Source organism: Telluria sp. BA11 (assembly GCF_056680305.1).
Window position 1 is genome coordinate 2,584,245 of sequence record NZ_CM155275.1, and the last position, 55,457, is coordinate 2,639,701.

Sequence of the window (55,457 nt, forward strand, 5' to 3'; positions counted from 1 at the left end):
TTCTCGGTTGGCGGATCGTCGACGCTGCAACCCGTGGCTTCTTCTTGTCGAGCCCAGGAAAACCCGCTGTCAGCATCAATGCTGCCTATCCCACGACACTCAATGAAGCGGGCGAGGTCATCGGCGCAGTGCGGGGCCCGACCACGAACGAGTTTCGCGCCTTCCGGTACTCACGCGCGCGCGGTTTTCTCAGCCTGCACCCGGCGGGCATGTTCACGTCCGAGGCCAACGCACTGAACGATGATGGCGTGAGTGTGGGCCTGATCCGCTCCGGCATGTTCGACGAAGGCCGCGCCTATCGATGGTCGCGCACGGGCGTGGCGACCGATCTCAATCTGCGCCTGCACAACTCGCCAGCAGGGTTGGTGGTAACCGAAGGGCTTGGTATTGCAGCCAACGGCGATATCCTTGCCCAATCGAACGCCGGCCTGGTGTTTTTGCGCCGCGGTGGCGGCGGTACCGATGCGCCGGTGCTGGGCCCGATACAAATCCCGGCGCTGCGCGAGAACGAGCTTGCCAGGCTCACGCTGTCATTTCGCGACCGTAATGTCCGCGACACCCATACAGCCACCATCGACTGGGGCGATGGCAGCGGGCCGCTACCGGCGGTCGTGCGCGAGCGCAATGGCGCGGGTACAGTCTTGGCTGAACACACGTATCGCGTTGCAGGGGATTACCGCGCGACTGTGATCGTCACCGATTCGGCGCGCAGGCGTACGACGATGTCTGCGTTCGTGCGGGTGGGCTTCACCGACGGCGCGCAGCTGGTGGGCGAAGGGATGCTCCAGTCGGCCGTGGCTCCCGGCAGCGGCGTTTATTCGCCGGCTGCCAGAACAGCCTTCCGGCTGGCAGCGCCACTCGCGCTCAAGACAGATGCAGGCACGCCGTTCGTGTTTCGTCTGCTGGGCAGCACGTCATTCAAAGGTGACACGCTGGATCGGATCACGCTCGACGGCAACCGGGTCAGGCTGGAAGGCACGGGGCAACTGGACAATCGCCCGGGCTACCGCTTCGTGATCGATGCCGTGGCCGGTGAGGGCGACGCGCTTGCCAGCGCCAGCAGGATGGCGGTGTGCATCGAAGAACCGGATGGGGTGGGCGCGATGCGCAAAGTAACGTTCGAAGCAGGCCGCGGCGCCGCTACGCCGCAGGATCTCACTCAGGCCGCTACTCAGGCCGCTACTCAGGCCACCAGTCAGGCCGCGCAAGCGCCACCTGCCAGTCTTCTGTATCGCGGCGCACTACGCCTGACCGGCCAGACCAGCAAGACCGGCCAGGCTGGGCAGCCATAACTCAGCGAATCGGCAGCTTGGTGGAATTTTTCACTTCTTCCATCACCGCATAGGTGTGCGTCTCGCGCACACCTTTCTGCAGCAGCGTCTTGCCCAGAAATTCGCGGTAAGCGGCCATGTCTTTCACGCGTGCCTTGACCAGGTAGTCGAAGCCGCCCGCCACCATATGGCATTCGAGCACTTCTGGAATCATCTGCACGCTCTGCTTGAAGGCATCGAACACTTCAGGCGTGGTGCGGTCGAGCACGACTTCGATGAAGACCAGCAGCGACACGTCCAGCAACTGCGGATTGAGCTGGGCGGTGTAGCCCATGATGTAACCTGATTCGTGCAGCTTGCGTACACGTTCAAGGCAGGCAGCCGGCGACAAGTTGACACGCGCCGCCAGTTCGACGTTGCTGATACGGCCATCGTTCTGCAATTCGGCCAGAATCTTTTTGCTAATCTTGTCCAGCATGCTACATCTCCTTATAAATTTTATTTGGTCAGATTGTCGCATCAAAAACTATCTATTGCCAGTATCGGTTAAATCCAGAATAAATCCAGAAGAAATCCTTCTACAATCGAATCATTTCCACCAAGTTCCGATCTGCGCCGGCTGTTGCTTACAGCACGGCGCTTTTGCTGTGCGGTGGCCCTCGTTTGTATTTTTCTTTTGACTAGATAGCCATGCAGATTGCTGCTCACCCGGCCTCCACTTTCGTTCCGTTCGACGCCCTTCACGCTGAAATCAAACGCGACCAGACTCCCCTGCGCGCCGCCATCACGGCCGCCTACCGTCGCGATGAAACCGAGGCGGTGCAGTGGCTGCTGGCCCAGGGTTCCGGCGCCAGCCATGACGCCCAGGCGCTGGCACACCGCCTGGTCGCCGCCGTGCGTGAAAAACGCACCCGCTCGTCGGGCGTGGACGCCCTGATGCACGAATTCTCGCTGTCGTCAGAAGAGGGCGTGGCATTGATGTGTCTGGCCGAAGCTCTGCTGCGCATTCCTGATAGCGAAACGGCCGACCGCCTCATCGCCGACAAGATCAGCAAGGGCGACTGGCGCAAGCACCTGGGCGAATCCCCGTCGCTGTTCGTCAACGCGGCCACCTGGGGCCTGCTCATCACCGGCAAGCTGGTGTCGACCAATAGCGAACAAGGCCTGGGCTCGGCGCTCACGCGCATGATCGCCAAGGGCGGCGAACCGCTGATCCGCAAGGGCGTCGACATGGCGATGCGTATGCTGGGCAATCAGTTCGTCACCGGCCAGACCATCGACGAAGCACTGAAAAACAGCCGCGAGAACGAAACGCGCGGCTACCGCTATTCGTACGACATGCTGGGTGAAGCAGCGCTGACCGAACTCGATGCGCAACATTACTACGCGTCGTACGAGCAGGCAATCCATGCGATCGGCAAGGCCTCGAATGGCCGCGGCATCAAGGACGGGCCAGGGATCTCGATCAAGCTCTCGGCGCTGCACCCGCGCTACAGCCGCGCGCAGTCGGCGCGCGTGATGGACGAACTGCTGCCGCGCGTGCGCAGCCTCGTGCTGCTGGCCAAGCGCTATGACATCGGCATCAATATCGACGCCGAAGAAGCGGACCGCCTCGAGATCTCGCTCGACATGCTCGAGGTGCTGGCGTTCGACCCCGAGCTGGCCGGCTTCGAAGGCATCGGCCTGGTCGTGCAGGCCTACCAGAAGCGCTGCCCGTACGTGATCGATTATGTGATCGACCTGGCCAAACGGAGCGGCCGCAAGTTCATGGTACGGCTGGTGAAGGGCGCCTATTGGGACGCGGAGATCAAGCGCGCCCAGGTCGACGGCATGCCCGGCTATCCGGTCTATACGCGCAAGGTGCACACCGATGTGTCTTATCTGATCTGCGCGCGCAAGCTGCTCGGTGCGTCCGACATCCTGTACCCGCAGTTCGCCACCCACAATGCGCATACGCTGTCGGTCATCTATACGTGGGCACGCCTGGGCAATATCAGCAACTACGAATTCCAGTGCCTGCACGGCATGGGCGAGACGCTGTACGACCAGGTCGTGGGCAGCAAGAACCTCGACAAACCTTGCCGTATCTATGCGCCGGTCGGTTCGCACGAAACGCTGCTGGCCTACCTGGTGCGCCGCCTGCTGGAAAACGGCGCCAACTCGTCGTTCGTGAACCAGATCGTTGACGAGAGCGTCGCCATCAACACCCTGATCACCGATCCGTTCGAGGCCGCCCGCGCCAGCGGTGGCAAGCCGCATCCGGCGATCGCACTGCCGGTGGACATGTTCGGTACGGAGCGCAAGAACTCCGCCGGCATGGACCTGGTCAACGAAGACATCCTGGGTGAGCTGGCGAGTGGCCTGTCGCAACAGCGCCGGCACGTCGCCGCGCCCCTGACCGCCGCAAAGATCGACGCCGGCCCGCTCGCCAACGTGGTCAACCCGGCCCAGTCGGCCGATATCGTCGGTCTGGTGCAGGAAGCCTCGCGCGCCGACGTCGACGCCGCGCTGGCAGCGGCCAGTGCCTTTGCCGGCGAGTGGGCCGCCACCAGCACGACCGAGCGCGCCGCCATCCTCGAGCGCACCGCCGACCTGTTCGAGCACCATGGCGTCGAACTGATGGCCCTGGCCGTACGCGAAGCGGGCAAATCGCTGCCGAACGCGATCGCCGAACTGCGTGAGGCAGTCGACTTCTTGCGTTACTACGCGGTGCAGATCCGCTCTGTAACTGGAGTCCAGGCAAACGTCCAGGCACTCGGCCCGGTCAGCTGCATCAGCCCATGGAACTTCCCGCTGGCGATCTTCACGGGGCAGGTCGCGGCTGCACTGGCCGCCGGCAATGTGGTGCTGGCCAAGCCGGCCGAGCAAACGCCGCTGATCGCCCACCGCGCGGTGGAGCTGTTCCTTGAGGCCGGCACGCCGCGCGCTGCGCTGCAACTGCTGCCGGGCCGCGGCGAAGTCGTCGGCGCCGCGCTGACGGCCGACAGCCGCATCAAGGGTGTGATCTTCACCGGCTCGACCGAAGTCGCGCAGCTGATCAACCGCACGCTGGCCAAACGCGCGGAGCAGGAAGGCATCGACATTCCGCTGGTGGCCGAAACCGGTGGCCAGAACGCGCTGATCGTCGACTCGTCGGCGCTGCCCGAACAGGTGGTGGGCGACGTGTTGAGCTCAGCCTTCGATTCGGCCGGCCAGCGCTGCTCGGCGCTGCGCGTGCTGTTCCTGCAGGAAGACATCGCCGACAAGACCATCAAGATGCTCAAGGGCGCGATGCAGGAACTGCGCGTGGGCAGCCCGGATCGCCTGGCAACCGATATCGGTCCGGTCATCGATGCAGAAGCGCAGCGCAACCTGCTGGCGCACATCGAACGCACGAAGGCCACAGCGCGCAGCCACTTCGCGCTCGAGCTGCCGACCGCCATCACCAGCTGCGGCACCTTCGTGCCGCCAACGGTGCTGGAAATTGCGTCGCTGTCGGAACTCAAGCAAGAGGTGTTCGGCCCGGTCCTGCACATCGTGCGCTACCGCCGCGCCGATCTGCCGAAAGTGATCGCGTCGATCAATGCCACGGGTTTTGGCCTGACCCTGGGCGTGCACTCGCGCATCGATGAAACGATCGACTACATCGTGAACCATGCGCACGTCGGCAATATCTACGTGAACCGCAATATCGTCGGCGCAGTCGTTGGCGTGCAACCGTTCGGTGGCGAGGGCAAGTCCGGGACCGGCCCGAAAGCCGGCGGCCCGTTGTACATCAAGCGCCTGCAGCGCGGTGCGGCGCCATTGATGGACCATGTCCGTCAGGCTGACGTTGCGCTGGAAGCGCTGATTGGCTGGCTGCGCACGAACGGCCAGCAACCCGTGGTGGCGCTGGCCGAAGGCTATGCGCGCACGTCACTGAATGGCGTGGCGATCGACTTGCCGGGTCCGACCGGCGAGCGCAATCGCCTGTCGTTCACGCCGCGCGGTGTCGTGCTGTGCGCATCGGGCACGCCGACAGGCCTGCTCAATCAAGTGGCAGCTGCGCTGGCCACCGGCAACCGCGCACTGGTGCTGACCATGTCGCCGGAGGCGATCCCGGCCAACCTGCCGCAGGCGGTCAAGGAGCGCGTGCGCTTCATTGGCAAGGACGAAGTCGATGCGGGCGAGTTCGCGATCGCCCTGGTCGAATCGGGCCTGGCCGGCTCGCTGCGCACGCAGCTGGCGGCGCGCAGCGGCGCCATCGTCGGGGTGGTCGATACCGAACCACTGGCTGCGGTCGATCTGTGGCGGCTGGTGGCCGAACGTGCCGTCTGCGTCAATACGACGGCGGCTGGCGGTAACGCCAGCCTGATGACACTGGGCCTGTAATGCACACCACATCGGCGACTTCGGTCGCCGATGTGCTTTCTAACCCGCATTCTCGGCAGGAGCAGTAACAGCAGTTGCAGGAACCACACCAACAACAAGGAGACTCACCATGCTTGTAGGCGTTCCAACCGAAATCAAGAACAACGAATACCGTGTCGGCCTCACGCCGGCATCGGTGCATGAACTGGTGGCGCAAGGCCACCAGGTGCTCGTCCAGCAGGGCGCCGGCAGCGAGATCGGCTTGCCCGATGCGCAGTACGTCGCGGCCGGCGCCAGCATCGTGGCCAGCGCGCAAGAGGTGTATGCGCAGGCTGACATGATCGTCAAGGTCAAGGAGCCGCAGGCGGGCGAATGCGCGATGCTGCGCGAAGACCAGATCCTCTTCACTTACCTGCACCTGGCACCCGATCCCGATCAGACGGCGGCGCTGGTGCGGTCAAGAGCCATCTGCATCGCCTATGAGACCGTCACTGGCCCGGGCGGCGGCTTGCCGCTGCTCGCGCCGATGAGCGAAGTGGCAGGGCGCATGTCGATCCAGGCGGGCGCCGCGCACCTGGAGAAATCCCGGGGCGGCATGGGCCTGCTGCTGGGCGGTGTACCGGGCGTGGCCGCGGGCCACGTCGTCATCATCGGCGCCGGAGTGGTGGGCGCCAATGCCCTGCAAATGGCCGTCGGCACGGGCGCGCGGGTAACAGTGCTCGACAAGAACCTTGATCGCCTGCGCCAGCTCGATCTGGTCTATGGCAACCGCATCGCCACGCTGCATTCCAACGCGCAGGCGCTCGAAGAAGCCGTGCTGTCAGCGGATCTGGTCATCGGCGGGGTACTGGTGCCGGGCGCCGCAGCGCCGAAACTCGTCACGCGCAGCATGGTGTCACGGATGAAGAACGGCGCGGTCATCGTCGATGTGGCGATCGACCAGGGCGGCTGCTTTGAAACGTCCCACGCCACCACCCACGCCGATCCAACCTTCGTCATCGACGGCGTCGTGCATTACTGCGTGGCGAACATGCCTGGCGCAGTCGCGCGCACATCCACCTTTGCGCTGAACAACGCCACGATCGGCCACGTGCTGGCACTGGCCGGCAAGGGCTGGCGGCGCGCGCTGGGCGATGATCCCCACCTGCGCCATGGCCTGAATGTCTGCCAGGGCAAGGTCACGTTCGAGGCCGTGGCGCACACACTGGGCTACGACTACATTCCGGCCGAATCGCTGCTGGACTAGAGCGACGCTGCCGCCAGATCACGGCACAGGCGCCGGGTGATGTGAAATGCGTACTGCGCGGCCACGGTCTTCACGAAGCCCATGAAGTCGTGCGCCGCGTGTTCGTTGGCGTTGTCCGAAATCGCGCGGATGACGGCAAACGGCACGTGCAGTTCGTGACACACCTGCGCTACTGCAGCACCTTCCATCTCCACCGCCACCAGGCCCGGCAGCGCGGCATTCATCGCGTCGATTTTCGCAGCCTCATGCACGAACTGGTCGCCGCTGGCAATCAGGCCGCGGTGCACGCGCGGCTGCGTCAGGCCGAATTGCTCGCGGTCGGCCTGCGCGATTGCATGCGTCAGGTCGTCATCCAGGAACGCATGCGCTGCACTGGACACCCGCAGCGACAGCCGGGCGTCCGGCTGAAAATGCGTTTGCCCCGTCAATGGCACCTCGAAGCGAGGAAAGAGGGGACTGGCATCCATGTCGTGCTGGACGAGCGATTCCGCCACCACGATGTCGCCAACCCGGATCGACGCGTCCCCTGCACCAGCCACCCCCGTGAACAGGATGTGGGTAACTCCGAACTTCTCCACAAGCGTCGTCGCCGTCATGGCGGCAGCAACCTTGCCAATTCGCGACAGGACGCACACGGCGTCGATTTCCCACAGCTGTCCGAGAAAGTACTCACGCTTGCCGTGGATGAGCGTGGAGGGCCCTTGCAAGGCTTCCACGAGCCCTGCCTGTTCTTCGTGCAACGCGCTAATGATGCCTAAACGCATTTTTTTGCTGGGCCGTTGTGCATAAGCGCCGGATTGTACACAGCATTGTCAGCCGTTGGAGACAAATTTGCTGGCTTGGTTTTTTGTTCTGGAGAACGTTTTTTTTGGTTGCGCTGTTGTTTGCTTATTTAATTAAGAGATCTGTATACAAAATAGTAGTAGTAAGTAAACGCACGATTTTCTGTGGATAAGGTTCGTTTACTCAACAGAATCAGCGCGTTAAGTCCTGTTTTTTATGCGGGACAACACATGCGCGAGTCACGCATGGATCGTGGACAAGAATTTGGCCGTTGCCAAAAGCCGGGGTTCTGCACAGTTGATGCTGTGGATATGCAGGGGCTTGTCCACAGGACGTTGGCGCTTAGAAGCTGGTTGTCAGGGGTCGATGCTGGTTGGCAATCTCGATTTGCTACGTACTTTTGCGTCTGCGTTCTTTTTTTTTGGAAAACGCGTTTAGAACGATGCTCAGTCGAGCTTCTGGCCAAAGATGTCCAGCGCGCGAGTTATCCAGTTTGTTCACTTAAAAGCTTGTATACAAAATAGTAGTAATAGTAAACGCGGTCGATTGTGTGGATAAGCCTGGATTTTTCCACAACTTCAACGGCTTACGCGGTTTCAAAGCGGCTGGAGAACCCTGGTGGTCACGGTGCACCGAAGGTGAACAGAATCGGCGACAGCCGAAAAAAACCGGTTTTTGCACATTCCATCCTGTGGATATGCATTGGGTTCTCCACAGACCTGAAAAGGGTGTTTGCAATGACCGCATTGTTCCGATCTGCCACGGACGAAATTTTTTTTTTGAAACAGGCATCTCAGGTTTACAACCAATAACTGTATACAACATTGATAGTAATAAGTAAGGGTGGCCACCTTCTGTGGACAACCCGGTTAACGAGAACAAAATCATCGACTTACAGCGCGCATAAGCCAGTGCACTAGTGACCCGGCTTCCTGGTGGCAAATCTGGACAAGATTTTTGCTTGTGTACAAATGCGGAGTTCTGCACAAACCGTACCTGTGGATATCCATTTGCTTATCCACAGGTGGGGTCTGGACAGGCGTTTACGTTCTGGTAAGCTGTGTTTCATCGAGTCAGCGCCAAGGGGAGCCGCATGGAATTCGAGTCGCATTACGCCACGGTCAATGGCCTCAACATGCACTACGTCACGGCTGGCGAAGGCCAGCCAGTGATCCTGCTCCATGGCTTCCCCGATACGCACCAGATCTGGCGACGTCAGATTCCGGAACTCGCTGCGGCGGGTCTGCGTGTGATTGCACCTGACCTGCGTGGATACGGCAAGACCGATATGCCGCAAGACGTCGGCGCGTATGCTGTGTCATTTCTGGCCGATGATGTATTGCGACTGATGGACGCGCTGGGTATCGACAAGGCTGTCGTGGTCGGTCATGACTGGGGCGCGTTGATCGGCTGGCACCTGGCCATGCATGCGCCGGAACGCATCGTACGATATGCCGCCCTGTCAGTCGGCCATCCCAAGGCAATTGCTTCCTCGAACCTCGGCCAGAAACTGCGGTTCTGGTACATGCTTGTTTTCAAAACGCCCGTCGTCGCGGAGGCATTGCTGAAAGCAGGGGACTGGGCAGCGCTCAGAAAAATGATTCGCAGTCGCGAACAGCAAGATATCTGGATCGCGGCGCTTGCACCCGAAGGTCGCCTGACGGCAGCACTGAATTATTATCGCGCCAATTTCAAGCCATCCTCCGCGCGGGCCTGGCTGCCGGTCAACGTGCCGGTGATGGGTGTCTGGAGTGAACATGATCCAGCGCTGGGTGAGCAACAGATGCTCGATTCGCGCGAGCAATGTCATGCAGGTTTTCGCTATGAACGCATTGATGGTGTTGGCCACTGGTTGCAGCTCTCGGGTGCGGATCGCCTGAATGCATTGTTGCTCGACTTCATAAAGTCGCCGACCGTCTGACCGCCAGGTAAGTACGCACGGCATGCCGTAGAATTGCGGCTTCAGCACTCCTCCCGAATCCTTTCCATGATTGATGTTGTTTGGCTCGGCGGCGCCGCGTTCGCCGCCGGCCTGGTCGATGCCGTTGTCGGTGGCGGCGGCCTGGTCCAGCTTCCCGCGATGTTCTCACTATTGCCAAAAGAAGCGCCGGCAACCATCCTCGGCACCAACAAGCTTGCAGCGATTTTCGGCACCAGTTCGGCGGCCGTGGATTACGCGCGGCGTGTGCGTGTAGCGTGGAGTACGGCCGCGCCGGCAGCTGCGGCCGCATTTCTCTTGTCGTTCGCTGGCGCCTGGACGGTAACCCGCGTGCCCGCCGATTTCGTCCGCGCTTTGTTGCCCATCATCCTGGTTGCGGTGGCGGTCTATACCTTCATGAAGAAAGACCTTGGGTCCGTGCATGCACCGCTGCACAGCGGTCTGGCTGAGCGGTATTGGGCAATCGGGATTGGCGCGGCGATTGGGTTCTACGATGGGTTCTTCGGTCCCGGCACCGGCAGCTTCCTGATCTTCCTGTTCGTGCGTTTTTTCGGCTTTGATTTTTTAAGTGCTTCTGCTGCTGCGAAGATCGTCAACGTGGCGTGCAATTTCTCGGCGCTGATGTGGTTCGGTTACAGCGGCCATATTCTGTGGCAACTCGGACTGATGATGGCGGGCTGCCAGATCGTCGGTTCGCTGACTGGCACGCGACTCGCAATGAAGTACGGCAGCGGCTTCGTGCGCAAGGTCTTCTTGTTTGTCGTCAGTGCCTTGATTGTCAAGACTGCCTACGACTCCTTCACGAAGTTGGGTTGGTAGTCGCTATTGTTCCACGTGAAACATCGCGGAGCCGGGTCAGCCCGGCCTTATCAAATGCAATGTTCCACGTGAAACAGTTCCGACGCCCAACTTGCCTGACGTTCCACGTGAAACAAAATTCGTCGTTTTCTGGCGGCCGAAGAATCAGGCACCGGAAAAGAATCTATAATCGCGCATTAGTCTCCTCGCCTCACATCCCATCATGCTATTTCCAACTGAATTCGACGTCATCGTCGTCGGCGGCGGCCATGCCGGCACCGAAGCTGCACTCGCGTCTGCACGCACAGGTCAAAAGACCCTTTTACTGACGCACAATATTGAAACGCTGGGCGCCATGTCCTGCAATCCGTCGATCGGCGGCATCGGCAAAGGGCACCTGGTCAAGGAAGTCGATGCCCTCGGTGGCGCGATGGCCATTGCCACGGACGAGGCAGGCATCCAGTTCCGGATCCTGAATTCATCGAAGGGGCCGGCCGTGCGTGCTACCCGCGCCCAAGCCGACCGCGTGCTGTACAAGGCGGCGATTCGCTCGCGCCTGGAAAACCAGCCGAACCTGTGGCTGTTCCAGCAGGCCGTCGAAGACCTGATCGTCGAGGGCGACCGCGTCGTCGGCGCCGTCACGCAAGTAGGTCTGAGCTTCCGTGCGCGCGCCGTTGTACTGACGGCCGGTACTTTCCTGGACGGGAAAATTCACGTCGGCCTGCAGAATTATGCTGGCGGCCGCGCGGGCGATCCACCGGCGACCTCGCTGTCGGCGCGCCTGAAAGAACTCAAGCTGCCGCAAGGCCGCCTGAAAACCGGCACCCCGCCGCGCATCGATGGCCGCAGCATCGACTTCTCGCTGCTGACCGAGCAGCCGGGCGACCTCGATACGGTCCCGGTTTTCTCGTATATGGGCAATGTTGCGATGCATCCGAAGCAGGTGCCATGCTGGGTCACGCATACCAATGAACGAACGCATGACATCATCCGGGCCGGGCTCGACCGCAGCCCGATGTACACGGGCGTGATCGAAGGCGTCGGCCCGCGCTACTGTCCGTCGATCGAAGACAAGATCCACCGCTTCGCCAGCAAGGAATCGCACCAGATCTTCCTCGAGCCGGAAGGCTTGACGACCAACGAGTTCTATCCGAACGGTATCTCGACCAGCCTGCCATTCGACGTGCAACTGGCCCTGGTGCGCTCGATGCGCGGCATGGAAAACGCTTTCATTCTGCGGCCCGGCTATGCGATCGAATACGATTACTTCGATCCGCGCGGCCTGAAAGCTTCGCTGGAAACCAAGTCGATCAAGGGTCTGTTCTTCGCCGGCCAGATCAACGGCACCACCGGTTACGAAGAAGCGGCGGCCCAGGGTTTGCTGGCTGGCCTGAACGCTGCGCTGCAAACGCAGGGCAAGGATGCCTGGACGCCGGGTCGCTCGGAAGCGTATCTCGGCGTGCTGGTCGATGACCTGACGACGCAAGGTGTGGCCGAGCCGTACCGCATGTTCACCAGCCGCGCTGAATACCGCCTGTCGCTGCGTGAAGACAATGCCGACATGCGCCTGACCGAAATCGGGCGGAGCCTGGGCCTGGTGGACGACGCGCGCTGGGCAGCATTCGAGACCAAGCGCGAATCCGTCGCACGCGAACTCGAGCGCTTGCGCTCGGTCTGGGTCAACCCACGCATCCTGGCGGCGGCCGAGTCAGAGCGCATCGTCGGCCAGCCACTCGAGCGCGAATACAATCTGGCCGATCTGCTGCGCAGACCGGGGGTGAACTACGACACTTTGATGACGATGAGTGGTGTTGAAGGGCAGAGCCTGGCCGGTCCCGGCGTTGAGGATCCCGCTGTCAAAGAGCAGGTCGAGATTCAGCTGAAGTACTCCGGCTATATCGATCGCCAGGCGCGTGAAGTCGAGCGTCATGATCACTACGAAAACATGAAGCTGCCCGAGAACCTGAACTACCTGGATATCGAAGCGCTGTCGTTCGAAGTGCGCCAGAAGCTTGACAAGCAGCGGCCTGAAACCCTGGGCCAGGCCTCGCGCATTTCGGGCGTAACCCCGGCCGCGATTTCGCTGCTGCTGGTGACGCTGAAAAAACGGGGCGCCAAAGGTTTTGCAACTGCTGCGGCCGAGGTGGCCGAATGAAATACAACTTCGATCACGATGCACTGGCAGCCGTGCTGGACCAGGGCATCAAGGACATGACGCTGGAGATCTCGCCCGAGCAACAGACCAAGCTGATGGGCTATCTGGCGTTGATGAACAAGTGGAATGCCGTCTACAACCTGACGTCGCTGCGCGATCCACAGCAAATGGTCACGCACCATCTGCTCGACTCGCTTGCGGCAGTGCCGGCATTTGCCGATGCACGCAATGTGCTGGATGTAGGAGCAGGGGGCGGATTGCCCGGCATCGTGCTTGCCATCGTGCGACCGGACATGAATGTGTCGATGATCGACACCGTGCACAAGAAAACCGCATTCCTGAACCAGGTGAAGGCAGAGCTGAAGCTGACCAACGTCAGCGTGCACACGATGAAAGTGCAGGACCTGGTCGTGAGCGAACCATTTGACGTGATTACCTCGCGCGCGTTTGCCGACCTGTCCGACTTCGTCAACTGGTCGGGCCATCTGCTGGCCGAGGGCGGCAAATTCATTGCGTTGAAAGGCGTGGCGCCAAGCGAGGAACGCGAGCGCTTGCCACAGGACTGGAAAGTCGTGGATCTGCAACCGTTATGGGTGCCAAGACTGCAGGCAGAGCGACACTTGGTATTCATCGAGCGATCCGTATAAAAGCTACCAGTAGTACATACTATATAAATCATACGAACTGTACTAACTGTACTATCTGTATTAACCGTATAAACAGTTTATATCGTTTAACTCATATAAACCAATGAAACGGTTTTATCGTATGAACGATATGATGCCTTGTAGTCGCATCCAGGAAAGGAAAAGATGGCGAAGATTTTTTGCGTTGCGAACCAGAAGGGTGGCGTAGGCAAGACCACCACCAGCGTCAACCTGTCCGCAGGCCTGGCCAAACTGGACCAGCGCGTGCTGCTGGTCGACCTCGACCCGCAGGGCAATGCCACGATGGGCGCTGGCATCAACAAGGCCGAGCTGGCAGCGTCGATCTATCAGGTGCTGCTGGGCGAGTCCGATGTGGCCACGGCGCGCGTGCGCTCGGAAGCAGGGCGCTTCGATGTGCTGCCCGCCAACCGCGAGCTGGCTGGCGCCGAAGTCGAGATGGTCGCGCTCGAAAACCGCGAGCGGCGCCTGAAGGAAGCACTGGCTGCGGTGGCTGATGATTACGACTTCATTCTGGTCGACTGTCCGCCCGCGCTGTCGCTGCTGACCTTGAACGGCCTGTGCGCTGCCGACGGCGTGATCATTCCGATGCAGTGCGAATACTATGCGCTCGAAGGCTTGTCCGACCTGGTCAACACCATCAAGAAGGTGCACGCCAACCTGAACACCGACCTGAAGATCATCGGTCTGCTGCGCGTGATGTTCGATCCGCGCATGACGCTGTCGCAGCAGGTCTCGGGCCAGCTCGAGCAGCATTTCGGCGACAAGGTCTTCAAGACGATCATTCCGCGCAATGTACGGCTGGCCGAAGCGCCGTCGTACGGCATCCCCGGCGTGACGTTCGATCCGTCCTCGAAAGGCGCCCAGGCGTATATCGCGTTCGGTGCTGAGATGGTCCAGCGCATCAAGACCATGTAATCAATCACAAAGCTGACAAAGAGATGGCAACCAAAAAACTCAAGGGACTGGGCCGCGGCCTCGACGCCCTGCTTGGCGGCGACCTGGACGCCGCACCGGCCACGCCGAACACGCCGTCCGTGCTTGCCGTGACCCAGATCCAGGCCGGCAAGTACCAGCCCCGCACGCGCATGGACGAAGTGAGCCTGTCGGAACTGGCCGCATCGATCAAGACCCAGGGCATCATGCAACCGGTGCTCGTGCGCCCATTGCCGCCGGGTAGCAGCACCCCGTACGAGATCATCGCCGGCGAACGGCGCTTCCGCGCGGCGCAGATGGCCGGCCTGGATGAAATCCCGGTACTGGTGCGCGACGTCGACGACCAGGCTGCGGCCGCAATGGCGCTGATCGAGAATATCCAGCGTGAAGACCTGAACCCGCTTGAAGAAGCACAGGGTATCAACCGCCTGATTTCGGATTTCAATTTCACGCACGAACAGGCGGCCGGCGCGGTAGGCCGCTCACGCAGTGCGGTATCGAACCTGCTGCGCCTGATTAACCTCGCACAGCCGGTGCAGACGATGCTGATGGCCGGCGACATCGACATGGGGCACGCCCGTGCCTTGCTGGCGGTCGACAGCGCGCACCAGATCACGCTGGCCAACCAGGTCATTGCCAAGCGGCTGTCGGTGCGCGAAACGGAAAAACTCGTCACGCGCGCGCTCGACGAACACAACGCCCCGGCGCAAGCCGCCCGTGCGAAAGACAAGTCAGGCGACATCGTGCGGCTCGAAGAAGAGCTGTCGGACAAGCTCGCTACCCCGGTCGTGTTCAAGATGGGCCCGAAGGGCAGGGGCCAGATGATCATCGATTTCGCCGACCTCGACATCCTCGATGGGGTGCTGGCGCGCCTGCGCGGCTGACCGGCAGGGGGCTGCAGACAGGGTGGCCGGTGACCCGACTACCCTGCAATGTGACAACCGCTGCCTACACCATCTGGCGTTAAGTTGTTGAAAATAATGCGCTATCCACCAGCAACGTGTCACATTTTCGTCATCTTTACAGAGCAGTTATAAGTAGGGAATCGTTTGACTCACATCCGTATAACCACTTATAATTCCGGCGATTCATGTAATTACCACCACGTAGTACGTCCATAGCGGCAGCGAGAAGACCAAAAAATATGCTGCGCATCGTTTCCCTGCAATTGATTGCAACAGTCGTCGCCGGAATCATTGCCGCGCTTCTGGGGGGATGGCCTGCGATGGTGTCGGCTGTGCTGGGTGGTTTGTGTTGTGTCGTACCCAACGGGATCATGGCAGTGCGCTTGTTTGCGGCGTCCGCGAGTGGACGAGCAAGTCCCGCGACATTTTTCATCTGGGAATTCGTAAAGATTGCATTGACGCTGGCGCTTCTGGGCGCGACGGCGTGGCTGTACCGCGATCTGAACTGGCTGGCATTGATCGTCGGGTTCATCGTGGCGCTGAAAAGTTACATCATCTTATTATTTAGGCATTGACGACATGGCGACTCCAATTGACGGCGCAGCGCACGCGCCCACCGCATCAGAATATATCAAGCACCACCTTGGTCACCTGTCGAACGGTCACCAGGTAGGTCCGGTTGATTTTTCGATCATCAACTACGACACCATGTTCTGGTCGATCGCCATGGGCATCACCGGTTGCCTGGTGATGTGGTCTGCCGCGCGCAAAGCCACCGCTGGCGTGCCAGGTCGTTTCCAGGCTTTCGTCGAAATGCTGTTTGAAATGGTCGATGACCAGGCCAAGTCGATCGTCCATGGCGACCGCAGCTTCATCGCCCCTGCTGCCCTGACGGTATTCGTCTGGGTTGCGCTGATGAACTCGCTGGACTTGCTGCCAGTCGACATGTTCTCGTGGGCATTTGCTGTCTTTGGTGTGGAACACATCTTCCCGTATCATCGCGTGGTACCGACCGCCGACCTGAATGGCCCGATGGGCATCGCTCTGGGCGTGCTGGCACTGATGTTCTACTACAGCATCAAGATCAAGGGCCTGGGCGGCTGGATCCACGAGTTGTTCGCAGCACCGTTCGGTATCTGGATGGCGCCGTTCAACCTGCTCCTGAACATCATTGAATACGCAGCAAAACTGGTGTCGCTCGGTATGCGACTGTTCGGCAACATGTTTGCCGGTGAGCTGCTGTTCCTCTTGATCGCACTGCTGGGCGGATCGGCCACCATCTTTGGTTTTGTTGGCCACGTCATTGCCGGTTCCATCTGGGCGATCTTCCACATCCTGATCGTACTCCTGCAGGCATTCATCTTCATGATGCTGACGCTGGTGTACCTCGGTCAGGCTCACGATAGCCACTGATCGGCGCCGCAAGCATCGAACAAGATAGTGGTTGTAAAGAAGTTGTAGTTTTTAATCTAGTTTTCAATTTAACTTTTGGAGTTACACATGACTGACCTTTCTTTTGTTGCACTGGCTTGCGGTTTGATCATCGGCCTGGGCGCTATCGGTGCTTGTATCGGTATCGCGATCATGGGCGGTAAGTACCTGGAAGCCAGCGCACGTCAGCCAGAACTGATGAACACCCTGCAGACCAAGATGTTCCTGCTGGCTGGTCTGATCGACGCTGCATTCCTGATCGGTGTTGGTATCGCTATGCTGTTCGCGTACACCAACCCATTCGTCGCACCAGTCGTCTAAGCCATCGGCTCTCGATGTCTTGAAGGGCCGAACCATTCCTGGTTCGGCATCCGTGTTTCTGTAAGAAGGAAAAAACCGTGAACATCAATGCAACCCTGTTTGCTCAGTTCGTGGTCTTCTTCATCCTGGCACTGTTCACGATGAAATTCGTGTGGCCGCCACTGATGAAGGCGCTCGATGAGCGCGCCGCGAAGATTGCAAGTGGCCTGGCTGCTGCTGACCGTGGCAAGGCCGATCTGGCTGCTGCTGAAAAGCGTGTCCAGACCGAACTGGCTGGCGCCCGTGACGAAGTCCAGAAACGCATCACCGACGCTGAAAAGCGCGCTGCTGTGATTATCGAAGAAGCCAAGCGTACTGCCGCCGACGAAGGCGCGCGTATCGTTGCCGCCGCCAAGGCTGACGCCGAGCAGCAAGTCAACAGCGCACGCGAAGCACTGCGTGGCCAGGTTGCCGCCCTCGCGGTTGCCGGCGCCGAGCAGATCCTGAAGCGTGAAGTGAACGCAGCGGCCCACGCCGACCTGCTGTCGCAACTGTCGACCGAGCTCTGATCATGGCAGAACTCGCAACCGTCGCCCGCCCCTACGCCGAAGCGCTGTTCCGTGTCGCCCAAACCGGCGACATGAACGCGTACTCGGCCATCGCGTCGGAACTGGGCCAGATTGGCGCCAGTGCCGACGTGCAGACCTTCGCCAGCAACCCGATCGTCACGCACGCACAACTGGCGGACACGATTGCGTCCCTGGTCAAGTCGCCGCTGAATGCTGAAGCGAAGAACTTTATCGCGATGCTGGCCCAGAACGGCCGCATCAACCTGCTGCCCGAGATCAGCACCCAGTTTGCGCTCCTGAAAAACGCGAACGAGGGCGCTGCCGATGCGATGATCCATAGCGCGTTCGAGATCTCGGCCGACCAGCTGGCGCAGCTGGTCGCCACGCTGGAAAAGAAATTTGGCCGCAAGCTCAACCCAACGGTAACAGTGGATCCTTCGCTGATCGGTGGTGTGCGCGTGGTCGTCGGTGACGAAGTGCTCGATACCTCGGTTCGCGCCAAGCTGCAACGGATGCACGTTGCGCTGGCCAACTAATACGACGTATCGACTGGCACGCGCCGGCGTTCCCGCCCTTGCCCTACGCATCAAGAAACTATAATTGGAGTTAGCAAGCATGCAACTTAACCCATCTGAAATCAGCGAACTGATCAAGAGCCGGATCCAGGGCCTCGAAAGTTCGGCTGACGTTCGCAATCAAGGCACGGTGATCTCGGTCGCCGACGGTATCTGCCGCATCCATGGTCTGTCGGACGTGATGCAGGGCGAGATGCTGGAATTCCCAGGCAACACCTTCGGCCTGGCCATGAACCTCGAGCGCGACTCGGTCGGCTCGGTCATCCTGGGTGCTTACGAGCACATCTCGGAAGGCGACATCGTCAAGACCACCGGCCGTATTCTGGAAGTGCCGATCGGTCCTGAACTGTGCGGCCGCGTCGTCAATGCACTGGGCCAGCCGATCGACGGCAAAGGTCCTGTCAACGCCAAGCTGACCTCGCCAATCGAAAAGATTGCGCCAGGCGTTATTGCCCGTGAATCGGTCTCGCAGCCAATGCAGACCGGTATCAAATCGATCGACGCAATGGTGCCGATCGGCCGTGGCCAGCGTGAGCTGATCATTGGTGACCGCCAGACCGGTAAATCGGCTGTTGCAGTCGACGCGATCATCAACCAAAAAGGTCAGGGCGTGACCTGCGTGTACGTCGCGATCGGTCAGAAAGCATCGACCATCAAGAACATCGTGCGCTCGCTGGAAACGCACGGCGCAATGGAGTACACCATCGTTGTTGCTGCATCGGCGTCGGAATCGGCCGCCATGCAATACATCTCGGCCTACTCGGGCTGCGCGATGGGCGAATACTTCCGCGACCGCGGCGAAGACGCACTGATCGTGTACGACGATCTGTCGAAGCAGGCAGTTGCCTACCGCCAGATCTCGCTGCTGCTGCGCCGTCCACCAGGCCGCGAAGCGTACCCGGGCGACGTGTTCTATCTCCACAGCCGTCTGCTCGAGCGCGCAGCACGCGTGAACGCCGACTACGTGTCGAAGTTCACCAACGGCGCCGTGACCGGCAAGACCGGTTCGCTGACCGCACTGCCGATCATCGAAACGCAAGCTGGCGACGTCTCGGCATTCGTGCCGACCAACGTGATCTCGATTACTGACGGCCAGATCTTCCTGGAAACGTCGCTGTTCAACGCCGGTGTCCGTCCTGCGATCAACGCCGGTATCTCGGTGTCGCGCGTCGGTGGTGCTGCCCAGACCAAAGTCATCAAGAACCTGTCCGGTGGTATCCGTACCGACCTGGCCCAGTACCGTGAACTGGCTGCGTTCGCGCAGTTCGCATCGGATCTGGACGAATCGACCCGCAAGCAGCTGGACCGCGGTGCGCGCGTGACCGAACTGCTCAAGCAGCCACAGTTCTCGCCACTGTCGACCTCGCTGATGGCCGCATCGCTGTTCGCCGTCAACAAGGGCTACCTGGACGATATCGAAGTCAAGAAAGTGCTGCCATTCGAGCATGGCCTGCACGCCTTCCTGAAGTCGGGCCATGCAGCGCTGCTGGCGAAGATCGACGAAACCAAGCAACTGGACAAAGACGGCGAAGCAGCACTGGCCGCGGCCGTTGCTGATTTCAAGAAATCCGGCGCATATTAATCTGTGGGCCGGCGTCGCCCCATGGCGATGCCGGTGCCTGGAAGGAGTAAGGACTCATGGCAGCAGGCAAAGAGATTCGTGGCAAGATCAAGAGCGTAGAGAATACGAAGAAGATCACCAAGGCGATGGAAATGGTCGCCGCATCGAAAATGCGCAAGGCGCAGGAACGTATGCGCGCCGCCCGTCCCTACAGTGACAAGGTTCGTAACATCACCGCCAATCTGGCCACTGCAAACCCGGAGTACACGCACGCATTCATGGCGCAAGCCAAGGACGTGCAGGCAAAGGCAGTTGGTTTCATCGTTGTCACGACCGACAAGGGTCTGTGCGGCGGCATGAACACCAACATCCTGCGCCAGGTAACCGTCAAGGCGCGCGAACAGGAACAGGCGGGCAACCGCGTCGAGGCAGTTGCCATTGGCAACAAGGGCCTGAGCTTCCTGAACCGTGTCGGCATGAAGCTGGTGTCGCAAGCCACGCAGCTGGGCGATGCACCGCAACTGGACAAGCTGATCGGACCGGTCAAAGTGATGCTGGACGCGTACCAGGAAGGCAAGCTCGATGCTGTCTACCTGTGCTACACCAAGTTCATCAACACGATGAAACAGGAAACCGTGGTCGAGCAACTGCTTCCGCTGTCAGCCAATTCGCTGAAAGCCGATGCAGGCGCCACCAGCTGGGACTACATCTACGAACCGGAAGCACAGGTCGTCATCGACGAGCTGCTGGTGCGTTACGTGGAAGCGCTGGTCTACCAGGCAGTGGCAGAAAACCTGGCGTCCGAGCAATCGGCGCGCATGGTTGCGATGAAGGCCGCGAGCGATAACGCCGGCAGTGTCATCAGCGACCTGAAGCTGATCTATAACAAGACCCGCCAGGCTGCGATTACCAAAGAACTCTCCGAGATCGTGTCGGGCGCAGCAGCAGTTTAACAGCGCCGCCCGTGGGGATGGCGTCAAGCGGGCCTGGCCCGCACGCTGTCCCCGACCGATCAAAGCAAAAAAGAATTTAACTAAATATCTGAAGGAACGAACATGGCTGATGGCAAAATCGTTCAGTGTATCGGCGCAGTGGTTGACGTGGAATTCCCACGTAATGCCATGCCGAAAGTGTACGACGCACTGAAAATGGAAGGCTCGGATCTGACCCTGGAAGTCCAGCAACAGCTGGGCGACGGCGTGGTCCGTACCATTGCTCTGGGCAGCTCGGACGGCATGCGCCGTGGCATGATCATCCAGAACACCGGCAAGCCAATCATGGTCCCGGTCGGCACCCCGACCCTGGGCCGTATCATGGACGTGCTGGGCAACCCGATCGACGAATGCGGTCCGGTCAGCCACGAGCGCATGGCGTCGATCCACCGTGACGCGCCAGCCTATGACGAACTGTCGCCATCGACCGACCTGCTGGAAACCGGCATCAAGGTCATCGATCTGGTCTGCCCGTTCGCCAAAGGCGGTAAAGTCGGCCTGTTCGGCGGCGCCGGCGTCGGCAAGACCGTCAACATGATGGAACTGATCAACAACATCGCCAAGGCACACTCGGGTCTGTCCGTGTTCGCCGGCGTGGGTGAGCGTACCCGTGAAGGTAACGACTTCTACCACGAGATGGCCGATGCAAAAGTCGTCGACCTGGAAAACCCTGCCAACTCGAAAGTGGCAATGGTCTACGGTCAGATGAACGAACCACCAGGCAACCGTCTGCGCGTCGCGCTGACCGGTCTGACCATGGCGGAAGCGTTCCGTGATGAAGGCAAGGACGTCCTGTTCTTCGTCGACAACATCTACCGTTACACCCTGGCCGGTACCGAAGTGTCGGCACTGCTGGGCCGTATGCCATCGGCAGTGGGCTACCAGCCTACGCTGGCCGAAGAGATGGGCCGTCTGCAAGAGCGCATCACCTCGACCAAGACCGGTTCGATCACGTCGATCCAGGCCGTCTACGTCCCTGCGGATGACTTGACCGACCCATCGCCAGCAACCACCTTTGCTCACCTGGATTCGACCGTCGTTCTGTCGCGTGACATCGCCTCGCTGGGTATCTACCCTGCAGTCGACCCACTCGATTCGACCTCGCGCCAGCTGGACCCGCTCGTCGTCGGTGAAGAGCACTATGCCACCGCGCGCGCTGTGCAGAACACCCTGCAGCGCTACAAGGAACTGCGTGACATCATCGCGATTCTGGGCATGGACGAGCTGGCACCGGAAGACAAACTGGTCGTGGCACGCGCTCGCAAGATGCAGCGTTTCCTGTCGCAGCCATTCCACGTCGCTGAAGTGTTCACCGGCGCGCCGGGCAAGTACGTTTCGCTGAAAGACACGATCAAGGGCTTCAAGATGATCGCATCGGGCGAACTGGATCACCTGCCAGAGCAAGCGTTCTACATGGTCGGCACGATCGAGGAAGCTATCGAGAAAGCCAAGAAACTGGCTGCTGGTTAAGTCGCTTTCTTCCACTGAAAGACACACATGGCAAACACATTTCAAGTCGACGTCGTCTCGGCCGAAGAGCAGATCTTCTCCGGCCAGGCCGAATTCGTCGCGTTGCCGGGTGAAGCGGGTGAGCTGGGTATCTACCCGAAGCACACCCCGTTGATCACGCGCATCCGCCCGGGCGCCGTGCGCATCCAGGTTGCCGGTGGTGGTGAAGAGTTCGTCTTCGTCGCCGGCGGTATCCTCGAAGTGCAGCCGAACGGCGTGACCGTGCTGGCCGACACCGCAATCCGCGGCGCCGACCTGGACGAAGCGAAGGCGACGTCTGCGAAGAAGCAGGCTGAAGACCTGATGCTCAATCAAGAGTCGAAGATCGACTACGCAAAAGCTCAGGCCGAAATGGCCGCGGCAATTGCGCAGTTGGCGGCAATTCAGCGTCTGCGTTCGAAAGGCCGTTGAGCTTAGTACAAGCTCGGCAACAAGAAAGGCAGCCTGCGGGCTGCCTTTTTTTTCGTCGGTGCACATGTCAGCCCCGCACCTCCGGCACGTGCCAGGCCAGGTAAAGCAAACCTGCTAAGCTGATCGCCATCCCAACGACCTGCCTGTCACCATGCGCACCATTGCCCAGATCCTCGAAGAAAGCACCACCATCGCCATCGTCGGCCTGTCGACCAAGCCGGACCGCGCCAGCCACGAAGTGGGCGCCTACCTGCAGCAGCACGGCTACCGCATCCTGCCAGTGAACCCCCAGTACGCTGGCGAGACAATCCTCGGCGAGCCCGTGTTCGCCACGCTGCAAGACGCTGCCGCCTCGCTCGCAGAGAGCGGCCAGCGCATCGACATCGTCGATTGCTTCCGCAAGTCGGAAGACATCGGTCCGATCGCGCGTGATGCGATTGCCGTGGGGGCAGGGTGCCTGTGGATGCAGCTCGAGATCGAGAACCAGGTTGCCGCCGATCTCGCGCGCGCTGCCGGCCTGGATGTGGTGATGAACCACTGCATCAAGATCGAGCACCGCAGCCTGCAGGCAAGTGCCTGAAAAGCGGCGCGTGGCGTCGCCGCCCGCGCTACAATCGCTGCTACTTCCACCTCGTCAATACCACGCCATGATCAAGACCATTGCCCTGCTGCTCGCCGCCACCACCGCCGCCAGCGTCATCCCGCCCGCAAGCGCGCAGGCAGCGCCTGCTGCACCAGCGCCGGCATTGAGCAAAACGCCGGCCGCCTGCCCGGCAGTGCTCAAGCACAGCTTCAAGCGCCTGCAGGACGAAGCGCCGCAAGACCTCTGCCAGTACAGCGGCAAGGTGGTCCTGGTGGTCAACACGGCCAGCTACTGCGGCTTTACCAAGCAGTACGAAGGCCTGGAAAAGATCTACGCCAAGTATGGCAGCCGCGGTCTGGTGATCCTGGGTTTCCCGTCGAACGACTTCGGCCAGCAGGAACCCGGCAACGCGAAAGAAATCGCGGACCTTTGCTACAACACCTACGGCGTGAAGTTCCCGATGTTCGCCAAGACGTCGGTCAAGGGACCGGACGCCAATCCGCTGCACGCGCAGCTGATCAAGGCGACCGGCAAGGAACCGAAGTGGAACTTCACCAAGTACCTGATCGGGCGTGACGGTAAAGTGCTCGAATACTTCCCGAGCAAGGTCACGCCGGAAGACCCGCAATTGGTCGGCATGATCGAAAAAGCGCTGTAACCTTACTGACAGCATGGTCATTTTGATGTGGATCAACGTTTTTTTGGGTCCACATCAATAAGCTTACCTTCGTCGACAGTGACATGACAACGAAAGGTAAGAACAATGAAAACGATGTTGAAATCCGTAGTAGTGGCCCTGATTGCCGTGGCGTCCGCGCAGGCGCTGGCACAGGAATCGCCATGGCTGGTGCGTGCACGCGCCATCCAGATGGAGCCAGATAACAAATCGAGCCCGGTTGGCGGTGTGGGCGCGGCAGACACGATCAAGGTCAGCAACAAGACCATCCCCGAGCTGGACATCAGCTACTTCTTCACGCCAAACTTCGCTGCGGAACTGATCCTGACCTATCCGCAGAAGCACAACGTCACGCTGGCCGGCACGAAGATCGGCAGCTTCAAGCACCTGCCGCCGACGCTCAGCGCGCAATACCACTTTGCACCGGGCGCCACCTTCAATCCGTACGTGGGCGTGGGCGTGAACTACACGCGTATCTCGAGCGTCAAGCTGCTCAATGGCGCGGCTGACCTCGAGAACGACAGCGTCGGGCTGGCGCTGCAGGCTGGCGTCGATTTCCGCCTGGACGAGCACTGGTCGCTCAACGCCGACATCAAGCGCGTGAACATCCGCAGCGACGTGATCGTCGGCGGCGCCAATATCAGCCACCTGAAAGTCGATCCGATGCTGTTCGGTCTGGGCGTCGGTTATCGCTTCTGAAGAAGTACGGCGCGCAGCGGCCCACGCAGCGCGTTGCAGACGACGATGTCGTCGGCCGCTTCGAGCATCGCGCGCGTGATCACGCCTTCGCGCGCGTGCCATGCGGGCGCTGCCAGCAGCACGCTCCGCATGACGCCCGGCAGCACGCCACAGGCCAACGGTGGCGTGATCCACGCGTCACCCATGCGCACGAACACATTGCTGCGCCCACCTTCCGTCAATTCACCGCGCTCGTTGAAGAACAGCGCATCGAACGCGCCGCGCGCTTCGGCCGCCTGCCAGGCCGCGTCGTAGCGGCTGCGCCGGCTCGTCTTGTGACGCAGGAAGATGTCGCTACTGGCCGTCGGTTCGTCGGCCAGCACTACCAGCACCGGCTCCTGCAGCGGCGCCAGCACGCCCGATGTGATCGTCAGTGCACCGGCCGCATCGATGGCCAGGCGCATGCGGTACGTGCTGTCGGTCGGCAGCGCCAGGCAGGCGGCGTCCAGGGCCGCATGCGCGGCGCCGGGGTCAAACGGGACACCGAAATAGCGGCACGATACGTGCAAGCGCTCGAGGTGCCGTTCGACGTGGCCGCAGCCATGCTCGCGTGAGGCGCGCAGCGTCTCGAAGATCGTGACATCGTTGGCCAGCCCGGTCAGGAAGCCTGCTTTCAACTGGCACTCCGCGAATTCGTCGTGCGCTTCGCTGTCGTGGACGATGCCGGCGCCCACACCCAGTTCGCCGCGCCGTACGCCACGCTGTACGCCATTCTCTGGCGCCGCCAGTGCCAAAGTACGGATCGGCACCGACAGACAAAAGTCGCCGAACGGGCGGCCTTGTGGCGCCGGATCGAACCAGCCAATCGCGCCGGTGTAGACGCCGCGTGCATCGGGCTCGAGATCGTGGATGATTTCCATCGCGCGGCGCTTCGGCGCGCCCGTGATCGAGCCGCACGGGTACAGCGCGTCAAAGATATCCACCAGCGCCGCATCGGGCTTCAGGCGTGCCTGCACCGTGGACGTCATCTGCAGCACGGCGCCGTAACGCTGCACGTCAAAGAGCACGGGCGTCTGCACGCTGCCCGTGACGGCCACGCGGCCCAGGTCATTGCGCAGCAGGTCGACGATCATCAGGTTTTCGGCGCGGTTCTTGGTGTCCTGCGCCAGGTCGCGCGCACGCGCGGCATCGATGGTGGCGTCGCCGCTGGCGCGCGCCGTACCCTTCATCGGTCGCGCCTGCAGCACGCCGGCCTCGTGGCGTACGAACAGCTCGGGCGAGAACGACAGCAGCGCGCGGCCATCCGGCAGCGCCACCAGCGCGCCATACGGCACCGGCTGACGCGCACGCAGGCGCGCATACAGGGCGACGAGCGGGCCGAAGGCGTCGAAGCGCAAGCGATACGTGTAGTTGACCTGGTAGGTGTCGCCCGCCTCAATGAGCGCGCGGATGCGGGTGATGGCTTCGACAAACTGCGCCTCGTCGACATTGGCCCTGATGCCGGCCACGCCGGCAATCTGGTCCGGGCCCGCGCTGCGCGTGGCGAGCCACGATGCGACCTGCTCGCCCGTCAGATGGTCGCACCGCGAAAACAGCAGCACCTGCGCCAGAGGTCCATCCACGGCGCGCGCCGGCAGGTTCTGCAGATGCGCGCCAAGTTCGTAGGTCAGCAGCGGCACCGCATACAAACCCTGCTGCAGCGCGGTTTGCAGGGCCGCCAGCAGCGGCGCCCAGCCGCTGGCATCATCACAGGTCAGCGTGCCGGCATGGCCGCTGTAGAGCCGCGAACGGGCTTCGTGCATGGCGCGCGCATCGTCGAGCAGTGTAAAGACTTCACCAGTATCCATCCCGGGATTTTACGCTGCCAGCAGCAACGACAGGTGCAGCGGCGTGCCTTCCACGGGACTGACCTTGAAGCCGCTCTTGGCAAAGCGGTGCCAGCGGCCGGTGACGTAATTCATCAACAGGCTCGCGCGGCCGGCGACATCGGCTTCCTGGCCGTGGCCCTGCGTGACGGCCACGCGCAGGGCACCCTTGAACGCCAGCTCGACCTTGTCGTAAAACGCGTTCATGCGGTGCTGCAGGCGCTCGTCTTCGTTCACCAGCGCGTCGCCGATCAGCACGCGCGTCATGCCCGGATTGTTCGCCGCAAAGCCGAGCAGCATCTGCACGATCGCGCGCGTCTGATCCAGGCCGCCTTCTTCGTGTTCAGTAATCTGGTTGATGACGCCAAACACCGAGGTTTCGATGAACTCGATCAACCCCTCGTACATTTGCGCCTTGCTGGCAAAGTGGCGGTACAACGCCGCTTCAGAGACGCCCAGGCGCGCGGCCAGGGCGGCGGTGGTGATTTTCTCGCCCTTGGGCTGCTCGAGCATCGCGGCCAGGGCCTGAAGGATTTGCAGCTTGCGCTGGCCGGGCTTCATGCTTGCCATGGGATCCCTAGGAGTGTTTGATCGATTAACGCAGCCTCGACAGCCGCGCAGGAAGTTGCCGCACGGATTTTACTTTGACATTGACGTAACCGGGGCATTTCAATGTCCTCGGCAGGGGGGCAGTTCCGATCGGATCGCTCACACGCAGGTATTGGGTGACCCAGACAGTGCGCAGGCCCAGCTGGCGCGCGGTGCGCAGATTGGCCAGCGTGTCTTCGACCAGGATGCAGCGCTGCGCGGCCACGCCATGCTTGCGCAAGAGGCGGCGCAGCATCAGCTTGGACGGCTTGGGCCGCAACTGGCGGTGCACGTGCATGTGCTCGATAGCCACGTGGTGCGAGAAATGGTTGTGCAGCTTCAGGCGGCGCACGATCTCGGTCGAGTACGAGTTGGGCGCATTGGTCAGCAGGATCTTGCGGCCCGGCAGGCGGCGCAACAGGCGGCCCAGGCCGCGCTCGAAGCGCAGCAGCTCGGCCAGTGGCCCGATATCGTGCGTCTGGCGGAGGAAGTCGGTCGGGCACACCTGGTGATGGCGCATCATGCCGAGCAGGGTGGCGCCGTAGCGCTTCCAGTACCCGACGCGCGCGGCATCGATCATCGCTTGCGTGGCAGTTTCGCCATTCTGGCTGAGCACGCGCGCGATATAGGTGTTCATGTTGGCGCTGATCGCCGGAAAAATCGCATGCGATGCGTCGTGCAGGGTGTTGTCGAGGTCAAATAACCAGACAGGTGCGCGGGGTAGGGGAGTGGCCACGGTGCGAGGCGTTGGTACAGCAGAGGGGAGGTGAAGCGATGGTGCCCTTTACGTGGATTGAACACGTGGCCTCTCCCTTACCAAGGGAGTGCTCTACCACTGAGCTAAAAGGGCGGTACTGGTTTTTCTGTGGCGATTGTTTCCGCCACAAAAAATTTAATGAGACCGGATCATAGTGCCAAAAGCCTGTTCGGTCAAGACTTCGAGCAGCAATGAGTGTTCGATCCGGCCATCGATGATGTGAACGGTGTTCACGCCCGATTTGGCAGCGTCGAGGGCCGATGAAATCTTTGGCAGCATGCCGCCCGAGATCGTGCCGTCGGCGAACATCTCGTCAATCTCGCGCGCCGACAGGTCGGTGACGAGGTTGCCCGATTTATCTTGCACGCCGGCGATGTTGGTCATCATGATCAGCTTTTCAGCTTTCAGGATTTCAGCAATCTTGCCGGCGACGACGTCGGCATTGATGTTGTAGGCCTGGCCGTCCTGGCCGAAGCCGATCGGCGAAATGATCGGGATGAACGCGTCGTCCTGCAGCGCCTTGACGACGGCCGGGTTGATGGCGTCGATCTCGCCAACAAAGCCGATGTCGAGGAACTCACCCGGTTTTTCCTTGTCAGGCATCGCCATGCGGCGCGCGCGGATCAGGCCGCCATCCTTGCCGGTCAGGCCCACGGCCTGGCCACCGTAGTGGTTGATCAGCATGACGATGTCTTGCTGCACTTCGCCGCCCAGCACCCACTCCACCACTTCCATGGTTTCTTCGTCGGTGATGCGCATGCCCTGCACGAACGTGCCTTGCTTGCCGATTTTCTTCAGCGCGTTGTCGATCTGCGGGCCACCGCCGTGTACCACGACCGGGTTCATGCCCACCAGCTTGAGCAGGATGACGTCGCGTGCGAAGCCGTGCTTCAGGCGCTCGTCGGTCATGGCGTTGCCGCCGTATTTGATGACGATGGTCTTGCCGTGGAAATTACGGATGTACGGAAGCGCTTCGGCCAGGATCTGCGCCTTGATCGCCGGGGAGACGCCCGCGAGGTCGTTAGGTTGGTCGTCGGTGGTCAGGCTGGTCACTTGAGCGTTCATGGAGAGTCCGAAATAATTGTCGCGAGATTTTACAGCCAAATGCCATAAAAACAGCGTAAACCTTGTGGGGAGTGGGCGGCGTTTCGTTGTATTTTATAGCAGTACCCACCACTCTACTCCTGCCATGCCATTCCCGCCGTTCGCCATCCATCGTCAAGGCTGTTGAGACCATGACTCATTGCACGCGCTGCGGCGCCCCGTTCAGCTGCGCCATGGCCGATGGCGACAGCGCGCCGTGCTGGTGTACGGCGTTGCCGCCGGCGGTGGCGGTGCCGCAGGAAGCGGCTGGCTGCTGGTGTCCGGCCTGTCTGCGCGCCCACATTGCCGCGCAGGACCAGCCCCCATCTGCCACGCCGCCGTGACGCCTCAGCGTTGGGTACGGAAGAAGCGCATCATCTCGCGGCTGGCGTCAGGCCCCTTGCCGTCGGTGTAGCTGCCGTTTGCCTGCCCGCCCGACCACGCATGGCCCGCGCCATGCACCAGCCAGTGCTCGGCCTGCACGGTGCCATCGGTGGCAGGGTACAGCGTACGCGTGTAGGCATGGCCGTCCGGCACATTGCCCGGTTCGGTCGTGCCCGGCTGCGGCAAATGGCGTGCGCCTTGCGCCACCACTTCTTCGCCATTGGCCGGGTGGACGGTCGTATCGCGGTCGCCATGGAACACGATGACCGGCAACGGCTGGTTCTCGAGCTGGCTGCGCCGGAAGTCGCCCTTCATCGCTGCCAGGGCCGACGACAAATCGTTGGCCGACGCAAATGGCAAGCCCGAATGCACGCCGACGGCGGCATACAGGTCGGGATACAGCGTGCCCATGATGGTGGCCATCGCGCCGCCGGCGGACAGGCCGGCCACATACATCTGGCTCGCATCGACGCTGTAGGTGTCCATGATCGCCTGCGTCATGCCGGCGATGAGCGACGGCTCGCCTTCATCGCGGCGCTGGTCGACGGCGTTGAACCAGTTCCAGCAGCGTGACGGGTTGGCGCTTTTACTTTGCGCCGGGTACAGCACCAGGCAGCCGACCTCTTCGGCCAGCACGTTCATTCCCGTGCCAGCGGCGAAGTCGTCCGGGTCCTGCGTGCAGCCGTGCAGCATCACCACCAGCGGCGCGGGGCCGTCCGTGTAGCTGGCCGGAACGTAGAGCTTGTAGTCGCGCGTGCCGGCGGCGTTGGTGTGACTGCCGGCGATGAAGGTGCCGGTCAGTGGCGCGCTGGCCGTTGCTGTGGGCGCGGCAGCAGGCGTGGCGGCGGGCGCAGGCGTGACGGCGGGCGCGGATTCCGGAGGCGTCACCGTCATCGTGAAGTCACGCATCTGTTGTCGGGCGACCCGGTGCAACGCGTTGACGTTGCTCATCGCTTGCCGTACTGCTGCGCCAGGGGTTACCGGACCCGAGCGCCAGAGCGTTCGGGTAGCGCTGCGCATTTGCGCGAGCATGAGTCGGTTGAGTTTCATGGCATTCCTTTTTTGTGCAGTGCACCAATTTCAGGCCATGAGCTTACACGAACCTTGCCAGCGTTGCTGAACGGCCCTTATATATGCTGCTGCGTTAGATACGGAACATTGATCTATGTGATCACATCAAGCGCCAACGCATGCTCAACCGCAGGTTTCCACGTACTCCACAGCCGGTTTAAGGCCGGCGCGCATGCGCTGCAGCTTGCCCTTGCTCGCTTCGAAGATCAGCGCCTTGTCCGTGCCCTGCGCGAGCGTCAGGTACTGGCCGTTCTCGTCGTATTTGTGTGGCCCGACCAGCAACGCGGGGCGATGGCGCTGTGCCTCCTTCACCGACATGCGCGCCGTAATACCGGCGCTGTTGCGCACGATCCGGTCGGCGTCCGCGCGCGTGATCACACCGTTTTCGACCATGAAGCGCACGTCGGGATACCGTTTGAAGGTCACCATCGAACAGGCCGGGTCGGCCGTGCGGGGCGCGGCGCGCTGGCCCAGCTGGCGCTCGACGGCGCCCAGCTGCTGGCCAAACCTGATCTTGCCGTAACCATCGGGAGAGAGCATTTGGCCAGAGGCGGCCGTGGACGCGCCGAACAGGCCAGCCAGCAAAACAGATCGCAATTTCATGGGCACCTCGTGCAAAGTGGCGTTGCCCCAGTATAGTAAAAGACAGGCAACACGCGGCGCTGGACTGCCAGTCGCGCGATAATGCCACTTTATTTTCACCACTGCGAACGATGGCTCCCGAACTGCAAATCCCCGTACCGTCGCCCTGTATCAATATCTGCCAGATGGTCCCCGAGACGGGCCTGTGCCAGGGTTGTCTGCGCACCATCGATGAAATCGTCGCCTGGGGCACGGCCACGGACGACGCCAAGCGCGCGATCTGGGCCGAGATCCGGCGCCGCGAGGGCGAGATCGACTGGCAGTAACGGTCGTTTAGAGGCAGGAATCTAGCACGGTCGTACTTTTTTCAGGGCTATAATCAGGCCCATCCTTCATCCACCACCGAGAGCTTCCATGACGATGCCCGCTGCGCTGCAAGACCTGTCCCTTCCCGTCATCGCTTCGCCGATGTTCATTGCCAGCGGACCCGCGCTGGTGGCAGCCCAGTGCAAGGCCGGCATCGTGGGCTCGTTCCCGGCATTGAATGCCCGGCCGGCCGAGATGCTCGACGTCTGGCTGACCGACCTGCAGCGCGAACTGGCCGACTACGCAGCGGCCAATCCGGGCAAGAAGGTCGGCCCGATCGCCGTCAACCAGATCGTCCACCAGTCGAACGACCGCCTGGCGCATGACGTCGAAGTCTGCGTCAAGCACCAGATACCGATCATCATTTCGTCGCTGCGCGCGCCGCCGCGCGAGATGATGGACGCCGTGCATTCGTATGGCGGCATCGTGCTGCACGATATCGTCTCGATCCGCCACGCCGAAAAAGCGCTGGAAGCGGGCGTCGATGGCCTGATCCTGGTGGCCGCTGGCGCTGGCGGCCATGCAGGCGCCTTGTCGCCATTCGCGCTGGTGGGCGAAATCCGCAAGATGTTCAAGGGACCGATCGCGCTGTCCGGCTCGATTGCTACCGGCGACGCGATCCTGGCTGCTCAAGCGATGGGCGCCGACTTTGCCTACATCGGTTCGCGCTGGCTGGCGACGAAAGAATCGAACGTCAGCGACGACTACCGCGATGCGATCGTCGAATCGACGGCGGCCGACGTCGTCTACACGAACCTGTTTACGGGCGTGCACGGCAACTACCTGAAAAAATCGATCGTCGCGGCCGGGCTGGACCCGGACAACCTGCCCGAATCGGACAAGAGCAAGATGAGCTTTGGGTCGGGCAGCGCCAAGGCCTGGCGCGATATCTGGGGCGCAGGGCAGGGCGTCGGCTTGATGGACGACGTGCCGACGGTGGCCGACATGGTCGCGCGCCTGAGCGCCGAATACATGGCGGCGCGCGCGCGTCTCGCGCTTTAAAAACGTTCAGGCTGCCGGCGCCTCGGGCTGCTTCAAATCCTCGGGCCGGATCGTCCACAGGCCCGGCAGATTACGCCAGTAGCCATACACATCCATCCCGAAGCCGACGACGAACTTGTTCGGCAGGCTCAAGCCGATCAGATCGGCCGTGATCGGCTTGGCGCGGCCCAGGTCCTTGTCGGCAAACACCACGACCATCACTTCGGCCGCGCCCATGTCCAGCAGGCGCTGCTTGACGTGGGCCAGCGTCTCGCCTTCGTCGAGGATGTCGTCGACCAGCAGGATCGTGCGGCCCGCGACGTTCTGGCGCGGGATCACTTTCCACACCAGTTCACCGCCACGGTCATCGTCGCCGTAGCGGCTGACATGGATGTAGTCGAAGTCGAGGGGGAAGGCCAGTTGCGGCAGCAGGGTGCCGGTGAACACGACCGCGCCACCCATCACGCCCAGCACGAGCGGGAACTCGGTGGCGCCCGGCGCGGCAAAGCGCGCATTGAGCTGGTCGGCGACGCTGGTGACAGCGGCCTGGACTTCAGTCGGCGTGACGATCTGCGTGGCGTTCGCCAACAGCGCGCGGGCGCGCTCATGATGAAAATCGAGCATGGGTCTCTATGTCTGGTGGATGCCGCGCCATTATGCGTGATCCCCGGGCTGGAGGGTGTTCCGGTTGGGGTGCCCCGCATATGTCGGCGACGCCAAATGGGGCGTATCATACGCAGCTTGGAAAACAAATCGACGCCTCCGCCCATGTCCGACGCCACCGAACAAGCCCGCTCTTCTCCTGACGCTTCCCTCGATTCCCAGACGGTCCGCGCCGACCGGCTCGCGCAGCTGCGCGCAGCCATGGCGCGCCACGGCATCGACGCCGTCATCGTGCCGTCGAGCGACCCGCACCTGTCGGAATACCTGCCCGGCCACTGGAAGGGCCGCGAATGGCTGTCCGGCTTCACCGGCTCGGTCGGCACCTTCATCGCCACCGCGAAATTTGCTGGTGTCTGGACCGATGGCCGCTACTTCACGCAGGCCGAAACGGAACTCGCCGGCACCGATATCGCGCTGATGAAGATCCCGGGCGCGGCCAGCCAACTGCACGTCGACTGGCTCGCCGCCAACCTGGCCGCCGGCCAGACCGCCGCCGTCGATGCGCGCGTGCTGGGCCTGGCCGGTGCACGTCTGCTGGCCGACGCGCTGCAGGCCAAAGGCGTCGTGCTGCGCACCGATCTCGACCTGCTGGACGATGTCTGGAGTGAGCGCCCGGCGCTGCCGGCCGACGCCGTATTCGAGCACCTGCCGCCGTTTGCCACCGTCACCCGCGCCGACAAGCTGCAGGCCACGCGCGCCGCGATGGAAGCGCATGGCGCCGGTTTTCACTTCGTCTCGACGCTCGACGACATCGCTTACCTGTTCAACCTGCGCGGCGCCGACGTCAGCTTCAATCCCGTGTTCCTGGCCCATGCGCTGATCGGCCGTGGCGATGCCACGCTGTTCGTTGGCGAAGGCAAGGTGCCGCCTGACGTGCGTGCGCGCCTGGAAGCGGACGACGTGCACCTGGCGCCGTACGAAAACGCCGTGCATGCGCTCGAAGCGCTGCCCGAAGGCGCAACGCTGCTGCTCGATCCGCGCCGCGTTACGGCCGGCATGCGCGCGAGCGTGGCCAGCGGCGTGAACGTGGTCGAGGCGATCAACCCGACCACATTCGCCAAGTCGCGCAAGCTCGATAGCGAGGCCGTCAACGTGCGCGCCACGATGGAGCAGGATGGCGCCGCGCTGTGCGAATTCTTTGCCGCGCTCGAGCCGCTGCTGGCGGACGCAAATCGCAGTGCAATCAACGAAGTCGATATCGACACGCGCATCACCGCCGCGCGCGCGCGCCGCCCGAACTTCGTCAGCGCGAGTTTCTCGACCATCGCGGGCTTCAACAGCAATGGCGCGATCATGCATTACCGCGCTGAAGCGGCCACCTGCGCCACGATCGAAGGCGACGGCCTGCTGCTGATCGACTCGGGCGGCCAGTACCTGGGCGGCACCACCGATATCACGCGCGTGATCCCGGTCGGCACGCCAAGCGCCGACCAGCGGCGCGACTACACGCTGGTGCTGAAAGGCCTGATCGCGCTGTCGAGCGCCCACTTCCCGCGCGGCACCCGCGCACCGCTGCTCGACGCGATCGCACGCGCCCCGATCTGGGCCGCCGGCATCGACTACGGCCACGGCACCGGCCACGGCGTCGGCTACTTCCTGAACGTGCACGAAGGCCCGCAAACGATTTCGCCGGCCGTCCCGCCGGACCCGCACACCGCGATGGAGCCGGGCATGATCACGTCGATCGAGCCGGGCATCTATCGCCCGGGCCGCTGGGGCATCCGCATCGAAAACCTGGTGCTCAACGTGGCCGCGAACAAGACCGAATTCGGCGAATACCTGGCCTTCGAGACGCTCACCTTGTGCCCGATCGACACCCGCTGTCTCGATCGTTCGCTGCTGCGCCCTGACGAAATTGTCTGGCTCAACGACTACCACGCCACCGTGCGTGCGCGCCTGACGCCCCACGTCGACGGCGCCGCGTTCGAGTGGCTCATGCTGCGCACGGAGGCAATCTGACATGGCAAGTTCCCGTTCCACACGCGCCAGCAGCGCGGTCGACCGTCTCAAGCAGCGCACCGGTAATCCGCTGTACTCGATGGCGCGCACTGGCGATGGCCACTTCTACCTGTCCGAAGCGCCCGGCAGCCCGCCGCTGTGCGCACCGATGGAGCTCGACGATTTCGTCACCTTCGTCAAGGGCCTGGGGCCGCAAGAGCAGCCGCGCATGAGCAAGAACGACATCGCGTTCGAAAAGCAGCTGGTGCGCAAGAAGCCGCCCGCCTGAGCGCGGCTTACCGGCCTGCTTCGCCCTCACAATATCAACGGAATTCATCCATGGACGCACAAGAAGTTCTCGATTTCTGGTTCCTGCCAGCTTCCCATCCTGACCATGGCAAGGCGCGCGCCGAGTGGTACCGCAAGGACCCCGCGTTCGACGCCGTCATCCGCGAACGCTTCGGCACGACGATCACGCACGCGATTGCGGGCGGCCTGCGCGAGTGGGACGAGCAGGGCGCGCGCGGCGTGCTGGCGCGCATCCTGGTGCTCGACCAGTTCACGCGCAACGTCCATCGCGGCGCGCCGGAATCGTTCGCCGGCGATGTGCTGGCATTGAGCGCGGCGCGCCAGATGGTCGACGCCGGTGAGCACATGGCGCTTGCACCCATCGAGCGCCAGTTCGTCTACATGCCGTTCGAGCATGCCGAGGACGCCGGCATGCAGCAGCTCGCGGTCGACCAGTTCACCGCGCTGGCCGCCGACCACGAGGGCTTCGACGAAGCGCTCGACTATGCGCACCGCCACCGCGGTGTGATCGCGCGCTTCGGCCGCTTCCCGCACCGAAATCCGATCCTTGGCCGCGCCTCGACACCCGAAGAACTCGACTACCTGAGCCAGCCTGGCGCCGGCTTCTGACGTGCTATCGACGCTGACCCCGACGCTCAACCTGGTCGGCGCAGGCCACGTCGGTCGCGTGCTGGGGCGCCTGTTCGCCACCAGCGGCGCGTTCACGCTGCAGGATGTGCTGACCCGTTCGCCCGCAAGCGCGCAGGCGGCGGTGGCGTTCATGGGCGCCGGCCATGCCTGCGCCGATGGCGCGCAGCTGCGCCCGGCGCACGCCTGGCTGCTGGCGGTGAGCGACGATCAGATCGAGCCGGTCGCCGCGCAACTGGCGCAGACGCACGACCTGACTGGCGCCGTGATGTTTCACTGCAGCGGCGCGAAAGCATCGGCTGCGCTGCAGGCGGTGGGTGCAGGCGGCGCGCTGGTGGCCAGCGTGCATCCGATCCGCAGCTTCGCCGATCCGCAGCAGGTGGCGCGTGAATTCGCCGGCACCTTCTGCGGCGTCGAGGGTGATGCGGCGGCGCTGGCGCTGCTTGGCCCCGCATTCGAGACCATCGGCGCGCGCCTCGTGCCGATCGATGGCGCGGCCAAGACGGTTTATCACGCGGCCGCCGTGTTCGCGTCGAACTACCTGACCACGGTGCTCGACGCAGCGCTGCGCGCCTATCAGGCCGCCGGGATTCCCGAAGCGGTGGCGCGCGAACTGGCGCAACCGCTGGCCACCGAGACGCTGGCCAATGTGTTTCGCCTTGGTCCGGCCGCAGCGCTCAGCGGCCCCATCGCGCGGGGCGACCTGGCCACTGTCGCGCGGCAAGAGCAGGCATTGCTGGACTGGGATGCCGCGACAGGCCGCCTGTATGGCGCGCTGGTGCCGCCCACGACCGACCTGGCGCGGCGCAAGCACGGTGGCAACTGAGCCACGACGACCTTCTTTCACGCCAATCACAAGGGAACACGATGTTCTTCACCGCCTGGGCCACGCTGGCCGTTCTTGGTGTCTATTTCTGGACCTGGGGCAATGCTGCACGCGCCCGCATCCAGTTCAAGGTGCCGGCCCCATCAATGGACGGTCCCGAAGGCTTCTTGCGCGCTCATCGCGTCCAGATGAATACGCTGGAAATGCTGCCACTGGTGCTCGTGCCCCTGTGGCTGTGCGCCATGTTCCTGGGTGACGTATGGGCGGCTGCCGGGGGCTTGTTGTGGTGCGTGGGCCGGATTCTGTATGCGCTGGGCTACTACCGCGATCCGGCCAAGCGCGAAATCGGCTTCATCGTGAGCATGCTCGCCAGCGCCGTGTTAATTGGCGCCACAGTTTTCGGCCTAGTCATGCGGTAAACCGGATAAAGCGAAAACTTCGGTCGACAAAGTTCCCGTATGGAAATATGCTGGCAGACTGATTAACTGAAAAGCGATCTGCGAACTATCTCGTGGGTCACTAGCGCGCCAGGAGCACCGTGATGCTGTTTTTGAAAAGTACGAACGCCACCAAGGCGCCTGGGATTTACGAAGTGGATGTCGCAGCCAAGCCCCCGGGCAAGACCTTCGGCGTGTTCCTGGCCACCGATCCGGACAATCCGCCACACACCGTGCTTGCCGGCCTGGCCGAGTTGGGTTTTCAGAGCGTTCATCAGCAAAACTATATCCACCGCGACAAGGGCAAGGTGCTGGAGCTGCATTTCCAGAAAGATGGCACCGACCTGTTCAAGGGCTGGAAAACGGACGAGTGCAGCGCCAATCTGACGGCGCTTGACGCTTTGTTCGGTAATGTCGGCATCAAGATCGAGCCACGCGTCATGAGCCTGGCGGAAGCTTACGCATAAGCCATGCGAGAATGACGCCATGGTGGTCTTCACCATGCCTGGCGTGATTGTTGATGGATTTATTTGCACCGCAAGCGGGCCTGCTCCCGCTGCCGCTCGAAGATGGTGAACTGGGCTGGATGGCCCAATTGCCGCTGCCTTGGCCAAATGCCGAAGTCTTCGCACGCCTGTTGGCCGAAACCGACTGGCGCGAAGAAACCGTCGTCGTGTATGGCAAGCAGCACCTGCAACCCCGGCTCAGTGCCTGGTATGGCGACAAAGCCTATGCCTATTCCGGCCTGCGTTTGCAGGCAACGCCGTGTACACCATTGCTCACGGTCCTGCGCGACGCGGTCGAAGCCGCGACCGGGCATACCTTCAACAGCGTCCTGCTGAACTATTACCGCAACGAGCGCGACAGCATGGGCATGCATAGCGACGATGAGCCGGAATTGGGGCCGCGACCTGCGATCGCATCACTCAGTTTTGGCGCGGAACGCACGTTTATCCTTAAACACAAACACAACAAACAGACGGTTCGGATACCATTGACCGATGGCAGCCTGCTGCTGATGGCAGGCGACACGCAACAACATTGGTTGCATGGGATCAATAAGATGACAAAATCGTTACAAGCCAGAATTAATCTAACTTTCCGGAACATCGTCTAAGTTCTAAGTAATATCGCTTAAAGGATGGCAAAAATTACTTACTGATGGGTCATTTAGTTACACTTTCTTACAGTTCTTACGGAATCGCGACGGACTTGATCTTTCGACAGTGTTATCTTGATCCTATCGCGATTCATTGTGAATCACGAACTAGATGAACAAAAAGAGGAATTTAGAGATGAAAAAGCTGATTGTTGCCCTGCTCGCCACCACCGCCGCTGTGTCGGCTGTCCAGGCCCAAGAATTCACCCCGCGCGCCTACGTCGGCGCCGGTGCAGTCGCTACCGACTATGAGTCGCGTGTTCCAGGCGCAACCCGCGCTGACATCGACACTATCAAGGCGTCGGCCAAGCTGTTCGGTGGCTACGAGTTCACCCCGAACTGGGCAGTGGAAGTCGGTCACACCGATTACCGCAGCGCTGACATCTACTACAGCCTGGGCGCAATCAACGCCAGTGGCCAGGTCGATGGCCGTTCGACCTACGTCGCAGCAAAGTTCAGCTCGCCGCTGACCGAAAAGCTGGTCGGTTACGCCAAGCTGGGCGTGTCGCATGACGTGAACGAACTGTCGGCGATCAATTCGTCGCTGAGCCGTCGCGACAGCGACAACAACGCCTACGGCGCCCTGGGTGTTCAGTACAACATCAACCAGGACGTGGCTGTGATCGCTGAATACGAGCGTTTCGGCGGCACCCGTGACTTCGGCGTGCGTCCAAACGCACTGACCATCGGCGCGAAATACTCGTTCTAAGCAGAACGTCGTTTGGAAAAAAAAGGCCCTCCGGGGCCTTTTTTCATGGGTGCCGGTAGCGCAACTTGTACCCCCAATAAAAAAGCCCGCCGATTGGCGGGCTTTTTGCGTTTGTATCGTCAGCGCTGCGATCAGGTCGTGAGCGGCTTGTAGCGAATCCGCTTCGGCTTGGCGCCTTCTTCACCCAGACGCTTCTTCTTGTCGGCTTCGTATTCCTGATAGTTACCGTCAAAGAAGGTCACTTGGGAATCGCCCTCGAAGGCCAGGATGTGGGTCGCGATACGATCCAGGAACCAGCGATCGTGGGAAATGACCATCACGCTGCCAGCGAACTCGAGCAGGGCGTCTTCCAGTGCGCGCAGGGTTTCGACGTCCAGATCGTTTGACGGTTCATCGAGCAGCAAGACGTTACCGCCTTGCAGCAGCGTCTTGGCCAGATGCAGGCGACCACGCTCACCACCAGACAGGTTGCCGACGATCTTTTGCTGGTCCGAGCCCTTGAAGTTGAAGCGGCCCAGGTACGCACGCGACGGCATTTCGAAGCGGCCGACGCTGAGCATGTCGGCGCCGCCCGAGACGTCCTCGAACACGCTCTTGGCATTGGCCAGTTCGTCGCGGTGCTGGTCGACGATCGACACGCGCGCGGTCTGGCCGATCTTGACCTCGCCGCTGTCCGGCTGCTCTTTGCCGGTGATCATCTTGAACAGCGTCGACTTACCGGCGCCGTTCGGGCCGATGATGCCGACGATCGCGCCTGGCGGCACGGTGAACGACAGGTTGTCGATCAAGAGGCGGTCGCCAAAGGCTTTCGAGACGTTCTTGAATTCGATGACTTCATTGCCCAGGCGCTCGGCCACGGGAATGAAGATCTCCTGCGTCTCGTTGCGCTGCTGGTATTCGTACTCGGACAGTTCGTTGAAGCGCGCGAGGCGGGCTTTCGACTTGGCCTGGCGTGCCTTTGGATTCTGGCGCGACCATTCGAGTTCTTTTGCCAGGGCTTTCTGACGGGCCGATTCGGTCGATTCTTCCTGCTTCAGGCGCGCCTGCTTCTGGTCCAGCCACGACGAGTAATTGCCCTTCCATGGAATGCCGCTGCCGCGGTCCAGTTCCAGAATCCATTCGGCGGCATTGTCGAGGAAGTAGCGATCGTGGGTGATGCCGACCACGGTGCCCGGGAAGCGCAGCAGGAATTGCTCGAGCCACTCGACCGATTCCGCATCCAGGTGGTTGGTCGGTTCGTCGAGCAGCAGCATGTCGGGCTTGGAGAGCAGCAGCTTGCACAGCGCCACGCGGCGCTTTTCACCGCCCGACAGCACAGCGATCTTGGCATCCCACGGCGGCAGGCGCAGCGCATCGGCGGCCATTTCCAGCTGCAGGTTCAGGTTGCCGCCATCGGACGACGAGATGATGGCTTCCAGGCGTTCCTGCTCCTTGGCCAGCGCGTCGAAATCGGCGTCCTCTTCGGCGTAGGCCGCGTAGACGGCTTCCAGCTTGGCTTGCGCTTCGAACGCTTCGCCCAGGCCCGATTCCACCTCTTGGCGCACGGTTTTTTCGGGGTCGAGCTGCGGTTCCTGCGGCAGATAGCCGATGTTCAGGCCCGGCATCGGGCGGGCTTCGCCCTGGATGTCGGTGTCGATGCCGGCCATGATTTTCAGCAGGGTCGATTTGCCCGAGCCGTTCAGGCCCAGCACGCCGATTTTGGCGCCCGGGAAGAACGACAGGGAAATGTCCTTCAGAATCTGGCGTTTCGGTGGGACGATTTTGCCCACGCGGTTCATGGTATAGACGTAATTGGCCATGCTTGTACTCTGGTGTTGTTCGAGGTGCACAGGATACGACAGAACCCGCAGCCAACACAGGATTTCTTGGCAAATCTGCCCCCTCAGGCCTTGGCGGCAGCAGGCTGCCGGCGCAGCAATCCTTCCCCGGCGAACAGCGCCAGCGCGCTCCAGATCAGCACGAAGCCGACGAGGCGATCGGCCGAGAACGCTTCTTTGAACAACCACACGCCGAGCAGGAATTGCAGCGTCGGCGACAGGTATTGCAACAGGCCCAGGATCGACAGCGGGATCTTGCGCGCGCCGGTGGCAAACAGCAGCAGCGGGATCGCGGTGAGCGGGCCGGCCATGATCAACAGCCAGCGCGTGGTGTCCGACGCCGTATTGATGAACACGTTCTGGCCGTGCACCGTCAGCCAGATTACGTAGCCGGCTGCCAGCGGAAACAGCACGATGGTTTCGAACGACAACCCCTCGAGCGGACCGAGCGCAGCCGTCTTGCGCAGCAAGCCATAGCCGCCGAACGACAGCGCCAGGAACAGCGCGATCCACGGCACCGTGCCAGCCTGCCAGGTCAGCCAGGCCACGCCCAGCGCGGCCACGCCGATGGCAGCCCACTGCAGCGGGCGCATGCGTTCTTTCAGGATCAGATAGCCCAGCACGATATTGACCAGGGGATTGATGAAATAGCCGAGGCTGGCCTCGATCACATGGTGGTTCATCACCGACCAGATATACACGAGCCAATTGGCGCTGAGCAGCAAGGCGGACAGCACGAAACTAAAGAACACGCGCGGCTGGCGCACGACCTGCAGCCACTTCCAGTCGCGCCGCAGCAACAGCAGGATCAGGAGAAAAGCAAGTGACCACAGCATGCGGTGCGCCAGGATCTGCAGCGGCGGCACCTCGCCCAGGGCGTGGAAATAGATGGGGAACAGGCCCCAGCAGAAGAAGGCCAGGGCCGCGTAAATGATGCCGGAACGCATGGGGAGGAGGGGCGAGGTTGCAGGGCGGACATTATCACTGAATACGTTGCGGGCTGCTGACGCGCCGCCCGTTTTCCACAGGTGTATGATGCACAACCGAATCTTCTTGCAATTCCAACCACTTCATTTTATGGTGCGCCGCACCACTACAACAGCGATGGTGACTCTTGACCTCAGATAACAAGAAAAGCAGCCTGGCGGCCCTTACCCTGGCAGCGGTCGGGATCGTCTACGGCGACATTGGCACGAGCCCCTTGTATACGCTGCGCGCGGTGTTCGACGAAGACCACGGCCTGCCGCTCAACACGCCGAACATCCTCGGCATCATCTCGCTGATTTTCTGGGCCCTGACGCTGATTGTCTCGCTCAAGTACGTGATCCTGGTGCTGCGCGCGCACAATCGCGGCGAGGGCGGCATCATGGCCCTGATGGCGCTGGCCACCAGTTCAATACCGCGTACCTCCAAATGGAGCTTCCCGCTGCTGGCCATCGGCGTGATTGGCGCCACGATGTTCTATGGCGACAGTGTGATCACGCCGGCGATCTCGGTGCTGGGCGCCATCGAAGGGATCGAGGTTGCCGCGCCCGGCATGTCGCAATACGTCGTGCCGCTGGCGGTGGTGGTGCTGGTGGCGCTGTACAGCGTGCAGCGCCATGGCACGGCCGGCATCGGCCGCTTCTTCGGTCCTGTGATGGCGGTCTGGTTCCTGGTGCTGGCCGCAATGGGCATCGTCAATATCATCGAAGCACCGGTGATCCTGAATGCGCTCAATCCGTGGCATGCACTCAGCTTCATGCTGGAAAATAAAATGCTGGCATTTATCGCGCTGGGCGCGGTGGTGCTGGCCATCACTGGCGCCGAGGCGCTGTACGCCGACATGGGCCACTTCGGCGCCAAGCCGATCCGCTGGGCCTGGTTTCTGATCGCATATCCGGCGCTGACCCTGAACTACCTGGGCCAGGGCGGCCTGTTGATCATGCAGCCGGCCGCAGTGGAAAACCCGTTCTATTACCAGCTTGGCGCGTGGAGCGTGATTCCGCTGGTGATCCTGTCGACGATGGCCGCCGTGATCGCCTCGCAGGCAACGATCTCGGGCACCTATTCGATGACCAAGCAAGCCATTGCGCTGGGCCTGCTGCCGCGCATGCGCATCATGCACACGTCGGAAAGCGAGATCGGCCAGATCTATATCCCGGCCGTCAACTGGTTGCAACTGGTGGTCGTGCTGATCGCCGTGATCGGCTTCGGTTCGTCGGACGAACTGGCCGGCGCCTACGGCATTGCAGTAACCGCCACCATGATGGCCACGACGATCCTGACGTTCTTCGTCACGCGCTACCGCTGGCACTTGCCGCTGTGGATGTGCTTGATGGCGACCGGCTTCTTCCTGACGATCGACATCATGCTGTTCGCCGCCACCACGACCAAACTGTTCCACGGCGGCTGGTTCCCGCTGCTGATGGGCGCCGTGTTGCTGACCCTGATGCTGACCTGGAAACGGGGCCGCGAGCTGGTGTTCGAGAACCTGCAGAAGCACGCGATTCCGCTGGAAGCATTCATGGAGTCGCTGTTCGTGGCGCCGCCGACGCGCGTGCCCGGCACCGCCATCTTCCTGCGCGGCGAGAGCGATGGCGTACCGCACGCGATGCTGCACAATCTGTCGCACAACAAGGTGCTGCACGAGCGCGTCGTGTTCCTCACCGTGCACATGCGCGAAGAGCCGTGGGTGCCGGCAGAGGAACAGATCGTCATCAATGACCTGGGCCACAACTGCTACCAGCTCAATATCCATTACGGCTTCAAGGACGAGGCCGATATTCCGGACATCCTGCAGCGCAGCGCCGCACTGGGCCTGGAATTCGAAATGATGGAAACGTCGTTCTTCATCGCGCGCCAGACCGTGATCTCGGCGCCGGGCGGCGGCATGGCGCCATGGCGCGAGCACCTGTACGTGGCGATGTCGCGCAACGCCCGCAGCGCGGCCGACTACTATCAGATCCGGACCAACCGCGTGATCGAGCTGGGCACGCAAATCGAAATTTGATGCGCGCAAATTTGCTTAACTACAATTTTTAGACAAAGTCGGGACAGTTTCATGTGGCTGATTCGATAAGGTACGGGGTTTCGTAATACCCGGTTCCTCGTACCTACTTCGTGTAATTTTTCAGTCAAGGATGTCCCATGATGAAGCTCCCCCTGATCGCCGCCTTTGCCGCCATGCTCGCCCTGAGCGCCTGCGGCGGTGGCAGCGATGATTCGCCCGCCCAGCCGGCAGTGAGCAGCCCTGCTGCCCTGACCAAGACCGACAACGTCGTTGGCACCGGCGCCGAAGCCGTCGCCGGCAAGCGCGCCACCGTTGCCTATACGCTGTGGTTGTACAGCGCGACCGCGAGCGACTTCAAGGGCACGCGCCAGGAAGCCAGCGAATTTGCGTTCACCGTGGGCAGCCGCGATACCATTACCGGCTTCGATCAGGGCGTAACGGGCATGAAGGTCGGCGGCAAGCGCACGCTCCTGATCCCGGCGGCACTGGCCTACGGCGCGGCTGGCCGCGGACCGATTCCGTCGAATGCGGGCCTGGTGTTTGAAGTGACGCTGAACAAGGTCGAGTAAGCCGGTACGGGTGCTCGCCGCCATGGCCAGAGCCGCGTGCTCTGGCTTTTTTTTCGCCGCAACGTTGGTGGTTTGTTGACTGGCGAAGCCGCAGTCGTCGTGTATGTGGCGTCCAGGCCAGAGGCGGTGCGCACGGCTGATCCGGCGCACGTGTCGGCGTTGACCCATCGGCGATGCTCGGGACTTTATTGCTGCGAGCCCGCCATGCCCCACTTCCTGCCGATCTTCGGTGCGGTATTGTTTTTTATCCTCGCTCCATCAGGCGCTGCGGCGCCGACGCCTGGCGCGGTCGATCCCATGTGTGCCGTTGCCACTGCCAACCCGGTTGCGGAGCATGAACCGCCGGCCTGGCTGCTGCTGGCCGGCGCGGTCATCCTGCTTGGCGCCGGCCGGATGGCGGCATCCTGATATGTGCCAGCGCCTAGCGCAGCATGTCGATGTGCATGATCCCGTCTTCGTCGTACGGCGCCGACACCGTCTGGAAGCCGAAGCTCGCGTAGAAGCGCTCCAGGTATTGCTGGGCGCCGATGCGGATGCGGTGGCCCGGGTGCAGCGCTTCGGCATGGGCGATGCCCTGGTCGAGCAGCGCGCGGCCGGCGCCGCTGCCGCGTGCAGCCGGCGTGGTGACGACGCGGCCAAGCGACATCTCGTCGTACTTCGCGCCCGGCGCCAGCACGCGCAGGTAGGCGGCCAGCTGGCGCTTGCCGTCGACGTCGCGCCAGCCCAGCAGGTGGTGCGCCTCGAGGTCGTAACCATCGATGTCCGGGTACAGGCACGTCTGCTCCAGAATAAAGACGTTCTGGCGCGCGGCCAGCACGTCATACAGGTCGAACGGGGTCAGGTCGGCGAAGCGGGAGAAGTGCCAGTCAATGGTGCTGGGGGAGGTCATGGGCAGATACAGGTGAATGAAAAAATGGGGCGGGAGCGCGCTATTCAGCGGCGGTCTCGAAGCCTTCGAGCACGTTGACGGTATGGATGCCCAGCTCCGGGCTGATGGCGCCGCCTTCGAAAATGAACACGGTCGGTAAATCCAGATGCGCAATGCGCTCGCCGATGCGCAGGAAGTCGCCACCCTGCAGATGGAAGCGCGGGTCGTTGCCATGGGCGAAGGTGTCAACGCCCAGCGAGACCACGAGCGCCTGCGGGCGCGTCATCGCGATTTTCACGCACGCGGTTTCGAGCGCGGCGAACCAGGTGGCGCTGCTGCTGCCCGGTGCGAGCGGCAGGTTCATCGTGTAGCCGACCCCTGCGCCGCTGCCGGTTTCGTCAGCGTGGCCCAGGTAGAACGGGTACGCGACGCGCGGATCGGCGTGGATCGAGATGAACAGCACGTCGCTGCGGCCATAGAAGATGCTCTGGGTGCCGTTGCCGTGGTGGTAATCGAGGTCGAGGATGGCGACGCGTTCGCGCCCGTCGTCCAGCAGGTGCTGGGCCGCCAGCGCCGCGTTATTCAGAAAGCACGAACCGCCGAAGAAATCGCTGCCGGCGTGGTGGCCGGGCGGGCGCGTCAGCGCAAAGGTGCCGCGCTCGCCGCGCTGCAATGCGTGGGCGGCATTGACGGCGCAGTCGGCGCCCGTCTTGGCCGCGATCCAGGTGCCGCCGGTGAGCGGCGTGCCGCAATCCATCGAGTACAGGCCCAGGCGGGCACCGAAGTTCTCGGGTTCGATGTCGCTGCGCAGCGTGCGCACGGGCCATACGGCGGGAAAGGCATCCTTGCCGGCATTGGCCAGATCGAGCGCGAGCCACTCGCTCCAGGCCGTGCGCAGGAAGTGCAGGTAGCGCGGACTGTGCACGCGCTCGAGCGTCATCAGGGGCACACCATGCGGCGTGACGATGGCGCCCAGGCCGCGTCGCTCGCACTCTTTCAACACCATCGCCACGCGCTCGGGTTTTTCGGAACACGGCGCCAGCTCGGCGCGCCCGATTGCGGCGCGGCCGTCATGCTGGGCATGGTGTTCGTTATAAAACGTGAGCAAGTGGTCCTCGTGCGTTGGTGCAGGTGAGGCAGGTGAGGCGGAGCTGCAGCCTCAGTTATTGCCGCACAGTGTACTGCTGTTGTACGCCGCGACGAAGGCGTCGAAGTTGCCGGTATCGGTTTGCTCGATGATCATCTGGTCGGCGATCGAGACGGCAGCCATTTCGTCGAACAGCATTTCTTCGGCCGGCATCAGCGGGCTGTCGCGGAACGACGCCGCGTGCAGCGTGCTTTGCTGCAGGCCGAATGCCGCGGCCGAGCCGAGTGCGCGGATTTCTTCCAGCACGCGTGCCGATGGCGTCTGCGCCGGATCTTCAATCTTGGCTTTCTGACGGCCCAGCGAGGCGGTGTGCACGTCGCCCTCGTTGTGCCCGTCGTCCAGCAATGCCGCCACGGGCCGGATGCGCTCGATCAACTCGAGCGCCCAGGTCGCAAGCGGCACTTCCAGTCCGTCGCGCGTGAGCGTGAGGCCCGGCCGGCGGCCTTCCTTGACCGTGCGCGCAAAATTGCGGGCATGCATGGCGCTGTCATGGTCGCTGATGAGCGGGCTTTCTTCGAGGGCGCAGAACAGCAGGAACGCGTCCAGGAAGCGGCCCGTTTCGAGCGAGATGCCGACAGGCTCGTATGGATCGACGTCCATGCAGCGCACCTCGATGTACTGCACGCCGCGGTTGCACAGGGCCTGCACCGGACGCTCGCCGGTGCGGATCACGCGCTTCGGTCGAATCGTCGAGTAGTACTCGTTCTCGATCTGCAGCACGTTGGTCGACAGCTGGATCCACTCGCCATTCTTCTTGGTGCCCAGTTCCTGGTACGGCGGATACGGACGATTGACCGCGTCCATCAGGCTGGTAACGTAGCTTTCCAGGCTGTTCTCGTGCGGGCGCAGGCCCGACTGCGCATCGTTCTGGTAACCGAGGTCGCTCATGCGCAGGCTGGTTGCGTACGGCAGGTACAGCGTGTCATCGGACAGCGTCTCGAGTGCGTGCGGACGGCCGCGCAGGAAGCTCGTGGTCAAGGCCGGCGTGGCGCCGAACAGGTACATCAGCAGCCACGAATAGCGGCGGAAGTTGCGCACCATCGCGATATAGCTCTCGGACTGGAAATCGCGCAGCGCGTGACGGCGTTCTTCGACGATGCCTTCGTCCTGGGCAAACACCTGCCACAGCTTTTCCGGCAGCGAGTAATTGTAGTGAATGCCCGCGATGCACTGCATCGCCTTGCCATAGCGCAGCGCCAGGCCGCGCCGGTACACGTGCTTCAGTTGGCCGATATTCGAGGTGCCGTAGTAGGCGATCTCGATGTCTTCTTCGGGCGGTAGTTCGCCCGGCATCGACATGCCCCACAGCATTTCGTCGCCCAGCTTGGTGTACGCATGGCGGTGGATCGCATCGAGGCGGTGCAGCGCCAGCGAGATATCGTGCTCGACCGGGGTGATGAACTCCATCAGCGCTTCGGCGTAGTCGGTGGTGATGCTGGGGTGCGTCAGTGCCGAACCGAGGGCAGGGGGATGCGGGGTGCGCGCGAGCTGGCCGGCAGCATCCACGCGCAGCGTTTCGCGCTCGATGCCGCGCAGGCCCTGGCCCAGCAAGGCGCGGTGTTCGTCGTCGCCCAGCAGGGCCAGACGGCGGTTGAATTGGTTCGACACGGTGTTTCCTTTCTTATACTGCCTGTTTCGGCTGGTGCAGAGATTAACCGAAAATCGGACTCCACGTTCGGGCGCTCATCATTCGCGCCAGGGCGGCGCCCGGTACGACGGCGCGGCGGGCGGCGGCGCGGGTCTGGCAGGCGGTACAAAATCGGGCGCCGGACCCGGTTCAAGACCGGGCGGGACTTCGCCGTCGAACGTGAAGTCGAACTCGAACACCGGTTCAGGCACCGGGACAACGGATTCGAATTCGGCATTGAACGTGTCGTCCCGCGGCGCTTCCAGCATCGGCGCCGAGACCGGCGTGTCCGGCGCAGCGATCCAGCGCTCGACCTGGCGTTCCAGTTCGTTCAACGGCAGCGCGCCGTTGCCCAGCACCGCGTCATGGAAACGCCGCGCATCGAACCTGGCGCCCAGCGCCGCGCGTGCCTTGTTGCGCAGCGCCAGAATGCGCAACTGGCCGATCTTGTAGCTCAGTGCCTGCGCCGGGCGGGCGATGTAGCGATCGACCTCGGCCTCGTTGTCCGCCGGCGGATTGGCCGTATTCGCGGTCAGGTAATCGATCGCCTGCTGGCGCGACCAGCCCAGCGTGTGGATGCCGGTGTCGACCACCAGCCGCGCGGCGCGGAACATCTCTTCGTTCAGGTGCCCGAACAGCGAGAACGGGTCCTTGAACAGACCGAGTTCTGGCCCCAGGCCTTCGGCGTAGGTCGCCCAGCCTTCGCCGAACGCGTCGTACCAGCCGTAACGGCGAAACGCCGGCAGCGCCAGTTCCTGCGCGCGCGCCACCTGCAGATGGTGGCCGGGCACCGCTTCGTGCAGCGCAATGGTGTCGACCTGCCACATTGGCCGCGCGTCCAGTCGCACATTGTCGACCACCAGCGCGGCGCTGCGCTGGACGCTGCCAGCCTCGTAATACGCAGCTGGCTGGCCGCTGCTGTTTGCGCCCATCGGTTTGACGACGATGCCGGCCGCCGGCACGCTGCTGACCACGCGGCCCAGACGCGCCTGGGCCAGCGCCAGCGTGCGCCGGTAGCGGTCGAGCAGGGCGTTCGGATCCGTGAAATACAGGCGCCGGTCGCTCCGCGCGAACACGATGAATTCCGCAAAGCCGCCGCGAAAACCGGTGCGCGGAATCACGGCCTCGATCGCGGCGCGCAGGCGCGCGACTTCCTGCAGGCCCAGCGCATGCACCTGGGCCGGCGTGAGCGCCGTACTGGTGCTGGTGCGTACCAGCTGGGCATACCAGTCGGCGCCGCCGGCTTGCTGGCTCGCGCCGATCGTCGCGCGCGCGCCCGGCAGATAGTCCTGGCGCAGGAACGTTTCGAGCGTGCGCAGGCTGGGCGCGACGGTATTGGCCAGTGCGGCCGCGCCGGCGGCGCGCAATGCGTCGCGGCTCTCGGGCGCGATCGATGCGGGGATGCGCTTGAACGGCGCGCCCAGCGGGCCATCCTGCAAGCCTTCGCGCAGCGCGCGCAAGGCGTCCGGCACCGGCGCCAGCGCCGCCTTTGGCGTGGTCCAGCCGGCCTGGCGACCGGCGCGCAGCTGCTCGATCAGGCCATCGACGTGGGCCGGCAGCGCTTGCAGGCGCGCCAGATACGTTTGGTAGTCGGCGTCGGTCATGAGCGGCATCTGCGCCACCAGGCGCGGCAGTTGCACGTGCAGGCCGTCGTAGGCGGTGAGCGGTTGCGGATCGAACGGCATCAGGGCGGCGCCGGCCAGCACGCGCTGCTTGTCGGCGCTGAACAGGTCGAGCGACAGCTGGTCTTGAATCGAAAGTGTACTGCGATCGATCGCGCGCGCCGCGGCCAGCATGGCGCGCTCATGCTCGATCGCCTGCGCGCGCGCGGCCAGCGAGGTGTCGGTGAGATAAGCGTTGTAGCGCTGCTCGCCCAAGGCCGTGGCGCGTTCGGGCGCGTGGCGCAGTTGCCATTGCCAGTCGCGCTCGAACAACTGGGCCGCCTGCGCTGCCGGCGTCTCGGTCGCGGTGGCCGGCTGCACAGCGACGGGAATAACGACGGGTGGAACGGCGGGCGTGGCCGCAGCAGCGCCGACAGGCGGCACCAGCAAAGCAAGTGAGGCAAACAGGATGCGCATGCGGGCTCCGTTGACGGGACTGGTCATTTTAACAAGTCCATCTACGGGCGGGCGCGCCTTACGCGCCACGCCGGCCACCGCTGACGCGTTCGATACCGGCCAGATCACGCCAGCTTTGCACGTCGCCATAGCCGCGCGCCGTCAGCAGTGCGCGTACGGCGCCGGCCTGATCGTAGCCGTGTTCAAGCAGCAGCCAGCCGCCGGCGTCCAGATGCGCGCCGGCGCCATCGACGATCTGGCGCAGGTCGGACAGGCCGTCGGCATGGTCGGTCAGCGCATCCACCGGCTCGAAGCGCAGATCGCCTTCGCTCAGGTGCGCGTCGCCGGCCACGATGTAGGGGGGATTCGAGGCGATCAGGTCGAAACGCTTGTCGCCCAATCCGGCAAACCAGTCGCTGCGCACGAAGTGCACGCGCGCGCCATTGGCAGCGGCGTTCGCGCGCGCAATGGCGAGGGCGTCGTCGCTGACGTCCAGGGCGGTGATGGCCAGGTCGGGCCGGGTGTGGGCAGCCGCGACCGCAATGGCGCCGCTGCCGGTGCCCATGTCGAGCAGGCGTGCCTGCGGCGCCAGGCGCTCGAGCGCGAGTTCGACCAGCAGTTCGGTGTCGGGCCGAGGAATCAGCACGGCTGGTGTGACCTTGAACGGCAGCCCGAAGAATTCGCGTTCACCGGTGATGTAGGCGATCGGTTCACCGGCAAGGCGGCGTGCGACGAGGCCATTGAGCAGCACTGCTTCGGCACTGGTCAGCGCGCGTTCGGATTGCGTGATCAGTGCCACGCGCGGCAGGTGCAATGCATGGCACAGGAGGATGCGGTTTTCCAGCGCATCGAGCGGCAGCGCCAGGCGCGCCTGGGCCAGGGTGACGCCGGCCTCGATCATGCGTTGGCGCGGCGCAGCTGGCGCATCAGCACCCAGCCCAGCAGCACGGTGAGGATCACGAACCAGACGGCCGACCATTGCGGAATGGCCAGGCCCAGCACCTTGTCGGTCGCGCCTTCGCACAGGCCATCGGCGCGGAACAGCCACGGCAGGTATTCGGCGGTCGGGATCTTGTTGAGCATGGTTTCCATCGGATCGATGCCGCACGAGAAACCGGGGTTCGCGATCACGTACAGGTGCTTGCCGACCGTGATCAGGCCGCCGACGGCAGCCACCAGCGCGACCACGACGCTGCCGCCGATCTTGCCGGTGAACGCGCCGACGAGGGCAGCCAGGCCGATGCCGAGGAAGCAATACCGCTGGATCACGCACAGCGGGCAAGGCCGCATTTCCAGGCTGTGTTGCAGGTACAGGGCAAAGCCGACCAGTGCAAAACTGATGAAGGAGATGATGAACAGGGCCTGGCGATTGGTAGGTTGCATGATGGGTGGTTTTCTCGGCGTGGGAGCGGAAGCGACGCGATCGTGGGCTGAATCGGGAGCGCCCATTTTCGCACAAACGTTATCGGCAGCTTCCCGCTATTTTCAATCTGGCAACTTAAAGCGGCCTTAGTCGCCCAGCGCCGCCAGTTGCTCGGCCTGGTGTTCCGACGCCAGCGCATTGGTCAGGTCGCTCAAGTCGCCATCCATGATGAAATCGAGCTTGTACAGCGTCAGGTTGATGCGGTGGTCGGTCAGCCGGCCCTGCGGGAAGTTATAGGTGCGAATGCGCTCGCTGCGGTCGCCTGAACCGATCAGGCTCTTGCGCGTGGCCGCTTCCTTCGACTGCTGCTCGCGCAGCTGGGCATCCTTCAGGCGCGCGGCCAGCACTTTCATGGCCTGTGCCTTGTTCTTGTGCTGGCTGCGATCGTCCTGGCATTCCACCACCAGGCCGGTCGGCAGGTGGGTGATGCGCACGGCCGAATCGGTCTTGTTGATGTGCTGCCCGCCGGCGCCCGAGGCGCGGTAGGTGTCGATGCGCAGGTCGGCCGGGTTGATGTCGATGTCTTCGACTTCGTCGGCCTCGGGCATCACTGCCACCGTGCAGGCCGACGTGTGGATGCGGCCCTGCGTCTCGGTGGCCGGCACGCGCTGCACGCGGTGCCCGCCCGACTCGAATTTCAGCTTCGAGTAGGCGCCATTGCCGACGATGCGCACGATCACCTCTCGGTAGCCGCCCAGGTCCGACGTCGACTCCGACACCATCTCGACCTGCCAGCGATTGCGCTCGGCAAAGCGCGTGTACATGCGCAGCAGGTCGCCCGCGAACAGCGCCGATTCGTCACCACCCGTGCCGGCGCGGATCTCGAGGAAGATATTGCGCTCGTCGTTGGCGTCCTTCGGCAGCAGCATCTTTTGCAGCTCCTGCTCCAGATCCGCCATGCGGACCTTGGCCGCTTCGATTTCTTCCTGCGCGAACTCCTTCATTTCCGGGTCCTGCAGTATTTCCTGCGCTTCGGCGGTATTGGCCAGCGCGCTTTCGTACTGGCGGTACACGGCCACCAGCGGCGAGAGCTCGGCGTGCTCGCGCGTCATCTTGCGGTAGTTGTCCATATCGGCGGTGACGCCTTCGGTCATCAACAGTTCGTCCAGCTCGACCAGGCGGTTGGCAAGTTGGTCCAGCTTGGAGAGCATGGAAGGTTTCATGGGCGGTATCAGGGAAAAAGGAATCGGGCAGGCCGAGGGTTGCAGCCAGGATGCGCCAGGCATGGCGCGGGCGGGCAGGCCGCCAGAGAACTGGTGCGCTAACGGCGACCGCGAAACAGCTGCGGCAGCAGGCTGGCCAGGCGCGCGCGTTCGTCGCCCTGGGCATGGTGCAGGGCCTGTTGCGGGCCATGCAGGAACTTGGCGGTCAGGCCCCGGGACAGGGCTTCGAGCACGGCGTCGGCATCGTCGCCGCGCGCCAGCATGCGCCGCGCACGTTCGAGTTCGGCCAGGCGCAGCACCTCGCTCGACTCGTGCAGGTCGCGGATCACCGGCACCACGGCGCGGTCGCCCACCCAGTGCATGAACGACTCGACGCGCGTTTCGATGATGGCTTCGGCCTGGCGCACGGCGGCCTGGCGGCTTTCCATACCGGTCTGCACCACCTGGGCCAGGTCGTCGACCGTATACAGGAACACGTCGTCCAGGCGCGCGACTTCGGGCTCGATATCGCGCGGCACGGCCAGGTCGACCATGAACATCGGGCGATGGCGGCGCGCCTTGACGGCCCGTTCGACCATGCCCAGACCGATCAGCGGCAGCGTCGAGGCAGTGCATGAAATCACGATGTCGAACCCGTGCAGGCAGTCGGGCAGCTCGGCCAGGCCGACCGCGCGGCCGTTGTAGCGGCTGGCGAGCAGCGCGCCGCGCTCCATGCTGCGGTTGGCGATGGTGACCGATTTCGGGTTCTGCGCCGAGAAGTGCGCCGCGCACAGTTCGATCATTTCACCGGCGCCGATGAACAGCACGTGCTGGTCGGCGATGCGGTCGAAGATGCGGTGCGCCAGGCGCACGGCGGCGGCGGCCATCGACACGCTGTGCGCGCCGATCTCGGTACTCGACCGCACTTCCTTGGCCACGGCGAAGGTGCGCTGGAACATCTGGTGCAGATAAGTGCCCAGGCCGCCGGCTTCGTCGGCGGTGCGCACGGCGTCCTTCATCTGGCCCAGGATCTGCGGCTCGCCCAACACCATCGAATCGAGACCCGAAGCGACGCGAAACGCGTGGCGTACGGCGTCGTCCTGCGGCAGCAGGTACAGGTGGGGGCGCAGCTCGGCGTAGTTCAGCGCGTGGTAATGGGCCAGAAATTGCGCCGACGCATCGAGCGGGTCGGGCAGGCTGGTGGCCGCATACAGCTCGCTGCGGTTGCAGGTCGACAGGATTGCCGCTTCTTCATTGCCCGTAGAACCATTGCGCGCGAACCAGCCGCGCGCCGACTGCACCGCCGTGCCGATCTGGTCGGGCGCGAGCGCCAGCTGCTCGCGCAGCGAGACCGGTGCGGTCGTGTGGTTCAGGCCAACGGCGAGAAGTTGCATTCTGGGGAGGGTAGAGGGTGAATGACTGCGGTCATTATACCCTCATGGGGGCAGGGCTTCAGAAGCCGGGTCAGGCGCCCAGTTTTTCCAGGCGGTAACCATAGCTGTAGACGGGCACCAGCCGAAAGCCATTCTCGGGCCGCAGGTGCAGTTTATTGCGGACCCGCGACACGTGCGTGTCCATCGTGCGCGACGGCACGTCATTGTCGCGAACCCAGACCGACTCGTGAATGTAGGCACGGGACAGCGGCCGGCCGATATTACGGAAGAACAGCAGGGCCAGCGAAAATTCCTTTTGCGTCACGTCGATGACGGAACCATCCCTGAGCAGGCGGCCAGGGCGCGTTTCAAAGGTGTACGGGCCGAACTGCAGCTGCTCGGCGCTGTTTTGCGACGGGTAGGCGCGGCGCAGCAGGGCCGACACGCGCGAGACCAGTTCGCCGCGGCGCAGCGGCTTGATCAGGTAGTCGTCGGCGCCGGCGTTGACGCCGGCGATGATGTCGTCTTCTGCGTTATTGCCGACCAAGAACATCGTCGGCGCATGCGAAGCCAGCTTTTCCTTGGCGCGGCGCAATACTTCGGCACCATCCATATCTGGAACGTTCCAGTCCATCACGAGCATGTCGGCGCTATCTTTGCGCAGTTGCGCAAGCAGGTCGCGGGCGCTGTCAAACGATTGGCAGTTGTGGCCGGCAGTACTGAGGACCTGGCAAATCAGGTCGGCTTGCGGGCGGTCTTGCTCCAGAACAGCGATCTTCATGATAGGACAAGTGTGAAAGTTTGCACTGTAGGAAGACTCCTACAAAGTTAAAAATGAATATATCAGACTTTTACAAAATAGTGCTAAAGGTAAATACTGTTTTTTCGCTTATCGTTGCGACTGTTGTGTTAAAGGGACCACGTACGACGTCATGTCATAGGGGTACACTGGATTTCAAATGAAATCTGAATAATGAAAAGGGTGAGATTATGTTGTTTCGACGCAAAGATGTGACTGTTCCTGAAGACCGCGTGCCCGTCAGTGGCCCGGAAGTCGAGGCCACGCGCCTGCGTTGCCTGGCATTGGTCAAGAAGCGCGCCGCGATGTCGGCAGCGGTGGCGGCGGTGCCAATTCCCGGCCTGGATCTCTTGGCCGATATTACCGGTTTTGCGTCCCTGGTCGATGAAGTCAACGCCGAGTTTGGCCTGACGCAGAAACAGATCGAGCGCCTGAACCCGCGCCTGCGCATCATTGCCTATAAGGCAGCAGCGTCGGTCGGTGGCATGCTGGTCGGCAAACTGGTCACGCGTGGCGTGGTACTGCGCCTATTCCAGCGCGTGGCGGGCCGGATGGCCGTCAAGTCGAGCGCGAAAATGGTGCCGATCGCCGGCCAGATCGCGTCGGCCGCCATCGGCTACACGCTGTTCAAGCGGATGGGCACGCAGCACGTGGAAGCGTGCGTGGCCGTGGCGCGCGAGCTGGAAAATGCCGGGATCGACCACAACGTGGCCGAGAATGACGATGCCGTTGGCGCGACCAGCGGCACGGCGAAGGCGCCGCTGCTGGTGATGTAAAGCTGGCTGGGCGGGTACAACAACCGCCCAAAACAAAGCCCGCTCAAAGCGGGCTTTGTCGGTCACGGGTGCGCACGTTCAATTATCCGGCAGCACCACATTCACATCGAGCACTTCCAGGTTGCCCTGGCGGTCGAGCGACACCTTGATGTCGTCCGGATTGACCTTGACGTACTTCGAGATCACGGCGATCAGCTCCTGGTGCAGGGC

The 55,457-nt window shown here is 62.6% G+C and carries 57 protein-coding genes and 1 tRNA gene (2 of these 58 cut by a window edge); 36 read left to right on the forward strand and 22 right to left on the reverse strand.

Translation table 11 applies throughout. From position 1 onward, the window contains the following. A protein-coding gene (locus AC1MGT_RS11315) for a hypothetical protein (protein WP_499504226.1) crosses the window boundary here: on the forward strand, positions 1 to 1,292 show its 3' portion. Its footprint begins 751 nt before the window's first position; the window shows 1,292 of its 2,043 coding nt (coding positions 752-2,043); the start codon falls outside the window, past its left edge; the stop codon is at positions 1,290 to 1,292. Between the two features lies 1 nt (position 1,293). Here AC1MGT_RS11315 and AC1MGT_RS11320 read toward each other — a convergent pair whose 3' ends face one another. Beyond that, the gene (locus AC1MGT_RS11320; protein WP_183554882.1) at positions 1,294 to 1,749 is read right to left on the reverse strand and encodes an Lrp/AsnC ligand binding domain-containing protein; all 456 of its coding nucleotides are present in this window, start codon (positions 1,747 to 1,749) and stop codon (positions 1,294 to 1,296) included. Positions 1,750 to 1,961: 212 nt separating this feature from the next. On the opposite strand from AC1MGT_RS11320, the gene putA reads away from it, so the two are divergent. Continuing rightward, positions 1,962 to 5,621, forward strand: a complete 3,660-nt coding sequence (gene putA / locus AC1MGT_RS11325; RefSeq protein WP_499504227.1) for a trifunctional transcriptional regulator/proline dehydrogenase/L-glutamate gamma-semialdehyde dehydrogenase — start codon at positions 1,962 to 1,964, stop codon at positions 5,619 to 5,621. 109 nt (positions 5,622 to 5,730) lie between these two features. After that, complete coding sequence (gene ald, locus AC1MGT_RS11330; RefSeq protein ID WP_499504228.1) at positions 5,731 to 6,846, forward strand: alanine dehydrogenase; 1,116 nt, start codon at positions 5,731 to 5,733, stop codon at positions 6,844 to 6,846. Here the strand turns inward: ald and AC1MGT_RS11335 are convergent. Continuing rightward, positions 6,843 to 7,610: a 5'-methylthioadenosine/adenosylhomocysteine nucleosidase gene (locus tag AC1MGT_RS11335; protein ID WP_499504229.1), complete on the reverse strand. Its 768-nt coding sequence runs from the start codon at positions 7,608 to 7,610 to the stop codon at positions 6,843 to 6,845. The genes ald and AC1MGT_RS11335 overlap by 4 nt on opposite strands. 1,112 nt (positions 7,611 to 8,722) lie before the next feature. Between AC1MGT_RS11335 and AC1MGT_RS11340 the strand changes: the two genes are divergently transcribed. The 18 genes from AC1MGT_RS11340 (at position 8,723) to AC1MGT_RS11425 (ending at position 24,333) form a co-directional block, all read left to right on the forward strand. Then, a complete protein-coding gene (locus AC1MGT_RS11340) occupies positions 8,723 to 9,550 on the forward strand; it encodes an alpha/beta fold hydrolase (protein ID WP_499504230.1) in 828 nt (275 codons plus the stop codon). 66 nt (positions 9,551 to 9,616) lie between these two features. Next, positions 9,617 to 10,387 (forward strand): sulfite exporter TauE/SafE family protein, encoded by a 771-nt coding sequence (locus AC1MGT_RS11345; protein WP_499504231.1) that lies wholly within the window; start codon positions 9,617 to 9,619, stop codon positions 10,385 to 10,387. A gap of 202 nt (positions 10,388 to 10,589) precedes the next feature. Then, positions 10,590 to 12,521 carry a tRNA uridine-5-carboxymethylaminomethyl(34) synthesis enzyme MnmG gene (mnmG, locus tag AC1MGT_RS11350; RefSeq protein WP_499504232.1) on the forward strand — a complete coding sequence of 644 codons (1,932 nt, stop codon included), beginning with the start codon at positions 10,590 to 10,592 and terminating at the stop codon, positions 12,519 to 12,521. Further along, a complete protein-coding gene (rsmG, locus tag AC1MGT_RS11355; RefSeq protein ID WP_499504233.1) occupies positions 12,518 to 13,168 on the forward strand; it encodes a 16S rRNA (guanine(527)-N(7))-methyltransferase RsmG in 651 nt (216 codons plus the stop codon). Before mnmG ends, rsmG begins: the two co-directional genes overlap by 4 nt. Positions 13,169 to 13,333: 165 nt before the next feature. Then, complete coding sequence (locus AC1MGT_RS11360; protein ID WP_332531178.1) at positions 13,334 to 14,104, forward strand: ParA family protein; 771 nt, start codon at positions 13,334 to 13,336, stop codon at positions 14,102 to 14,104. A gap of 23 nt (positions 14,105 to 14,127) precedes the next feature. Beyond that, positions 14,128 to 15,006 carry a ParB/RepB/Spo0J family partition protein gene (locus AC1MGT_RS11365; protein ID WP_499504234.1) on the forward strand — a complete coding sequence of 293 codons (879 nt, stop codon included), beginning with the start codon at positions 14,128 to 14,130 and terminating at the stop codon, positions 15,004 to 15,006. A gap of 260 nt (positions 15,007 to 15,266) precedes the next feature. Next, a complete protein-coding gene (locus AC1MGT_RS11370) occupies positions 15,267 to 15,602 on the forward strand; it encodes an ATP synthase subunit I (RefSeq protein ID WP_258836928.1) in 336 nt (111 codons plus the stop codon). A 4-nt stretch (positions 15,603 to 15,606) separates the two neighbouring features. After that, on the forward strand, positions 15,607 to 16,440 hold the full coding sequence (gene atpB / locus AC1MGT_RS11375) for a F0F1 ATP synthase subunit A (protein WP_258836929.1): 834 nt from the start codon (positions 15,607 to 15,609) through the stop codon (positions 16,438 to 16,440). Between the two features lie 87 nt (positions 16,441 to 16,527). Then, the gene (atpE, locus tag AC1MGT_RS11380; RefSeq protein ID WP_370660592.1) at positions 16,528 to 16,779 is read left to right on the forward strand and encodes a F0F1 ATP synthase subunit C; all 252 of its coding nucleotides are present in this window, start codon (positions 16,528 to 16,530) and stop codon (positions 16,777 to 16,779) included. Positions 16,780 to 16,856: 77 nt separating this feature from the next. Then, on the forward strand, positions 16,857 to 17,327 hold the full coding sequence (locus AC1MGT_RS11385) for a F0F1 ATP synthase subunit B (RefSeq protein WP_258836931.1): 471 nt from the start codon (positions 16,857 to 16,859) through the stop codon (positions 17,325 to 17,327). A 2-nt stretch (positions 17,328 to 17,329) separates the two neighbouring features. After that, positions 17,330 to 17,863, forward strand: coding sequence for a F0F1 ATP synthase subunit delta (locus tag AC1MGT_RS11390; RefSeq protein ID WP_258836932.1), 534 nt, complete (start codon positions 17,330 to 17,332; stop codon positions 17,861 to 17,863). Between the two features lie 79 nt (positions 17,864 to 17,942). Further along, positions 17,943 to 19,484: a F0F1 ATP synthase subunit alpha gene (atpA, locus tag AC1MGT_RS11395; RefSeq protein WP_183554851.1), complete on the forward strand. Its 1,542-nt coding sequence runs from the start codon at positions 17,943 to 17,945 to the stop codon at positions 19,482 to 19,484. Positions 19,485 to 19,540: 56 nt separating this feature from the next. After that, positions 19,541 to 20,416 (forward strand): F0F1 ATP synthase subunit gamma, encoded by an 876-nt coding sequence (gene atpG / locus AC1MGT_RS11400; RefSeq protein ID WP_499504235.1) that lies wholly within the window; start codon positions 19,541 to 19,543, stop codon positions 20,414 to 20,416. Positions 20,417 to 20,518: 102 nt separating this feature from the next. After that, on the forward strand, positions 20,519 to 21,925 hold the full coding sequence (gene atpD, locus AC1MGT_RS11405) for a F0F1 ATP synthase subunit beta (protein WP_091869718.1): 1,407 nt from the start codon (positions 20,519 to 20,521) through the stop codon (positions 21,923 to 21,925). A gap of 27 nt (positions 21,926 to 21,952) precedes the next feature. Then, positions 21,953 to 22,375: a F0F1 ATP synthase subunit epsilon gene (locus tag AC1MGT_RS11410; RefSeq protein WP_183554845.1), complete on the forward strand. Its 423-nt coding sequence runs from the start codon at positions 21,953 to 21,955 to the stop codon at positions 22,373 to 22,375. 151 nt (positions 22,376 to 22,526) lie between these two features. Continuing rightward, positions 22,527 to 22,955: a CoA-binding protein gene (locus tag AC1MGT_RS11415; protein ID WP_499504236.1), complete on the forward strand. Its 429-nt coding sequence runs from the start codon at positions 22,527 to 22,529 to the stop codon at positions 22,953 to 22,955. Positions 22,956 to 23,022: 67 nt separating this feature from the next. Further along, positions 23,023 to 23,616 (forward strand): glutathione peroxidase, encoded by a 594-nt coding sequence (locus AC1MGT_RS11420; protein ID WP_499504237.1) that lies wholly within the window; start codon positions 23,023 to 23,025, stop codon positions 23,614 to 23,616. A 105-nt stretch (positions 23,617 to 23,721) separates the two neighbouring features. Beyond that, the gene (locus tag AC1MGT_RS11425) at positions 23,722 to 24,333 is read left to right on the forward strand and encodes an OmpW/AlkL family protein (RefSeq protein ID WP_499504238.1); all 612 of its coding nucleotides are present in this window, start codon (positions 23,722 to 23,724) and stop codon (positions 24,331 to 24,333) included. On the opposite strand, the gene AC1MGT_RS11430 is transcribed toward AC1MGT_RS11425, so the two are convergent. The 5 genes from AC1MGT_RS11430 to argB form a co-directional block, all read right to left on the reverse strand. Then, on the reverse strand, positions 24,321 to 26,159 hold the full coding sequence (locus AC1MGT_RS11430; RefSeq protein WP_499504239.1) for a chorismate-binding protein: 1,839 nt from the start codon (positions 26,157 to 26,159) through the stop codon (positions 24,321 to 24,323). The two genes, AC1MGT_RS11425 and AC1MGT_RS11430, sit on opposite strands and share 13 nt — an antisense overlap. Positions 26,160 to 26,168: 9 nt before the next feature. Beyond that, positions 26,169 to 26,747, reverse strand: a complete 579-nt coding sequence (gene slmA / locus AC1MGT_RS11435) for a nucleoid occlusion factor SlmA (protein ID WP_499504240.1) — start codon at positions 26,745 to 26,747, stop codon at positions 26,169 to 26,171. A 25-nt stretch (positions 26,748 to 26,772) separates the two neighbouring features. Further along, positions 26,773 to 27,501, reverse strand: coding sequence for a pyrimidine 5'-nucleotidase (locus AC1MGT_RS11440; RefSeq protein ID WP_499504241.1), 729 nt, complete (start codon positions 27,499 to 27,501; stop codon positions 26,773 to 26,775). A 39-nt stretch (positions 27,502 to 27,540) separates the two neighbouring features. After that, a tRNA-Thr gene (locus tag AC1MGT_RS11445) sits at positions 27,541 to 27,615 on the reverse strand. 42 nt (positions 27,616 to 27,657) lie between these two features. Continuing rightward, positions 27,658 to 28,587, reverse strand: coding sequence for an acetylglutamate kinase (argB, locus tag AC1MGT_RS11450; protein ID WP_183554827.1), 930 nt, complete (start codon positions 28,585 to 28,587; stop codon positions 27,658 to 27,660). 170 nt (positions 28,588 to 28,757) lie between these two features. Here argB and AC1MGT_RS11455 point away from each other — a divergent pair, with 170 nt between their 5' ends. Next, positions 28,758 to 28,949, forward strand: coding sequence for a cysteine-rich CWC family protein (locus tag AC1MGT_RS11455; RefSeq protein ID WP_499500263.1), 192 nt, complete (start codon positions 28,758 to 28,760; stop codon positions 28,947 to 28,949). Positions 28,950 to 28,953: 4 nt separating this feature from the next. Here the strand turns inward: AC1MGT_RS11455 and AC1MGT_RS11460 are convergent, their stop codons facing one another. Then, positions 28,954 to 30,039 carry an extracellular catalytic domain type 1 short-chain-length polyhydroxyalkanoate depolymerase gene (locus AC1MGT_RS11460; RefSeq protein ID WP_499500264.1) on the reverse strand — a complete coding sequence of 362 codons (1,086 nt, stop codon included), beginning with the start codon at positions 30,037 to 30,039 and terminating at the stop codon, positions 28,954 to 28,956. 144 nt (positions 30,040 to 30,183) lie between these two features. Beyond that, a complete protein-coding gene (locus tag AC1MGT_RS11465; RefSeq protein WP_499500265.1) occupies positions 30,184 to 30,663 on the reverse strand; it encodes a hypothetical protein in 480 nt (159 codons plus the stop codon). A 110-nt stretch (positions 30,664 to 30,773) separates the two neighbouring features. Between AC1MGT_RS11465 and AC1MGT_RS11470 the strand changes: the two genes are divergently transcribed. Both AC1MGT_RS11470 and AC1MGT_RS11475 read left to right on the forward strand, forming a co-directional pair. Continuing rightward, positions 30,774 to 30,968 carry a DUF1289 domain-containing protein gene (locus AC1MGT_RS11470; RefSeq protein ID WP_499500266.1) on the forward strand — a complete coding sequence of 65 codons (195 nt, stop codon included), beginning with the start codon at positions 30,774 to 30,776 and terminating at the stop codon, positions 30,966 to 30,968. Between the two features lie 88 nt (positions 30,969 to 31,056). Further along, complete coding sequence (locus tag AC1MGT_RS11475) at positions 31,057 to 32,010, forward strand: NAD(P)H-dependent flavin oxidoreductase (RefSeq protein ID WP_332533745.1); 954 nt, start codon at positions 31,057 to 31,059, stop codon at positions 32,008 to 32,010. 6 nt (positions 32,011 to 32,016) lie between these two features. On the opposite strand, the gene AC1MGT_RS11480 is transcribed toward AC1MGT_RS11475, so the two are convergent. Beyond that, positions 32,017 to 32,613, reverse strand: a complete 597-nt coding sequence (locus AC1MGT_RS11480; RefSeq protein ID WP_258836942.1) for a hypoxanthine-guanine phosphoribosyltransferase — start codon at positions 32,611 to 32,613, stop codon at positions 32,017 to 32,019. A 144-nt stretch (positions 32,614 to 32,757) separates the two neighbouring features. On the opposite strand from AC1MGT_RS11480, the gene AC1MGT_RS11485 reads away from it, so the two are divergent. The 8 genes from AC1MGT_RS11485 to AC1MGT_RS11520 all read left to right on the forward strand — a co-directional run bounded on the left by AC1MGT_RS11485 (position 32,758) and on the right by AC1MGT_RS11520 (position 38,657). After that, entirely contained in the window at positions 32,758 to 34,611 is a 1,854-nt protein-coding gene (locus tag AC1MGT_RS11485) for an aminopeptidase P family protein (RefSeq protein WP_499500267.1), read from the forward strand. 1 nt (position 34,612) lies between these two features. Beyond that, the gene (locus AC1MGT_RS11490) at positions 34,613 to 34,879 is read left to right on the forward strand and encodes a hypothetical protein (protein ID WP_183554813.1); all 267 of its coding nucleotides are present in this window, start codon (positions 34,613 to 34,615) and stop codon (positions 34,877 to 34,879) included. A gap of 50 nt (positions 34,880 to 34,929) precedes the next feature. After that, positions 34,930 to 35,508 carry a DUF924 family protein gene (locus AC1MGT_RS11495; protein WP_499500268.1) on the forward strand — a complete coding sequence of 193 codons (579 nt, stop codon included), beginning with the start codon at positions 34,930 to 34,932 and terminating at the stop codon, positions 35,506 to 35,508. A 1-nt stretch (position 35,509) separates the two neighbouring features. Next, positions 35,510 to 36,352: a Rossmann-like and DUF2520 domain-containing protein gene (locus AC1MGT_RS11500; protein WP_499500269.1), complete on the forward strand. Its 843-nt coding sequence runs from the start codon at positions 35,510 to 35,512 to the stop codon at positions 36,350 to 36,352. Positions 36,353 to 36,393: 41 nt separating this feature from the next. Next, on the forward strand, positions 36,394 to 36,771 hold the full coding sequence (locus tag AC1MGT_RS11505; RefSeq protein ID WP_499500270.1) for an MAPEG family protein: 378 nt from the start codon (positions 36,394 to 36,396) through the stop codon (positions 36,769 to 36,771). 122 nt (positions 36,772 to 36,893) lie between these two features. Then, entirely contained in the window at positions 36,894 to 37,256 is a 363-nt protein-coding gene (locus AC1MGT_RS11510) for a hypothetical protein (protein ID WP_499504282.1), read from the forward strand. A 53-nt stretch (positions 37,257 to 37,309) separates the two neighbouring features. Continuing rightward, positions 37,310 to 37,906, forward strand: a complete 597-nt coding sequence (locus AC1MGT_RS11515) for an alpha-ketoglutarate-dependent dioxygenase AlkB family protein (RefSeq protein WP_499500271.1) — start codon at positions 37,310 to 37,312, stop codon at positions 37,904 to 37,906. A 178-nt stretch (positions 37,907 to 38,084) separates the two neighbouring features. Further along, positions 38,085 to 38,657 (forward strand): porin family protein, encoded by a 573-nt coding sequence (locus AC1MGT_RS11520; protein ID WP_499500272.1) that lies wholly within the window; start codon positions 38,085 to 38,087, stop codon positions 38,655 to 38,657. A 131-nt stretch (positions 38,658 to 38,788) separates the two neighbouring features. Here the strand turns inward: AC1MGT_RS11520 and ettA are convergent, their stop codons facing one another. Both ettA and rarD read right to left on the reverse strand, forming a co-directional pair. Then, the gene (ettA, locus tag AC1MGT_RS11525) at positions 38,789 to 40,456 is read right to left on the reverse strand and encodes an energy-dependent translational throttle protein EttA (RefSeq protein WP_183554795.1); all 1,668 of its coding nucleotides are present in this window, start codon (positions 40,454 to 40,456) and stop codon (positions 38,789 to 38,791) included. A gap of 83 nt (positions 40,457 to 40,539) precedes the next feature. Beyond that, on the reverse strand, positions 40,540 to 41,421 hold the full coding sequence (gene rarD, locus AC1MGT_RS11530) for an EamA family transporter RarD (protein ID WP_499500273.1): 882 nt from the start codon (positions 41,419 to 41,421) through the stop codon (positions 40,540 to 40,542). A 167-nt stretch (positions 41,422 to 41,588) separates the two neighbouring features. Here rarD and AC1MGT_RS11535 point away from each other — a divergent pair, with 167 nt between their 5' ends. From AC1MGT_RS11535 to AC1MGT_RS11545, 3 genes are all read left to right on the forward strand, one after another. Beyond that, positions 41,589 to 43,466 (forward strand): potassium transporter Kup, encoded by a 1,878-nt coding sequence (locus AC1MGT_RS11535; RefSeq protein WP_499500274.1) that lies wholly within the window; start codon positions 41,589 to 41,591, stop codon positions 43,464 to 43,466. Positions 43,467 to 43,603: 137 nt separating this feature from the next. Continuing rightward, positions 43,604 to 44,035 (forward strand): FKBP-type peptidyl-prolyl cis-trans isomerase, encoded by a 432-nt coding sequence (locus tag AC1MGT_RS11540; protein WP_332531799.1) that lies wholly within the window; start codon positions 43,604 to 43,606, stop codon positions 44,033 to 44,035. 204 nt (positions 44,036 to 44,239) lie between these two features. Beyond that, the gene (locus tag AC1MGT_RS11545; protein ID WP_499500275.1) at positions 44,240 to 44,443 is read left to right on the forward strand and encodes a hypothetical protein; all 204 of its coding nucleotides are present in this window, start codon (positions 44,240 to 44,242) and stop codon (positions 44,441 to 44,443) included. Between the two features lie 13 nt (positions 44,444 to 44,456). Here the strand turns inward: AC1MGT_RS11545 and AC1MGT_RS11550 are convergent, their stop codons facing one another. The 9 genes from AC1MGT_RS11550 to AC1MGT_RS11590 all read right to left on the reverse strand — a co-directional run bounded on the left by AC1MGT_RS11550 (position 44,457) and on the right by AC1MGT_RS11590 (position 54,453). Then, entirely contained in the window at positions 44,457 to 44,924 is a 468-nt protein-coding gene (locus AC1MGT_RS11550) for a GNAT family N-acetyltransferase (RefSeq protein ID WP_183554787.1), read from the reverse strand. 40 nt (positions 44,925 to 44,964) lie between these two features. Further along, positions 44,965 to 46,011 (reverse strand): histone deacetylase family protein, encoded by a 1,047-nt coding sequence (locus tag AC1MGT_RS11555; protein ID WP_499500276.1) that lies wholly within the window; start codon positions 46,009 to 46,011, stop codon positions 44,965 to 44,967. A gap of 51 nt (positions 46,012 to 46,062) precedes the next feature. Continuing rightward, positions 46,063 to 47,658 carry a glutamate--cysteine ligase gene (gshA, locus tag AC1MGT_RS11560; protein WP_499500277.1) on the reverse strand — a complete coding sequence of 532 codons (1,596 nt, stop codon included), beginning with the start codon at positions 47,656 to 47,658 and terminating at the stop codon, positions 46,063 to 46,065. A 78-nt stretch (positions 47,659 to 47,736) separates the two neighbouring features. Beyond that, the gene (locus AC1MGT_RS11565) at positions 47,737 to 49,755 is read right to left on the reverse strand and encodes a DUF885 domain-containing protein (RefSeq protein ID WP_499500278.1); all 2,019 of its coding nucleotides are present in this window, start codon (positions 49,753 to 49,755) and stop codon (positions 47,737 to 47,739) included. A gap of 58 nt (positions 49,756 to 49,813) precedes the next feature. Then, a complete protein-coding gene (gene prmC / locus AC1MGT_RS11570) occupies positions 49,814 to 50,635 on the reverse strand; it encodes a peptide chain release factor N(5)-glutamine methyltransferase (protein ID WP_499500279.1) in 822 nt (273 codons plus the stop codon). Beyond that, a complete protein-coding gene (locus AC1MGT_RS11575; RefSeq protein ID WP_499500280.1) occupies positions 50,632 to 51,117 on the reverse strand; it encodes a disulfide bond formation protein B in 486 nt (161 codons plus the stop codon). The genes prmC and AC1MGT_RS11575 overlap by 4 nt, the downstream gene beginning before the upstream one ends. Positions 51,118 to 51,243: 126 nt before the next feature. Next, a complete protein-coding gene (gene prfA, locus AC1MGT_RS11580; protein WP_499500281.1) occupies positions 51,244 to 52,320 on the reverse strand; it encodes a peptide chain release factor 1 in 1,077 nt (358 codons plus the stop codon). Positions 52,321 to 52,418: 98 nt separating this feature from the next. After that, positions 52,419 to 53,693: a glutamyl-tRNA reductase gene (gene hemA, locus AC1MGT_RS11585; protein WP_499500282.1), complete on the reverse strand. Its 1,275-nt coding sequence runs from the start codon at positions 53,691 to 53,693 to the stop codon at positions 52,419 to 52,421. A gap of 70 nt (positions 53,694 to 53,763) precedes the next feature. Then, positions 53,764 to 54,453: a response regulator transcription factor gene (locus AC1MGT_RS11590; protein WP_499500283.1), complete on the reverse strand. Its 690-nt coding sequence runs from the start codon at positions 54,451 to 54,453 to the stop codon at positions 53,764 to 53,766. Positions 54,454 to 54,683: 230 nt separating this feature from the next. Here AC1MGT_RS11590 and AC1MGT_RS11595 point away from each other — a divergent pair, with 230 nt between their 5' ends. Next, a complete protein-coding gene (locus AC1MGT_RS11595; RefSeq protein WP_499500284.1) occupies positions 54,684 to 55,247 on the forward strand; it encodes a hypothetical protein in 564 nt (187 codons plus the stop codon). A 78-nt stretch (positions 55,248 to 55,325) separates the two neighbouring features. Here AC1MGT_RS11595 and minE read toward each other — a convergent pair whose 3' ends face one another. Then, positions 55,326 to 55,457, reverse strand: the 3' portion of a protein-coding gene (minE, locus tag AC1MGT_RS11600; RefSeq protein WP_183554769.1) for a cell division topological specificity factor MinE. The gene runs 120 nt beyond the window's last position; the window shows 132 of its 252 coding nt (coding positions 121-252); the start codon falls outside the window, past its right edge; it ends in the stop codon at positions 55,326 to 55,328.

Bases quoted from the DNA above. Each gene is read 5' to 3' on its own strand.
- AC1MGT_RS11320 (WP_183554882.1), bottom strand. From the start codon at position 1,749: ATGCTGGACAAGATTAGCAAAAAGATTCTGGCCGAATTGCAGAACGAT.
- putA (WP_499504227.1), top strand. From the start codon at position 1,962: ATGCAGATTGCTGCTCACCCGGCCTCCACTTTCGTTCCGTTCGACGCC.
- ald (WP_499504228.1), top strand. From the start codon at position 5,731: ATGCTTGTAGGCGTTCCAACCGAAATCAAGAACAACGAATACCGTGTC.
- AC1MGT_RS11335 (WP_499504229.1), bottom strand. From the start codon at position 7,610: ATGCGTTTAGGCATCATTAGCGCGTTGCACGAAGAACAGGCAGGGCTC.
- AC1MGT_RS11340 (WP_499504230.1), top strand. From the start codon at position 8,723: ATGGAATTCGAGTCGCATTACGCCACGGTCAATGGCCTCAACATGCAC.
- AC1MGT_RS11345 (WP_499504231.1), top strand. From the start codon at position 9,617: ATGATTGATGTTGTTTGGCTCGGCGGCGCCGCGTTCGCCGCCGGCCTG.
- mnmG (WP_499504232.1), top strand. From the start codon at position 10,590: ATGCTATTTCCAACTGAATTCGACGTCATCGTCGTCGGCGGCGGCCAT.
- rsmG (WP_499504233.1), top strand. From the start codon at position 12,518: ATGAAATACAACTTCGATCACGATGCACTGGCAGCCGTGCTGGACCAG.
- AC1MGT_RS11360 (WP_332531178.1), top strand. From the start codon at position 13,334: ATGGCGAAGATTTTTTGCGTTGCGAACCAGAAGGGTGGCGTAGGCAAG.
- AC1MGT_RS11365 (WP_499504234.1), top strand. From the start codon at position 14,128: ATGGCAACCAAAAAACTCAAGGGACTGGGCCGCGGCCTCGACGCCCTG.
- AC1MGT_RS11370 (WP_258836928.1), top strand. From the start codon at position 15,267: ATGCTGCGCATCGTTTCCCTGCAATTGATTGCAACAGTCGTCGCCGGA.
- atpB (WP_258836929.1), top strand. From the start codon at position 15,607: ATGGCGACTCCAATTGACGGCGCAGCGCACGCGCCCACCGCATCAGAA.
- atpE (WP_370660592.1), top strand. From the start codon at position 16,528: ATGACTGACCTTTCTTTTGTTGCACTGGCTTGCGGTTTGATCATCGGC.
- AC1MGT_RS11390 (WP_258836932.1), top strand. From the start codon at position 17,330: ATGGCAGAACTCGCAACCGTCGCCCGCCCCTACGCCGAAGCGCTGTTC.
- atpA (WP_183554851.1), top strand. From the start codon at position 17,943: ATGCAACTTAACCCATCTGAAATCAGCGAACTGATCAAGAGCCGGATC.
- atpG (WP_499504235.1), top strand. From the start codon at position 19,541: ATGGCAGCAGGCAAAGAGATTCGTGGCAAGATCAAGAGCGTAGAGAAT.
- atpD (WP_091869718.1), top strand. From the start codon at position 20,519: ATGGCTGATGGCAAAATCGTTCAGTGTATCGGCGCAGTGGTTGACGTG.
- AC1MGT_RS11410 (WP_183554845.1), top strand. From the start codon at position 21,953: ATGGCAAACACATTTCAAGTCGACGTCGTCTCGGCCGAAGAGCAGATC.
- AC1MGT_RS11415 (WP_499504236.1), top strand. From the start codon at position 22,527: ATGCGCACCATTGCCCAGATCCTCGAAGAAAGCACCACCATCGCCATC.
- AC1MGT_RS11420 (WP_499504237.1), top strand. From the start codon at position 23,023: ATGATCAAGACCATTGCCCTGCTGCTCGCCGCCACCACCGCCGCCAGC.
- AC1MGT_RS11425 (WP_499504238.1), top strand. From the start codon at position 23,722: ATGAAAACGATGTTGAAATCCGTAGTAGTGGCCCTGATTGCCGTGGCG.
- AC1MGT_RS11430 (WP_499504239.1), bottom strand. From the start codon at position 26,159: ATGGATACTGGTGAAGTCTTTACACTGCTCGACGATGCGCGCGCCATG.
- slmA (WP_499504240.1), bottom strand. From the start codon at position 26,747: ATGGCAAGCATGAAGCCCGGCCAGCGCAAGCTGCAAATCCTTCAGGCC.
- argB (WP_183554827.1), bottom strand. From the start codon at position 28,587: ATGAACGCTCAAGTGACCAGCCTGACCACCGACGACCAACCTAACGAC.
- AC1MGT_RS11455 (WP_499500263.1), top strand. From the start codon at position 28,758: ATGACTCATTGCACGCGCTGCGGCGCCCCGTTCAGCTGCGCCATGGCC.
- AC1MGT_RS11460 (WP_499500264.1), bottom strand. From the start codon at position 30,039: ATGAAACTCAACCGACTCATGCTCGCGCAAATGCGCAGCGCTACCCGA.
- AC1MGT_RS11465 (WP_499500265.1), bottom strand. From the start codon at position 30,663: ATGAAATTGCGATCTGTTTTGCTGGCTGGCCTGTTCGGCGCGTCCACG.
- AC1MGT_RS11470 (WP_499500266.1), top strand. From the start codon at position 30,774: ATGGCTCCCGAACTGCAAATCCCCGTACCGTCGCCCTGTATCAATATC.
- AC1MGT_RS11475 (WP_332533745.1), top strand. From the start codon at position 31,057: ATGACGATGCCCGCTGCGCTGCAAGACCTGTCCCTTCCCGTCATCGCT.
- AC1MGT_RS11480 (WP_258836942.1), bottom strand. From the start codon at position 32,613: ATGCTCGATTTTCATCATGAGCGCGCCCGCGCGCTGTTGGCGAACGCC.
- AC1MGT_RS11485 (WP_499500267.1), top strand. From the start codon at position 32,758: ATGTCCGACGCCACCGAACAAGCCCGCTCTTCTCCTGACGCTTCCCTC.
- AC1MGT_RS11490 (WP_183554813.1), top strand. From the start codon at position 34,613: ATGGCAAGTTCCCGTTCCACACGCGCCAGCAGCGCGGTCGACCGTCTC.
- AC1MGT_RS11495 (WP_499500268.1), top strand. From the start codon at position 34,930: ATGGACGCACAAGAAGTTCTCGATTTCTGGTTCCTGCCAGCTTCCCAT.
- AC1MGT_RS11505 (WP_499500270.1), top strand. From the start codon at position 36,394: ATGTTCTTCACCGCCTGGGCCACGCTGGCCGTTCTTGGTGTCTATTTC.
- AC1MGT_RS11510 (WP_499504282.1), top strand. From the start codon at position 36,894: ATGCTGTTTTTGAAAAGTACGAACGCCACCAAGGCGCCTGGGATTTAC.
- AC1MGT_RS11515 (WP_499500271.1), top strand. From the start codon at position 37,310: ATGGATTTATTTGCACCGCAAGCGGGCCTGCTCCCGCTGCCGCTCGAA.
- AC1MGT_RS11520 (WP_499500272.1), top strand. From the start codon at position 38,085: ATGAAAAAGCTGATTGTTGCCCTGCTCGCCACCACCGCCGCTGTGTCG.
- ettA (WP_183554795.1), bottom strand. From the start codon at position 40,456: ATGGCCAATTACGTCTATACCATGAACCGCGTGGGCAAAATCGTCCCA.
- rarD (WP_499500273.1), bottom strand. From the start codon at position 41,421: ATGCGTTCCGGCATCATTTACGCGGCCCTGGCCTTCTTCTGCTGGGGC.
- AC1MGT_RS11540 (WP_332531799.1), top strand. From the start codon at position 43,604: ATGATGAAGCTCCCCCTGATCGCCGCCTTTGCCGCCATGCTCGCCCTG.
- AC1MGT_RS11545 (WP_499500275.1), top strand. From the start codon at position 44,240: ATGCCCCACTTCCTGCCGATCTTCGGTGCGGTATTGTTTTTTATCCTC.
- AC1MGT_RS11550 (WP_183554787.1), bottom strand. From the start codon at position 44,924: ATGACCTCCCCCAGCACCATTGACTGGCACTTCTCCCGCTTCGCCGAC.
- AC1MGT_RS11565 (WP_499500278.1), bottom strand. From the start codon at position 49,755: ATGCGCATCCTGTTTGCCTCACTTGCTTTGCTGGTGCCGCCTGTCGGC.
- prmC (WP_499500279.1), bottom strand. From the start codon at position 50,635: ATGATCGAGGCCGGCGTCACCCTGGCCCAGGCGCGCCTGGCGCTGCCG.
- AC1MGT_RS11575 (WP_499500280.1), bottom strand. From the start codon at position 51,117: ATGCAACCTACCAATCGCCAGGCCCTGTTCATCATCTCCTTCATCAGT.
- prfA (WP_499500281.1), bottom strand. From the start codon at position 52,320: ATGAAACCTTCCATGCTCTCCAAGCTGGACCAACTTGCCAACCGCCTG.
- hemA (WP_499500282.1), bottom strand. From the start codon at position 53,693: ATGCAACTTCTCGCCGTTGGCCTGAACCACACGACCGCACCGGTCTCG.
- AC1MGT_RS11590 (WP_499500283.1), bottom strand. From the start codon at position 54,453: ATGAAGATCGCTGTTCTGGAGCAAGACCGCCCGCAAGCCGACCTGATT.